This is a genomic window from Sporosarcina saromensis, from assembly GCF_054901285.1.
Window position 1 is genome coordinate 403,699 of the sequence record NZ_CM142738.1, and the last position, 57,671, is coordinate 461,369.

The following is a 57,671-nucleotide window of genomic DNA, read 5'->3' on the forward strand; positions in this document are numbered from 1 at the left end:
AAATGCCACTTACACGTGTGAAGTACGTCCAGTACCACAAGCTGAAAATCCGGTTGTCATTTTAGATCGTGTAAATCGTGAATTCATCATTGATGGAAAACGTGTTTGCTTGCAACAGCTGACTATCCGTAAGAGATTCAGACTTGTCGTTGTCATGACATTGCCGAACGGTGAAGTATACCGCAGCACACCAATCGACGTAGCACGGTCTGAGCAAGTAATCCTTTGTGCTCCAGAAGACACAGAAGTGACAGTTACGTATACAGACTTGGATTGCTTCGTTAGCTCAACAGGTACCGTCACAAGAGGCGGTGCAGGGGATCCAGCTACTAGAAACCTGTTCTATTTCTCCAACCTTGTCGTAACAATCAGAACGTGCCAAAGCATTCAGTCTACATTCCCAGTAACAGTGGAGTTTTTAGCAGACTTCTGCCACCCGCGTGCTGAGTTGGCAATCGGCTCATGCCCACTACCATCTAGGCCGCCACAATGCCACTCAATCTTCCCTGAATAATGACCGTCATAAGTGTACAAGTAGGCACATAGGATAAAGAGAGGGATTTTGCCCTCTCTTTATTTCTTGTATTGATGAATAGGAGGCTGAGAAATGCAATTCGATGACGTACGAAAAAAGTTAAAAACCCTTCAAGACGTTATAGAATCGTATGTAGCGACACTAAAAGAACTTCTACACAACCAAACGAATCGACCACAGTGTATCAGCTATTTTACATATGCTTTGCAGCTTTCCCACGATACGGAGCTGGAAAGTTTTTGTCTCGGATCTCTTCACATACACAATATTGGCAATCAACCTCTGACAAACCCTACCCTCCACCTTCACTTGTCTGATAAAGCGCCGTTCACACTTAACGGAAAATTTGTAAGCAACGCAACAGCCCTTTCTTCCCAATTAATGAATGGATGGGAACGGATAAATGACCGATCCGAAAAATCTGCGTTTCATTTAAAACCTATCGGCAAAACGTCGATTGAGCCTGGGGAAACACTGTCCTTCACAAATTTTCAACTGACATGGTCCCCTTCTGCATTTTATGCAGGCAGCGTAACCGCCACGTTATTTAGTGACCAACAACCAGACGGGGTAGATGCCCTTAATTCGATCAACATTAATGGTTCGATGACAACTGGAAAGGAGCAATGACGTGGACGCCCATTCTTTACAACAAGCATTTCACGACATGATTACTAACTTAACAAAAGATGTGTTGCACAATAAGTCGGAAGAGAAAGCGTCTACCAGCTATATGTATTTAGACGCTAAAACGATTAACCTCCTACTCCTCTATCTTCTGATGAATAAAGAGCTGCAACTGACGCGGTTGACGAATCGGAATCCCTCGTCGACTCTTGATAAGGAACTGATTGACGAACTCGACAACATGATTGTGAAGAACAAAAAGGCTTTTGAAGAGTTGCTCAATGAGATGAAAACAAATTTATAAGGAAGGTGCGCCATGAAGGATCTCGTCAATGAAGATCCCGTCCAATTAAAACAGACAATCATTTACTTACGTGCAGAATTGAATAAGTACCAGACGAAAGATGCCAAGGCAACGTCTGCATTCATTCACACCCTCCAAACTGAAAACAACCGACTGAAAGAGGAGCATCGACAACTGCTACATTCGTCAAAAAAACTTTCAAAACGCATCTCCCTCTATGAAAAAAGGATTGCCTCTTTACAAACGCAAAACGAGAAATTGCTTGGTCAATTGTCCGCCATGGAGAAGGCGTTTCAAGAAGGAATGTTGGCAGCCGTAGAACGAAATTACGGATTGGCGGAAGTCGTCAATGCGCTTCAACAGGTCGCTGAACGAGTTGAAAATGATGACCTGTCTGAAGTGGTTCAACAGTTACAAGTAGTGATAGAAAAGATGGGGGTGGAAAAGAATGTTTCTATTCAGCTGATGAAAGAGTTACAAGTAACAATAGATAGAATTGCAGCTAGCAGTGGTGATCGTGTTGAGGTTGCTACGGAGAAAGTGCTTGAACAGTTGCAAGGGATTGTTGGGAAAATGGAGACGTTTGAAAAGGGCAAGGATGTATGTACAAATGTACATGAAGAGATGCAGATAATTGGAGAGAGAATTTTAGCTGTCAGTGGTGATCGTGTCGAGGATGCTACGGGTAAAGTCCTTGAGCAGTTGCAAGGGATTGTTGGGAAAATGGAAACGTTGGAGAAAGGCGATATGGATAGGCTTAATAAAACTTCAACGGCGCTGCTTCAAAAACTAGAGTCAATCGTTGAACGTATGGAGATTTATCAACAAAACGGCGGGAACCAACTGGAGATGGTTGCTGCCCAACTACTAGAGAAGCAGCAGGTTGTCATTGAACAATTGGAAGGTTATAGAGTTGATGGAAAACTTAGCAGAGAGCGACTGGATGCAATTTCATCTCAAGCCCATGAAAAGTTGAAACAAATCATCGATACACTGACAATTTTGCAAGGTGAAGGAAAGCAAAAAGAAGCCCTACTTGCATTGCTTGCGGATAAAAAGCAGCAAGTCCAAGCGTTGAACGTAGAATTAGATGAACAAAAAACGTTACATCAAACTCAACGAGAACTCATTCAAGTGTTAGAAACCTACGTTGAGCGACTCGCCCTCGAACCCGAAGAACTGCACACCGACTCCATTTTGCAACAAATCATTGCCCTGACCGAAGTATATGCCAATAAACGTAAAGATTAACGGTAAAGATAGCGCACGCGGCCGCTATCTCTCTTTTTTTGTGAATGAATGGTGGAAGCTCGTTGCTTGCGCGTAGTTTATCACCGCTCATTGGCTAGTTATCACCGCTTGTGAGTAGTTTATCACCGCTTCAGATGAGTTTATCACCGCTCGCAAGCACTTTATCACCGCTTAAACTACTTTTATCACCACTAGCCCAGTTTCTTACAAATATACACCTGTAAATTGAGCAGATTCAGCGGGTTACAACCAAATGATTATGGTGGAAATGTGTTATCACCGATTCTAGGCTGGTTATCACCGATTCGGAGGAGTTTATCACCGATTCTAAGCACTTTATCACCGATTCGAAGGGGTTTATCACCGATTCGAGCGACTTTATCACCGCCTCACCAAGTTCACCCGGCCAATGAAATGAATTTACAGCGAACCATAGATCCTACTATGGAGAGGGCGGCTTCTTTAAACTATTCGATCGAGTTATCACGGAGAAGCATGCTACTAGTTGGCCGTGAATGTGATTTATCACCGCCCATTGGCTGGTTATCACCGCTTGTGAACACTTTATCACCGCTCGCAAGCACTTTATCACCGCTTAAACTACTTTTATCACCACTCGCCCAGTTTCTTACAAATACACACCTTTAAATTGAGCAGATTGAGCGGGTTACAACCAAATGATTATGGTGGAAATGTGTTATCACCGATTCGAGCGACTTTATCACCGTCTCGCCAAGTTCACCCGGCCAATGAAATTTACAGCGGACCATAGATCCTACTATGGAGAGGGCGGCTTCTGTAAGCTATTCGGTCGAGTTATCACGGAGAAGCATGCTACTAGTTGGCCGTAAATGTGATTATCACCGCTCATTGGCTAGTTATCACCGCTTGTGAACACTTTATCACCGCTTAAGATGAGTTTATCACCGCTTAAACTACTTTTATCACCACTCGTCCAGTTTCTTACAGATATTCATCTCTAAATCGAACAGATTCGGCGGAATACAACCAGCTTATTATGGGGGAAATTGCGTTACCACCGATTCTAACTACTTTACCATCGTCTCACCAAGTTAACCCTGCCTGTGAAACAACCGACCGCTCGCACACAAACGCCCGCGCCCGCACCCCAATCAAAAAAAGCGACACACACAGGTCCCCCCCCGTATGCATCGCTACAAAACTATCAACTATAGACAGGCTGATCTTGAAGTCGTAACTTAAAATCTAGATGGGCAGTGTAGTAATCCGTGGCCAACCCTTTTTCTGCACCGTCGTGTTTTTCCAATTTTGTTATGAGTGTTCCGCGTACGCCATTTGCGACGTCATTGTCCAAGTATTGATTGCCTTCGAAGAAGACTTGGGAGATGAGGTTGTCGCCGTTTTGTGGTTTGAAAAGCAAGTGTAGATGCGCTGGTCTAAATGGATGGGAGTCAATCCAGTTAAGGAATTTGCCTGTCGGTCCACCTGTTGGAATGGAATAGTCACCAGGGACGATTGTTTGTACTTCGAATTTGCCGTTTTCGTCGGTAAATAAAACGGCACGTAAGTTGTCGGCAGGAATGCCTTCTGCAAAGCCTGAGTATTCGCCGTTTGCATCGGCTTGCCAAATGTCGACTTTCGTATTGGCGAGCGGATTCCCTTCTACATCCGTAACGGTTCCGGAGAAGAAGAACACATCGCCCTTTTCGTCTTCTCGCATTGGCATCGCACCTTTATTTGGGATTTCTTTTGCATTCTCCAAGTAGAACGGCCCTAGAATTGTCGGCTCAGTTCCTTCTACGTTTTTGTACATTTCTTGAAGAGCATGTGTCTCAAAGAACACGTCCATGAACAATGGGATTTCTCCTGCTTTCCCTAAATCGTCCAACCAGTTGACAAGTGCGTGGTAATCGTTATGATCGAGCTCATGCTCACGAATTAACTCCTTAAACTTCACGACCATTCCATTGTACACATCTACTACTTTTTGATTCATACCTTCATCCTTTCCAATTTGGATTTTCGATTATCGTTGAAATACCCATTCCACCTGCGATGCATAACGCGACGAGACCATACCGCTTACCCGTCCGCTCTAATTCATGCACCAACTTTGTCAGTAATATCGCTCCCGTTGCGCCAATCGGATGCCCGAGTGCAATTGCTCCTCCGTTTGGATTCACTTTATCGAGATCTAGACGTAACTCTTTTATTACTGCCAATGCTTGAGCGGAGAATGCTTCATTTAATTCCACAAGATCAAGGTCTTGAATTGTCAATCCCGCTAAAGCAAGGGCTTTTATCGTAGAATGAACGGGTCCGATGCCCATTCGATCTGGTGACACTCCAGAACTAGCTTGCGCGATGATTCTCGCTTTTGGCCGCATGCCTAAACGAGCTGCCTCTTCTTCTGATGCAAGTAATAACGCTGCTGCACCGTCATTGCGCCCGCTGGAATTCCCTGCAGTAACCGTGCCACCTTCCTTAAAAACAGGCTTGAGGCGACCTAACTTCTCCAAGCCCGTCTCTCGCGGATATTCGTCTGTTTCAAAACGGATATGTCCTTTTTTCACCTTCACTTCAACTGGCACAATTTGCTGTTGAAATATGCCTACCTGAATCGCTTTTCTAGCATTCTCCTGGCTCCTTAATGCAAACTCATCCTGTTCTGAGCGCGAAATTCCATAGGTTTCCGCCAAATATTCTGCCGTCATGCCCATCGTCAAATTTCCATATTCCTCAATTGGCTGAGACCCGGGTTGACTTTCGGTATTCGGATCGAGTAACATTCCATTCCCAGCACGGTATCCATAGCGAGCATTCCGCAAGTAGTACGGGGCGGTGGACATGGATTCCATCCCTCCCGCAACAACAAGCCGTCCTTCTTCACTTCTAATTTGTTGAGCGGCTGAATGAATGGCTTGGCTGCCCGACCCGCATTGCCGTTGGATCGTATAGCCAGGAATTGTGACGGGTAGCCCAGCTCGTAGCAACGCAACCCGCGCAGCATTGGAAGCATCTGCGCTTTGCTTCGCCTGCCCCATAATGACTTCATCTACAGCATCTCCGGATATTCCAACTCGATCAATTACTTCCCTTATTACCGTCGCGCCGAGATGATCGACAGGCACATTAACTAGTGACCCGCCAAGTGTTCCAATAGGTGTTCGAACCGCTTCCAATATGACAACATTTGTCAATGAACCACCTCCCTGTCACAAATCCCTCGCATAATGAAGGATCTTCTCCTTGTCCATTTCCATTCCGAATCCTGGACCCGAGGGCACGACGATTTGGAAATTGTCATATACAATTGCATTTGCCGTAATTGTATCTGTAAACAATAGAGGGCCAAACAGTTCTGTTCCGTATTTCATTTCAGGTATCGTCGAATACAGTTGTGCAGCAATCGCTGTTCCAAGAGAAGACTCAATCATTGTTCCCCCGTATAAGCCGATGCCTGCCGCTTCTGCAATGGCAGCAACTTTTTTCGTCGCTGTAAGGCCGCCCGCTTTTGCAGGTTTGATTGCAAACACATTCCCTGCACGCTTTTTTGCCACTTGAAAAGCTTCTTCTATTGAACTAAGCGATTCATCCGCCATGATTGGTACTTTGAATTTTGATGTCAGACGGGCCATTCCTTCTTTATTCCAGCTAATCAATGGTTGTTCAATCAAGTCCACACCACCGTCTTGCAGTGCTTCAATGCAATACAAAGCTGTCACTTCATCCCAAGCTTGATTGACATCGACTCGAATGCTCGCAACTTCACCAACCGCCTCTTTGATGGCAAGTACGTGCGCAACATTCCGTTTTGGGTCACCGACACCGATTTTCAGCTTGAAAATATTATGCCGTTTTGCATTCAAACTTTCTTGCGCTTCTTCGATGTCCCGTCTTGTATCCCCACTTGCAAGTGTCCAAGCGATTGGCAATGAAGTATGAAGTTGGCCACCGAATAATTCGTAAGCAGGAATACCTCTCGATCTTGCCGCTAAATCGACAACCGCAGCCTCGACCGCCGCTTTTGCGAACCGATTGCCGACAACATGTTGGTTGACGGTATACGCAATTGCATCAAAGTGAGCTGGATTTTTACCGATTACATGGGGCGCTATATACTTTTCTATATTGACTTTGATTGCTTCTGGTGTCTCTTCAAAGTAAGACGCGCCACCGATAGTCGCCACTTCTCCCCAGCCTTCGAGGTCGCCTTCCCCTTTGACACATACAAGAATAATCGTTTGCATGACGATTGTATGCATCGCAAGCTGGTGGGGGCGGATTGTCGGAAGATCGACGATGTACACTTCGAGCGATTGAATGTTCAAGCTAGACAGCTCCCTTCAATGAAGGAGGCATCCGTTTTCATCTTCACATCATCGAGGGTGACACCAGGCATGAGTTCCATTAGAACGAGTTGACGATCTACCACTTTAAAAACCGCCAACTCCGTAATGATCATGTCAACGCTTCGGGTGGAAGTAATCGGAAATGTACATGCTTTCATTAGCTTACTGGCACCATCTTTCGTCGTATGGGTTGTCGTTACAATTACTTTCTTTGCACCGACTAATAAATCCATTGCGCCCCCTACCCCAATAATGTTTTTACCAGGGATTGCCCAATTCGCAATTCTCCCCTTTTCATCAACTTGAAGAGCACCAAGAATCGCACAATCGACGTGCCCCCCTCGAATCATTCCAAACGATGCCGCACTATCGAAAAACGCAGCACCTACGCGCTCCCCAACCGGCAGTTTACCTGCATTTACGAGGTTCGGATCGATTTCAGCCGCTTCCGTCACACCGAGCAAACCGTTTTCCGTGTGAAAGTGTATTTGACCGTCTTCAACATACTTTGCCACGAATGTCGGTATGCCGATGCCTAAGTTCACAACTGAGCTATCTTTTAATTCACCAGCAGCACGCTTAGCAATCAATTCTTGAGCATTCTCGATCGACGACACCTTCCTTCGTCAATAATTTCTGTGCAACAAGTAGTCGATCCACGAATAAATGAGGGGTCACAATCTCTTCAGCAGACAACTCACCTGGCGCAACAATTTCATCCACTTCAGCAATGACCAAATTAGCAGCCGTCGCCATAATCGGGTTAAAATTACGTGCTGTCTTGTAGTAGATGAGATTACCTAGAGTATCCGCTTTATGTGCACGAATGAGCGCAACATCTGCACGGATCCCCTTTTCAAAAAGATAGCGCTCACCGTCAATTTCTCGTTCCTCTTTCCCATCAGCAAGCTGTGTACCGACACCCGTTTTCGTATAAAAACCGCCAATACCAGCACCTCCAGCACGCATCGCTTCCGCTAACGTTCCTTGCGGCAACAATTGCAAGTGAATTTCCCCGCGTTGAAACGCCTCTCCGACTTCACGATTGCTCGTAAAATAGGAACCTATCGCCTTGCGAATCTTCTGCTGGCGCAGTAAAGCACCTAACCCTTCACCTGCTTCTCCTAAGTTATTGCTGATGATTGTTAAGTCCGATATATCTTTTCTTGTCAGCCCATCAATTAATGTCAACGGTGCACCAATGAGGCCAAACCCGCCAATCATAATCGTCTGGCCGCTCTCCACACCAGACAAAACCGATTCTACAGAATCAAAGCGCATCGCCATCACATCACCCTCCAACGGTCAACCAATCACTCGTCTCAAACCAAGCAGGAATTCCAGCGGTCAATAAACAGATCAAACCAACTTCTACTAGTTCATCTTCCGTCGTGCCAAGTGCTCGAGCGCGTTCAAACCACTCTGCAGATTCAAACCCTTGTAGCTCCGCGCAATAAATCCCAACCATCAGCATCGCTTTCATTTTCGAACCGACAATTCCACTTTCTAACAGAAGCTCCTTACGTCGGTCGCCAACCATACCTAACACATCTCGTATAAAAGATGTATCTTCGTCCTTGCTAATCGATAGCAAGTAGCTGAGCAGTTCATCCATTGATGCATAATCAGACAAGTGTTCATTTGGTGTCCCTTGTAAAGAAAGCGCATAGCGGAGCGCTTGAATGCCTGTTTGTACCGATTTAGACCCTCCATACACATAGGGAACTAACAAAAATTCAGCAAGTTCAAGAACAGTTGCACCACCATCGATGGCTCCTTTTGTGTGATACACCATACTTCGCTCGTAGCATCTTGCCGCATTGATGCCCACAAGCAAAAGGTCTTTATCTTTTGTCGATAATGCACCGTCCTGCATGATTGTGCTTCGCAAATTCGTGTAGTGGTCCAGTGCCTCAGGACGGTAATTATGCATTTTCCTGACCCATTCAGGTACAACACCATACACTTCCTTGAAGTAATTCAACCCATCACTCATTTACCTACACCTCCTTCAAAAACGTTTGAATGGTTTCGATAATCGCAGCCTGTTTTGTAAACATCATCGTATAGTGATTGCAATCCGACGTGTATGTTACGAGTTTTGGTGTAGCTTGTATCGTCTCTTCAAAATCCTGCGTCTCGAAAAAGGGCGAGAATGGACCGATGTTTCCAGTTGCCTGAACGAGCAGTGTGCTACAGTTTACTGCCGACAGCACTTCCTTTGGGTTGAATGAATAAAAACTATTAAAGTCCTCTTGAATGCATTGACCAAAAGACTTATGCACCCACAAATTGTCGACTTCATGTATGTCATATTCCACGATTTCTTGCACAGCATCCGTCCACTGAACACCTAATCGGCCGTATATTTGTTTTACTTCTTCTACATATGCTCGTTTTGTTTCGTACGTTTTCTGTAATCGACCAAGTGAAGGCTTTACAATAGGCTGTTGTCGTTCAGACATTCGAGCTGCGCCATCCAGGAGAATAAGTCCTTTCACAGTCTCCAATTCGCTCGCAACAATCGCGGAAATAAATGCCCCCATCGAGTGCCCTAGCAAAATTGGATTTTGAATAGCTAAGTGTTCAATCAAGTCCTTCACATCCTGCGCATGCGAAATGATAGAGGGGACGTCATCCATCCCCGAGCTATTTCCCCGTCCTCTTAGGTCGATGGAAATGAAACGATACTCTCCTTGCAATGCCTCAGCATAATGATGAAAGTTTTTGTGCGTACCGGTTAAGCCATGAAGTGCAATGATCGTCCCCTTTTCACCTGGATAATCCGCAACTTGAAAGTGTTTGCCTGCTCGTTCAATTGTGTATAATTGGCACGTCATTTTTTGAAATAGCTCACATCATCGGGATTGATCCACGTGTCGTTCGTCCACCCGTTAATGTCGTAGTCGTTCATACATTCTTCAGCGAACTTTTCAAACTGATCCGCTTGCCCGCTCATATTCGCGACGACCAAGTTTTCAAGTCGGATATTTTCGTGGTTTCCTGAATAATTTCGCTCGTATAATTCGTGTCTACCGCCATATTCCGTACCGATAACATCCCACAGCAACTTAATGAGTTTTATTTTCTCTTCCGCGTTCACCCCATAGGAGCCCCTATATAATTTATCCAACAGCGGGCGCAGTTCAGGGTTTTGGAAATCCTTTGCACTAGACGGTTGGGCGATCAAACTGCCCGCAACAACATTCTCAATAATCTCCTTCACGCGTGGCCAGCCTTCGGACATGAACATCCGGTAAGCTAGGCCATAATTCAAATTCGGAAGCTTGGATCCGTTTCTTCCTTCATCCGGATTGAGCGCCATTGCGTCACTTAATGCCCAGAACATATTCTTCCAAGCAAGAACTTCCCCAACATTCACTTGTACACCACGGAATTGGTCGGACCCGTTCATCTTCACCGCTTTCAGCAATAAACCTGAAACAAAATCAAGTTTGACAGCGAGACGTGTCACGCCATGGAAAGTGAATCGATTCAAGAATCCGCTTTCTGCGAAGAAATTGTTCACTTTCTCCACATCTTTATAAATAATGATGTTCTCCCATGGAATGAGCGCATTATCAAAAATGAGCACAGAGTCGTTTTCATCAAATCGACTGCTCAATGGATAGTCAAATGGGCTACCCATTACAGCGGCATTCATTTCATATGAAGCTCTGCTCACAAGCTTCACGCCAGGCGTGTCCATGGCCGCGACGAAAACAAGCGCAAACTCTTCTTTTTGAATAGGTGCTGCACCATAGTGCGCGACAAAATTATAATTCGTCAATGCAGAACCCGTCGCCACCATTTTCGCTCCGCTAACGATGACCCCCTGATCCGTCTCCCCAACAGCTCGGACAAAAATATCCGAAACCGCCTCTAATGGCTTATGCCGATCGACTGGTGGATTAATGATGGCATGATTGAAAAACCAGTTCCGTTCCTGCGCTTCCTTATACCAACGACGTGCATTATCCGCATATTTTCCGTAGTACTCCGGATCCGCCCCAAGCGTTGCAAGGAATGCCGCTTTATAATCCGGCGACCTACCCATTTGCCCATACGTCATGCGTGCCCATTGTGCAATGGCATCACGCGAAGCTAACAAATCTTCTGCACTCTTGTCCACACGGAAATATTTCTGTGTAAAGCCCCCGTTCCCCGTATCCGTCTCAAATGTCAAAACCTCTTTTGTCTTTTCATCATGGAGGGCATCATACAACCGAGCGATTGACCTCGCTGCATTGCGAAATGCCGGATGCGTCGTCACATCCTTCACCTTCTCACCATGCAACCAAATCTCCCGCCCATCTTTCAAACTTTCCAAGTACTCTTTCCCCGTTAACGGCAATAACGTTTTTTGTTCTTGTTGAATTTTCAACCCATCATCCTCCTTGTCCCATTACAACCATTCGTATGCTTGTCTAAAGGGAAACATGCGGGGGAGAAAATAAAAAAGACTAGCTTCGGTATGGAGATACCAAAAAGCTAGTCCTAAACTAAATTCCATCAATATCAATGAGGGTTTTTGTTGTTACAGAGGTTCAATTTTAGAAAACTTCCCTCCAAAGTATCCTAGAGGCGCGCCATCTTCATATTCAAACCTCTTCACTTTCCCGACAAATAACACATGATCGCCCCCATCGTATTCCGCCCACGGTTCGCATTCGATATAGGCAAGTGAGTCTTTGATACGGGTATCATCCCATTCAAATGGCGGTACATCTAAAGGGCGACCCGCAAAATGCATCGCCGTATCTTGTTGGGATGCTCTGAGAATGTTAATTGTAAACGCATTGTTTTGTAGATATGGCAATGCCCGCGTCCGCCGATCTACAGAAACAAGCACTAATGGCGGTTGCAACGACACCGATGTGAATGAATTCACCGTGAACCCATGCTTCCCCTTTTCATGTTCACACGTCACAACCGTCACACCTGTCGCAAATCTCCCAAAACAATTCCGCAGCTCCCGCACATCCGTCGTTACTTCATTCATCGGATCCTCTCCATTCAAGTAGGTTCTGGACAACTCTTCCTTACCTTATGCAATGAAAATAGGTGAGTATGCTGATGTGGGAAGTGTTTATTATGCTGGGGCATTCTACTATTAGGTCGGCCAATTCGGTTATCACCGCTCATTGGCTATTTATCACCGCTTATTGACTAGTTATCACCGCTTGTGACAACTTTATCACCACTTAAACTGCTTTTATCACCATTCAACCAGTTATTTACAGATACTTACCTCTAAATAGAGCAGATTCGGCGGAATACAACCAGCCAATCGAGGTGGAAATGTGTTATCACCGATTCGGAGGGGGTTATCACCGATTCTAAGTACTTTATCACCGATTCGAGAGACTTTATCACCGTCTCACCAAGTTCACTCTATATATGAAACAAATTCCCAGCGGACAACAGCTTCTACTATGGAGGGAAGGCTTTAATAATTAGTTTTGATCCGTTAATCACTCTGCCGTATGCGACTAAGTTGAATGCAAACGTGGTTATCACCGCTCGTGGGAAGTTTATCACCGCTTAACGATCGTTTATCACCGCTTAAACTACTTTTATCACCACTCAACCAGTTATTTACAGATATTCACCACTAAATCGAACAGATTCGACGGAATACAACCAGCCAATCGAGGTAGGATTGCGTTACCACCGATTCTAGACGGTTTACCACCGTTTCGGAGCACTTTACCACCGATTCCAGGCAGTTTACCACCGTTTCGACCTACTTTACCACCGATTCAAGCGACTTTACCACCGTCTCACCAAGTTAACTCATATTTGAAATATATATTAATTCTATAGGGGCCTCATACTAAGAATAACTCTCCATCACTTTTCTAGTCTTTTCTTTCAAGTAATCAAACGCATTCGCCACTGCTTCTTCAACAGAAAGGCCATCATCCATAATTGCATGAACTTCTGTAAACAGCGGGGACAACAATTCACGGCTTTCTTCATCCACCGCACCAGAGATTAGGATGACCGACTTCCCTTTCCGTTGTGCCGCTTTTGCAATTCCGAAAGGCGTTTTCCCCGATAAGGTCTGTCTATCAGTTTTTCCTTCGCCCGTAATAACTAGATCAGCGTCCTCTACAGCTTCATGAAAAGCGATTGCATCCAACACCACGTCAATGCCTTGCTTCATCTCTCCGTCGAAAAACGCTTGGAATACGCCTCCAGCTCCACCAGCTGCTCCTGCCCCTTCTTTGAAATGAAGCCCAATGCCCCGTTCCCTTTCAATCACATCTGCAAAAAGAGACAAATTTCGATCAAGTTCTTCCACAACTGAAGAAGTTGCTCCTTTTTGAGGCCCGAACACGTAAGAGGCACCATTCTGGCCAACAAAAGGATTTCTAACGTCACTGGCGATTAAAAACGCACTCTCACTAATCCGAACGTCCCAATCCGTATCATCAATAGAATGTAAATTCTTGAGTGCGCCTCCCCCTTTCGATAAGTCACGACCCTGTTCATCCAATAAACGCATACCTAATGCTTGAAGAATTCCCGCGCCTCCATCATTTGTCGCACTTCCTCCAAGGCCGATAATGAATTTCCGGTACCCACTTTCAATCGCATGTGCAATCAATTCCCCCGTTCCATAAGAAGAAGCTCTCAATGGATCCTTTTCATCATCAACCAACCGCGTAAGACCCGATGCTTCGGTAATCTCAATCACACATGTTTCTTTATCCCCAAGAATCCCATAAGTCGCTACAATCGGTCTCCCGAGTGGATCTTCAACGGTCACAGATGTATATGTACCATTCGTCGCGTCAACTAAGCTCCTCATCGTCCCTTCTCCGCCATCTGCAGCAGGCAAAAGTATTGTTTGGCTCGTCGGTACCGCTTCTTGCACACCAATCGCCATCGCCCGAGCGGCTTCGATTGCCGTTAAACTTCCTTTGAATGAATCAGGTGCCAAAATCACCTTCATCCCTAGCACCTCCTACTTGCACTTTAATGTGAATAAAGCGCTTGCATTTAATTATATGTTCTGAAATTAAAAATACATTATACTTGATGTACAAATTACAATTGATTTTCAGCAAGAATTTTATACAAGGGGTTGTGGATTTGATTACAAAAAAGCTTGCGGAGGAAATTGTCCAGCAAACAATGGTTCGTTTGAATCGAAACTTGAATGTGATGGATACGAATGGCATGATCTTGGCATCGGGGGAAGCGGAGCGCATTGACCGTATTCATGAAGGTGCAGCATATGTCGCAAAAACGAAGGTACCACTATGGATTACAGACGACAACATGAAAGATTGGCATGGCACGAAGCCTGGCGTTAACATGCCCGTTTATTACAAAGAGCAACTAGTTGGTGTCATTGGCATTACAGGAACGCACGATGAATTAAAGGATGTTGCAACACTTGTTCAATTAACAACAGAAATGATGATTCATCAGTCTTTCATTACATCTGAAGTGGAATGGAAGCGGAAAATGAAAGAGCTGATCTTTGAAGAATTAATCGAAGTCGGTCCTCTATCAACAATCGTTGTCGATCGATTATCCGCATTGAATTTTAAGATGACCGGCCCCTATCTAACAATCTTGGTCCAAACAAAGGACCTCCAACACTTTCCGCTACGATTGACAGAAAGTATAGAGGAATTATTTGAAAGAAATACTGCCTTACTAGGTCACTCACAATTTAATCAATTATTTATCGTACTGTCCGATGTAAAATCAAGCGTTTTAGAACGTAAAATCATGAAGATCCATCAGTTATTGCATACAGATCATTCCGTAGAAATCGGTGTCGGCCTATACGTAGAAGATTTAAAAGATATTAAGCACTCCTATGAAACAGCTAAACTTGCACTGACTTATGGAAATGCCCATGAATCAATCCATTATTACGATGCTATTGAACTAATCGCCTTACTAAAAACCGTATCTGCACCGATGAAGGAACGATTAAGCAAGCGCGTCTTGGCGGGGTTAAACGACCAATTAATTGATACACTAGAAGCATTTTTCGAAAATGACATGGTTATCGGATCAACTGCTGATGCGCTCGCCATCCATCGGCACACATTGACATACAGATTAAGGAAAGTCAAAGAGCTGACAACTCTTGACCCGGTCCGATTTCAAAACGCTCTACTTTTTTATATTGCAATTATCTTGAGGAATGCATGACAGTTGCATGGTAGATTTGATAAGCATTAACTGTTTTATCGGCAACATCTAAACATGTTCATCGCCTATCCATTGCCGTGTTCCACCAACTTAGGAGGACTCACTGTTTGGCTACCAAAAAGAAAAAGAGCAATGCACCCAATTACAAAAGGTACATTGCTTTTCATATGATCAACTATTTGGAACTGTATGCAAGAAAAGTGTAGTCATTAATTAAAATATCCCGTCATCCATCGGAATGCGAAAAGGGTTGCGACAACAATGGTAGAGCGGCCGAAACTTTTAGAAGATATTTGTTCCTCTTTCCTACCCTTTGCAACTACGTGACCAATGGCCAATATAAGCACCGGTACCCCCGTAATTAAAATAATCGGTTTATATATAGCTTCTAATAGAGGGGAAGTGACCTCTCTGTGATCAAAAAAAAAGATTAAAACCGTCGTAGCTATTGAGATGGTAGCTAGTATACCTATCAGCCATTTTGCAGTTGTGTAATTCAATATAGATACCTCTCATTCTCAAGAAAATATAGATGGATTGGGCTTATTGTAAAACTTCTTTAATTAAAATATCCCGTCAACCAACGGAATGCGAAAAGTGCAGCGATTACGACGGCAGAACGACCGAGGGTTTTGTTCGATATTTTATCTTCCTTTTTCCCCGCGCAATCAGAAGACCGATAATCAACAGAAGCGCCGGTAGCCATGTAAGAAAGACAAGTGGTACAAATACATCGACGAAAAGGGAAGGCAAAATCCCCTTTTCATCCATGAAAAAGTAGGTTGCAATAATCAATAAACCGATTGTAAATAATATTCCTATGAGCCATTTTGCAGTTGAGTAATTCAATATAGATACCCCTCATTTTCAAGAAAAGATAGATGGATTGGGCTTATTGTAAAACTTCTTTAATTAAAATACCCCGTCAACCAACGGAATACGAAAAGTGCAGCGATTACGACGGCAGAACGACTGAGGGTTTTGTTCGATATTTTATCTTCCTTTTTCCCCCGCGCAATCAGGAGTCCAATGAGCAAAAGAAGCACTGGAAACAATGAAATGAAAACAATCGGTTTAAATAAAGTCTCAAAAAGCGGAGGTACGCTCCCGTTTTGATCCAATATATACAACAAAGCAATTGTTCCAAAACCAATCGTAGATAATATGCCTATCAGCCATTTTGCGGTTGAATTGTTCATTTTTGATACCTCTCATACTCATATATCCAGAAATGATGGATTTGTATTACTGTGAATGATTCTACCACTATTCGATTTTAGTCAATCCTTTATACCCTCTCTAGCCTGAACGTCGGAATCATTTACTTTATCGGTAATAGATTAAGATTCCTGGCCAGAATTCCTATTTTTAGCTGCCCCTAAAACATTCACGCCCTTTCGGAATTACCCGGCATAAATTTCAAAATCTATCTCATAAACGTTACGATTGCCCTAAAAGCAATTAAGCAAATTAGAATGACAAATGCATTTAGGAAGTTTTGTCTAGTGATCTTTTCTTCATTTTTAGAAGTAGCCAAAATACTTGCCAGTAATAAAAATACTGTAGGAAATAACGTAACCATCATAAGCGGCTTGATGATTAGAGCTAAAAATGGAATCATCATGTCTTTTTCATCCAGATAAAAATAAGTTGTTATTGAAACAGTAGCAACAACTCCTAATATAATCGCCAACCCTCTTGCTGTTGAAAACTTCACCTAAATCTCACCTACACAATCTTTTAAAGTAAACCGAGGAAGGTTAGGGATCTACAATGGAAGATTTCCCTGCTGAAAAAATGCCCGCTGATGATATAGTGAACGGCATTATTGAAAGTTCCCTCTGTTGGCCTTAGATTTCCTTCATCTTTTCGCCAGCACCTCGAGCAATAGTATCTTCTGTTAAAACGCTAGTTTTTCAGGTTAATTTATAATACTCGTTTGTATGTATATGATTACCATTGTGCTTTTTCGTTGTCAAAGAAATGTATAAGTATATTTCCTATCATGCAGGAGAATAGGCATTAGGTATAAAGCCTACAAAATGCAACTTGCTATTTTTCCACTACTCAAACTTTTATATAAAGCTCTTAATTGATATAGATATAAGAATTTATTCTCAGAAAATGTAACAGCAATTCACGCAATTAAGGTCTTTTGATTCATTTTTAAACGAATCAACGTAAATATCTTGAACTAACACTGTTAGATCTCTAATTGTGTACATGCTATTTGATTAGTATATAAATTAATCCACACAAAATTCTTCATAAAAAAATCCCCCATCGACAACTAACGAGTCGATGCGGGGAGAGCTAACTCATCCATTCCATTATCACAAGAAACACACCTGTCAGAAACAGTGCGACATGACCAATACAAATTTTAGGGAAGAGTCTTTTATTGATCTCTTCCACGGGGGTTTCCACAGAACAAGATTTGCAAAAGAGTGAGGGCTTTTTCAATTGCTTACCCTTGTAAAGCATCTTGCACGGCTGCAGGATCGAAGCCCAAAATCCATTTTCCATTTAGTTCAGTTTGCGGAACACCCATTTGTCCTGTTGTTTCCACAAGTTTTTGGACAGCCTGTTGGTCATGCTGTACGTTCACTTCATGATATTGAATGTTTTGTTCATCTAAATAATCTTTCATCATTGTGCAATACGGGCACGTTGATGTAGTGTAAACTGTAGCGATAGTTGCCATTTTGACATCTCCCTTTTGTTTAGGTTCTACCTGTATTTTATACCCCGTACGGTATAAAAGCAAGTACATTGTTTATGGAGGTTTTTACACATGAAAGTTATTCCGATTGGTATTTGGGGCGGTTTTCCTAAAGCAAATGGGGCCACTTCATCCTTTTTACTTGAGCATGATGGGTTTCATTGTCTTGTGGACTGCGGGAGCGGCGTTCTAGCCTCGTTGCAAAATCATCTTCCATTAGAAGCATTGGATGCTGTTGTCATCAGTCATTATCACGCAGATCATATTGCAGATATCGGCAGTTTGCAGTATAGTCGCCTCATTAATTATTATCTCGGCCAACCTTCTCCGGTGTTGCCTATTTACGGTCACGACAAGGATCGTGAGCATTTTGAAAAGCTTTCTTATAAAGAACGAACGGTTGGAGTTGCTATTCAAGTAACGGATATCGTGCAAATCGGACCATTTGAAGTGTCATTTTGTGAGACGACTCATCCAGTATATTGCTTAGCAATGAAGTTCCAAGTAGCTGGACAATCCGTTACGTTCACGGCAGATACTGAATGGCGGGACGAGTTAGTTGCGTTTGCCAAAGGAACGGATTTATTAGTAAGCGAAGCGAATTTGTACGAAGAGCACCTCGGGAAAGCGCCTGGACATATGGCCGGCAGTGAAGCGGGTAAACTCGCAAAACTGGCTGAGGTGAAACAATTAGTGTTGACACATTTGCCCTTACACGGCGACCCGAGAGACATTTTACAGGCTACAAAAGCAGTGTTTGAGGGACCAGCTGAACTTGCCGAAGTCGGTAAAACTTACGAATTAAATGCATAAAGACGTTTCTCCTGTCTCATTAAAACAAGCGGACAGTATGGCAGCTGTCCGCTTGAATGCTTCACAGTCAGTATGGCGTCTGACCGTGTCTATAATAAAGTGTTTTTATGTTTAAGTTGTTACATTGTATTACTCTTCATCTTTTTCAAATGAAAGAATTGCACCTGTGTATGCATCGATTTCCAATTCATACTCGATGTCTCCATCTTCCATTTCAATTTCGTACACGTTGCCGTCTAATTCAAATTCCGTGACAACACCCGTTGCTTTTTGTTTAGCGATGGACATTACTTGCTCTTTTGTCAATTTCGTCTTCGCAACAGGTTGGCTTTTTTCTGCTTTTACTTGCGCTTTTGGCGCCGTCTCTACAACTTTTAGTGTATGATTTACATCGTTTTCTGTTGTTTTGACTTTTGCAGTTGCTTCATTTTTAAACGTTTTGAAACGCTCTTTTTCAAAGCTCAACACTTCTCCAGTTGCTGCGTCCAGTTCGATTTCATACTCAAACTCATTGTCGTTTATTTCAATTTCATAGACTTTACGATTGTCGTCTGAATCGAGCTCGATTTTTTCAACAGTACCGTTCGCCTTCTTTTTTGCAATGGCGAGCGCTTCTTCTTTCGTCAACAACTTTTCGGATTGAACGTACTCGTCATCATCAAGTGCTTCTTTTTCAAACTTGACGACTTCACCGGTGATGGCATTCACTTCTACATCATATTCAAAAGCGTCATCTTCCATCTCAATATCATAATAGAAACGGTTATGATCTTTCTCTAATTCAATATCCTTTACAACTGCATCTACCTTGCCTTTTGCAATTGTAACAGCTTGTTCTTCCGTAATCATTTTGTCAGTCCATTTTGTATCTGACGAAGATTCAACGACCACAACTTCTTTGGACAATGCATCGACAATTAAATCGTACTCGATGCCTTTTGCTACAGCATCCACTTCATACACAAAGCGTCCATTCTCTTCATCCAATTCTATTTCAGTAACAACGCCACCTACTTTTTGTGCAGCCAGTTGCTTCGCTTCCTTCAATGAAATCAATTGATCCTTTGAAGCAACACTTGCAGGTACAGAATCACTTGCCATCGCAACCCCACCGATGGCGATTACCCCAGCCATCGCCGGAATCAACATCCATTTGTTCATCCATTATCTCCTCCTTATCCTTGTTATCTTCATCTTACCCAACGAACATGAGAGGAGATTGAGAGGATTATTAGAAGTTCATGAGAATCATACTAGTAATTGCTCCTTCATTGTTGTAGGCGTTTTTGTACAAATATGAAAGGCCCAGATTAATAAATAAAAATCGCGAGCAACCAAATGTAAAGAACCTTGGTTGCACGCGATTTCAATTTTTACTTCATTCATACATCCGACATACTTATGTGCGGATCCATTATTCATCCCACGAAACCGTCATTACTGCTCCTGTAATAGCATGTATTTGATAGGTTACTTCATCTAAATCATCATCCGTATCAATGTCAATCTGCACTAAATAATAGCCGCCATTTTCCGTTTCTTTGTAATCGACGTCATCGACTTCACCGACCATGCCGGCAGGTAATTGAGTCATACCAATGTTGGCGGCTTGCTGCTCTGAGATTAACACTGGCTTTTTTGGAGGTGTAGTCGGTTTGTTTGACGGTTTTGATTCAGTTGTCGTTTTACCTGTATTAGTTTTCGAAGACGTTGTGTCATTCGTATCAGATTTGTTTTTATCAGATGTTACAGGCGGTTTCTCTGTCACCTGTTCTTTTTCAGGTAACGGGTCTTCAGTCTTTTCTGACATACCCCCTGTAACCGCGTCTTTTTCTTTATCATCCTGCTCTGCTTTAGCAACATCTGTATTTACGGACTCTTTCGTTTGAATAAGGGAAAGCACTTTACCCGTTTCCGCGTCCACTTCAACTGCATATTCTGCGCTTCCCTTAATGACATTTGCCGTGTAAACGGAACCTTGTAATTGTATATCTTCAATCTCGCCTTGATAAATCAGCGTCAACTGTTTTTGAATTTCATTTTCTGATAACGTATTCGCTTTTGTCAGCTTTCCAGCTGTATAAAGCTGTCCACCAACGATAATGACAACCGTTAAAATAATCGGTATGAACCAAGGTTTTTTCCATATTCTCATGCAAAAAGCCTCCTTTTTATCATCTTACCGAAGGAACATTAAAATTCACTGAGAATCCTCTCTCTTATTTGGAATGAACACACGTATACACGTCCCCATACCCACTACACTTTCTATGGACAAATTCGCTCCTAAACCGTCGGCAATCTCTTTCGCTATGGAAAGGCCTAATCCTGTTCCACCTGTTTTACGGCTCCTATCCGAATCGACCCGATAAAAGCGATCGAACAAATGCGGTATATCTTCTTTAGGTATTCCTTTTCCATAATCCTTCACAGTCACTTCTACACCGTTCGACTGGTCATTGATAGATGCAACAATTTCCCCATCGCTATATTTCCTTGCATTATCAAGCAATATGAACAACAGCTGTTTCACATACTTTCCATCTGTCTCCACGTAATATTGTTCATCCGCCTCAATTTGAATGTCTCTTCCATACGCTTGTCGCAGCGGTTTAACAACATCTTCTACCAATTGGTTCACATTCGTATCCACAAATTCAATTGCCTGCGCTTCATTACTTTTCGCTAAGTCAAGCATTTGTGTGATCATTTCTTTCATACGTCCCGTTTCTGAAAGAATGGCAGCTAATGCCTCGTCCACTACTTCGCGGTTTTCAAGCCCGCGTCTTATTAACAGGCTTGCATAGCTTTCGATCACCGTCAAAGGTGTTTTCAGTTCATGCGAAGCATTGGATACGAATTGTTCTTGCTTGTTATAGTTCTGTTCCAATTCTTCCATCATTTCATTGTACGTCCGTTCCATCTGCGCCAGTTCATCTTTTCCGTCCACGTTCTCATTAATCTTTTCAAACTTGCCCGATTGCCGATTACTTGTCATCGTCTGGATAAGTTTTTCAATCGGCTGAGTCACAATTTTTCCTAACGTCACACTCGATAACACGATTAAAATCATGGCAAACGCCGTAACGCCAATTAATACGAACTTTAGCACGCGCAGATTTTCTTCAACATCCGTTAACAACTGTGTAATTTCTAGTGTCACCACTTCACCCGTCGGCCAGATTATGGGCATCGTGATGGATAATGCTTCAATTCCTTTAAAATCTCGAATGACAAAAGGATCATCAGCATTCGTACGGTCACCAATCTTTCCAAGCCCCTCTACTGATTGAACAATGGTAATTGCTTTATTTGCACTGTCCGTTATCGTTACCGCACTATTTGCCGGGATGGTAGCCCGTATAACGATTACCGCATCCTCTTCTGTTGCCGTTTGACTTAATGCCGTGGTTAAATTATTCGACCGACTTAACAATTGGTGGTATTCCGTGTTATGTGACATTCTTTCAAACAGAAAATAAATAAGAACATTCGCCAACACCAGGATAATAAACATCAACAACGTCGAGAAGACATGGATTTTATTTTTCAGCTTCATGGATCGGTTCCTTTAATGCATAGCCGACGCCTCGCACCGTTTGAATGAGCGAAGGACCGTCTTGCATGTCTATTTTCTTGCGGACATACCGTATGTATACATCGACAACATTTGTATCACCGAAATAATCATAGCCCCAAACTGCATCTAATAATTGTTCACGCGAAAGAACCTGATTTGGATGACGCAGGAGATGAAGCAAGAGATCGTATTCCCTTGGCGTCAGCTCAATCAATTCGCCGTTCCGCTTCACTTCGCGTGATTGTTCATGTATAGACAAGCCCGCAAACTCATGGAAAAATTCATCTTTTACAACCGCTTTTTTCTGTGATGAACGAATTGCAGATCGGATTCGTGCAAGTAACTCATCAATTTCAAAAGGCTTTGTTACATAATCATTTGCCCCTAAGTCAAGACCCGTCACTTTATCTTTTACATCACTTTTTGCGGTCAATAAAATAACAGGCGTCTCTCCTTCCGTCGCCCGAATCCTTTTTAACACATCCAGTCCGTTCAACCCCGGTAACATTAAATCCAAAAGCACAAGGTCCCATTCCTGTTCCCGAAATTTAATAAGACCATCCGTCCCAGTATGAGCAGTGCCGACTGCATACCCTTCAAACTCCAGCTCCAATTGAAGAACACGTGCAATACTTTCTTCGTCCTCGATCACTAATATTTGCTCTTTCAAGTCGATCACCTGCTACTTTTTTATTTTATTCTATCAGAGAATTTAGGGTGGAGAAAATAAATAAGGTAATGGAGGTAGAGGAGTCTTGTCGCGTCTGGCATTCATTCACAAAAAAACCGCGGAAAGCCCAATGACCTCACGCGGTAAGATAGTTTTATATATTCCTTACAAAAACACGATTGCTGCCAAGATGACCGCCAGAATTATACGGTAAATGGCAAACGGTACGAGTTTAATTTTTGAAATTAATTTCAAGAAGAAACGAATTGAAATGAGCGAGAAAATAAACGCACTTAGGAATCCAACAATGTAAAACGAAATGTGATCCATCGACATGTATTCCCAGTTTTTCATTACCGAAACAAGACTTGCTCCCATCATAATCGGTACAGCCATGATGAACGTGAAGTCGGCAGCCGTTCTATGGTTCATGCCGAATAATACACCGCCTGAAATCGTAGCGCCTGACCGAGAAAAACCTGGCCATAATGATAGACATTGGACAAGCCCAACAGTAAATGCTTGACGATACGAAATCTGATCCAACGACTGCACTCTCGGCTTTTTCGGCCCAAATTTATCTGCTACTATCATGAGAATTGCACCGGCAACAAGTGCGACAATAACCGTTTCAACACCAAATAAATAATCGTCAATCAAATCTTTAAATGCAAATCCAAGAATGACCGCAGGTAACATCCCAACAATAACATGCAACAAGTTAAATCGCTTGTTCATCTTCTGACCGTCGATTTTATACAGTCCGACTAAACTGAACAGTCGTTTCCAAAACACGACGACAACCGCCAAAATCGATCCTAACTGAATAACGATTTTAAAGGTGATCGCAGGGTATTTGCCAAGAAACTCCTCCGTCTTCAGCCACATATCATCTACAATAATGAGGTGACCTGTCGAAGAAACCGGTGCAAATTCCGTCATACCTTCTACAAAACCAAGTAATAACGCCTTCAATAATTCAAATAACTCCATAAGTCCACTAAGCCCTCTTTCTACGGAAGCGGATGTACCCGATACAAACCGCAAAGCCGCTAATTGCTAACACGATATAAACGATTGACGAATAGATATCCATATACCGGAGTATCGATTCCCAATTTTCACCGACCGTAAACCCTATTGTAACAAGAATCGCATTCCAAATGAAGCTACCAATCGCTGTCAGGAGAATAAATAATGGAAAATTCATATGCGCCATACCTGCTGGAACTGAAATTAGACTGCGCACAAGTGGAATGAGCCGGCAAAAAAAGACCGTCCATGGGCCGTATTTTTCGAACCATCCTTCCGCCCTTCTCAAGTCTTTTTTGGAAATGCGCAACCAGTGCCCTTTTCTTTCAATCAACCGCTCAAGTCGCTCAACATCCACAACTAGTCCAATACTGTATAACACCATCGCACCCACTACAGAGCCAATCGTCGCTGCAACAATAACACCCATTCGCGTCATCGATGAAACTGTCGTGACAAAGCCCCCGAACGTCAAGATCACTTCAGATGGAATTGGGGGAAATAAATTTTCAAGCAAAAGTAAAAAACAGACGCCAAAATAGCCATGCTCGCTAATAAACTCAATTATCCATTTCTCCATAAAACGCTCCCTTTGGTTTATGGATCAGTACATACAAGGCCCCTACAACAGGACGTTCCAATTGCGTGGATGGTTTCCGATAATCCATGATGGATTGTACGTGGACAAAGAGTAAAATATGCTTCAGCATTTATGTGCATAAGTTGGGCAAAATGGACTTATGCACGTTTTTTTGTGGATAACAAAGTGGATATGTTTATAATTTCAGAAAATGCGCTGTTTTTGGGCATATTTTATCCACATGTTGATAAATTCGCGGGAGATGAAGTTGTTCATTAAGTTGTGAATAACGAACCGACTTTACCGAAGAAAATACGAAATACCATGCGTTTCTTACGAAAAGGATGTTCTTCATTCTGGGGATAAAATAGAGGATGCAATTGAAAATCACAGCGGCTATCGACAAAAGTGAAATTCGTGTAGCAAAAAATAAAACTGCGTGAACCCAAAGTTTGTGCAACTTGGATTTACGCAGTTTTTCCGGAGGTATGCCCCAGAGCTGTTTTCGCTTCTTCTATGTTCTAACAACCAATAAATTATTAGAAGCCAATCGTTCTTCTCGCAGATCGGTCGTGGCGGATTGTGAATTTGACGGTTTCCTCTTCATCGACCGGAACGTGTATCGGCAGTAGAATTTTGTCTCGCTTTTTCTCCCAGTCGTGTGTCGATTCATCGACCGTCCAAAGATGTCCTGGCACTTGCTGGCGAATAATGGCTTCAACCGGAACACCTTTCGTATTGCAAATTGAGTATTCATATTCGGTATACTCATAGCCACCTTCTTTGTACTTCCCTGATTTTTTACTCGTCACTTTAATATCGCAAGCTTCGCCGGACTTTAAGCGCACTTTTTCATCGACTTCAGTATGCTTAATGCGATATTCTCCAATAAATTCTGCACTGCCATCTTTCGGATTTGTTCTGTACATTTTAAAAATACCAGCCGGTAACGGAAAACCTAATCCGTTCTCCACTGTATTATCAAATTCAATGTAAATATCCGGATTGGCCGTTTGTTCATTTATCTCATATATGATTTGCGCCTTTGAATTCATTGATGACAGCAGGCGCAGTTGCTTGCGTTGCTTGTCCTCCAAATCAATCGGCCGAGGAAATGTGTACGTGTGGAAATCCGAAAAGGCATCTGTTGCAGCTTCTTTCTTCTGCGACAATTCTTTGCTTTTCTCCACATTTTCATTCCCGGCTTTACTCAGCTTTCCTGAAATCAAACGCAATGTCGCATCCTCATAATTCACACCCGAGTAATTTTTCATCGTCAGCCAACCAGATAAATCGAAGCGGTCTCCATGCATCGAAATGACATAATCAGCTTTCCACGACACGCCATCCGTTAAATAAGACACACATACTTCATCCTTCATTTGCTGACCAACTTGCCAAACAAGCGTTGGCTCTACATGAAAACCACTTTCTGTCTGAGGAAAACGGATTTCTCCCCTCGGATTCATGACAAGTTCTCCCGTCTCAACATCTTGCAATACAACTGGACCATTCGCACGCAATAGCTTGTAACGCTTTCCTTCTTTCGAAAGTGCATCTTTCATCAACACTTCTTGCCCTAAATATTTCTCATAAAGCTTCAACTCATCCATTAAATCATACTCATAGACGAACTCCGAAACGTCCATTCCTTCGATAATGACCGAATTCGGCTCCAGCTTTCTCGCAACTTCGAGAAACTCGACCCACTCACTTCCATCGAGCTCCGGTACTGAACGCGTATCTTTCACCAACGCAAATCCGTCATTGTATACCGTCAGTGAACAGGCTGTAGCTTGTGACTTCGTAATTCGTGTCGGCATGTTAAACCTCCTCATCGTTTACCGGCTATCACTAAACTTTCCATTTTACATCCGTATATACGCTATTCCCTGTTCTTTCAAAATTAATGCAACATGACGGTGATTTCTATGGATTACAACCTGAGATGCCGCACTCCATGATCAGTCCTTCTATTGCTAGTAAGCCACCGAATTCAAGTACCCACCGATTCGAGTGACTTTTACCACCGACTTCGATCTGTTTACCACCGAATTGAGCGACTTTACCACCGGTTCTCGACCTGTTACCACCGATTCGAACCACTTTACCACCGATTCGCCACTTTCTAACCAATTTGCCATCGTTTCAAAATCGCTCAATCGGGCACTTTCCCGTTATCACCGGTTCTACGGAGTTTATCACCGGTTCTGGGCTAGTTATCACCGGTTCTCGGAGGGTTATCACCGGTTCTCTCGACGTTATCACCGATTCGCACCACTTTATCACCGATTCGCAGGTTTCTAACCAATTTACCATCGTTTCAAAGTCGCTCAATCGGGCACTTTCCCGTTATCACCGGTTCTACGGAGTTTATCACCGATTCGCAGGTTTCCAACTATTTCACCCGCACTTTAGCTTCCCACAAACCTATAAATTTACCGTTATCACCGCTTAGATGGCGTTTATCACCGCTTGCGTCCCATTTATCACCGCTTACATCGACGTTATCACCGCTTGCCGACTGTTTATCACCGCTCAGCGAACGTTTATCACCACTCACCCAGTTAATGGAATCCCCCGCCTCAACTCTCTCATCCCCCAACACATTTCACCTTCACAATTCACCATCCCACATTCCATCCACAAAAAAACCACCCGCGACACATCTCCCACGCGAGTGGTTTAAAACTTCTCTACTCACACTTTCAATTCATGCCCTTTCAACTGATCGCGCAATGCTTTTTTCAAAAACTTGCCGACGGATGTTTTCGGGATTTCAGTCAAGAACACGACATCGTCTGGTACCCACCATTTGGCGAACTGCCCTTCTAAATAGGACAACAACCGTTCCTTCATCACATCATCAGCCGTCTTGCCATCTTTCAAGACGACACAAGCTAGCGGGCGTTCTTGCCATTTCTCGTGTGGAACGGCGATGACCGCAGCTTCGAAGACATCTTCATGTGTCATTAGGGCATTTTCCAAGTCAACAGATGAAATCCATTCGCCGCCACTCTTGATCAAATCCTTTGTCCGATCCATCAACTTCAAATAGCCAAATTCGGTCATGACGGCAATGTCACCGGTGTATAGCCAACCATCCTTAAATGCTTCCGCTGTTCGTTCGTCTTTATAATACTCACTTGCAATCCACGGTCCACGCACGGTTAATTCGCCCATCGTCTTGCCATCCCACGGGACTTCTCCATCTTCATTTACAATACGGACTTCAAGGCCTGGCATGATGAGCCCTTGTAACGTACGAATATCGACGCGTTCATCCATTGACAGTTCTTCCATACCCGATGTATACACGGAAAGACTGACAAGTGGTGAGGTTTCTGTCATGCCGTATCCGACGTAGAATGGCACTCCAAGCTTTTCCTCGAACGCCCGAATCAGCCCTTTTGGAGAGGCTGAACCTCCACAGACAATTGCACGCACTGATGATAAATTTCGCGGTTGCTGCTCCTGTACTTTTAACACCGCTAGCCAAATGGTCGGCACGCCTGCTGTAATTGTGACATTCTCTTGTTCAATCAAATCCAGCAGCAGCGCAGGGTTAAGCCCTGGACCCGGAAGCACTTGAGTCGCTCCAAAAAATACAGACGCAAACGGGATGCCCCATGCGTTGACGTGGAACATCGGAACAACTGGCATGACGACATCTCGTTCGCACAAGCCCATCGCATCAGCAAGTCCGAGCGCATAACTATGCAACACAATGCCGCGGTGCGTGTAAACAACACCTTTTGGATTGCCCGTCGTAGCAGATGTATAACACATGCCCGCTGGCGTATTTTCATCTAAATCTTCAGGATAGACAAAGTCATCGGATGCCCCGTCCAACAACGCTTCATATGAATGAACATTGGCAAGCGACGTTTCAGGAATCTCCCTGCTATCGCCCATGATGACGTAATGCTTCACGGTCTTTAGCAAAGGTGCAAGCTTTTCAAAATGTGGAAACAGATTGTCATCGACTAACAGAATTTCATCTTCTGCATGATTAATGACATACGCAATATGTTCCGGTGACAAGCGGATATTCACAATATGCAGGATCGCACCGGTACTTGGTACACCAAAATACGCCTCTAGATGTCGGTGGTGATTCCATCCGAATGTACCGACTTTCGTCCCGTGCTTCATCCCCAGTTTCGTCAGCGCATCGGACAATTTCCGCGTCCGCTTTGCAAATTCACGGTACGTAATCCGATGGATCGTATCCTCCCCTGTACGTGAAATGATCATCTTATTCGGAAAAAACTGTTCAGCTCTTTTAATGAAAGAAGATAGTAGTAGCGGTGTTTGCATCATAACGAACATTCCCCTTTTCCCCACATGTATTTTTCCCTACTTGTACAACCATTCGCTTTGCATCCTATGACACACATGCGGCTCATATGCCGTCAACCTAATCCCATATTTTTCGCGATAATCAACTTCATAATTTCATTCGTTCCTGCATAGATCGACGCAACGGGAATATCCCGGTACCTCCGAGCAATTTTGTATTCTTCCATATAGCCATAGCCACCATGAAGTTGCATGCATTCGGCGGAAATTTCCCTCGCCGTCTCCGTAATCCAATATTTTGCCATAGACACTTTCGTGACGATTTCTTTCCCGGCTAGATGGTCCTCGATGAGCGATTCTAGAAAAGCCTTGCCAAGCTCAACTTTTGTAGCGATTTCTGCGAGCTTAAACTGCGTGTTTTGGAATGAACCAATGGACTTCCCGAACGCCTCGCGTGATTTCACATAATCGAGCGTCATTGCAAGCATATCTTCCGAAGCGGTTTGTGCAGACAATGCAACGACGAGCCGCTCCTGCTGAAGCTTCTCCATGAGATAGCTGAAACCTTTGCCTTCTTCACCGAGTAAATTCCGAGCAGGCACCCGGCAGTCTTCGAAATAGAGTTCCGCTGTATCTTGCGCATGCATGCCGACCTTGTCCAACTGCCTTCCTTTCGTAAAACCGGGTGTCCCTTCTTCCACCAGCAGCAAACTAATGCCTCGATGCTTCGGTTGCGCTGCTGGATCCGTCTTTACGACAACGAGAAACAGGTTGCCATTCACTCCGTTTGTGATGAACGTCTTCTGGCCATTGACGACATAAAATTCCCCATCTTTTATCGCCGTCGTCTGGATACTCGCTAGATCCGACCCTGTTCCTGGCTCCGTCATCGCAACGCCTGTAATGACATCCGCTGTAATACAACCCGGAAGCCATCGCTGTTTCTGCGCTTCATTCCCGAATGATTCGATATACGGAACAACGATGTCATTGTGCAAGCCTACACCTGTCAAGCCCGCGCCAACACGTTCCATCTCCTCCCCGATGATGACGCCGTAGCTAAAATCGAGTCCTAATCCCCCATACGCTTCCTCCACTTGTGGACAAAGAAAGCCCATCTCACCAAGTTGTTTCCAAAATGATACGGGTATCACTTTGTCTTTTTCCCATTGCTCGTAGTGAGGAACAGCCTCCTTCGCTAGAAATTTCCGAAGCGTTTCGCGAAATAAAACATGTTCATCCGTTTCAAACCGGTAACGCGCCATACAACTCCCCCTTTCACTTGCAACGTATAAATTGCTTATACCTCCCGCTAACAACAACCGGCACTTCGCTAGCCCCTTCATACAATTTTCGAGACGAGCCACTCTGACCAGTCTCTATCCGGCTTAACAGGCAACTTGCTATTTCAATACATCCTTCATGCACATTCGATACCTTACGCTGTCCAAACCACTCTTCTATTTCGCCTGCATCCGTATCGCGCCATCCAATCGGATTACTTCACCATTCAATAGTGGATTAGTTACGATGCTTTCAACGAGTTTTGCATATTCATCCGGCCGTCCTAGCCGTTTCGGAAATAATGTCATGTCCACAAGCGCTTGTTGAGCGGGTTCAGGAAGCCCGGCGAACAAAGGCGTTTCAACAAGGCCAGGTGCGATCGTCATGACGCGTATGCCGTACGGTGCAAACTCCCTTGCAATTGGAAGTGTCATGCCGACTACACCGCCTTTTGATGCACTATATGCCGCTTGTCCGATTTGTCCTTCAAACGCCGCAACGGAAGCGGTGTTCATAATAATGCCACGTTCGCCATCTTTATTAGGCTCATTGTCCATCATGGCAGCTGCCGCGACACGAAGAACATTGAACGTGCCGATCAGATTGACTTGAATGAGCTGTTCGAAGCGTTCAAGTGCCATCGGGCGACCTTTTGACACGACTTTTCCAGGAGTCGCTATTCCTGCGCAATTGACGAGCACATTCACTTTCCCGAATGTCGCTACGACTGCGGCTACATTTCGTTCCACCTCTTCCGCACTCACTACATCCGTTCTTTTGAATAAAACCCGGTCTTCCCCTAACGCATCAACTAACGCCTGTCCACGATCCTCGTCCCGATCGAAAATGGCCACTTTACCACCGGCAGCGACAAGCCGCCTTGTCGTCGCTTCCCCTAAACCGGAAGCGCCTCCCGTGACAATTGCAACCGTTTCATGTACCTCCATCTCTTCAGCCCCTTTAGACAATCCTTATCGATATGAGCAATCAACCATTATCGTTCAACTAACGACCGGTAATCGCCTGACCTAAACGTAACAAGTTCTCATGTATTGCATGAATAGACTTTCCCGCTATCATACAACGGTGACCTTTTTACGTTCATTTTCAGATGAACGAACGCAGTGCCGACTAAACGGCGCATGTTACATTACGCACATTATTCTTAGCACCTTGCAGTCAACCATCCCGTCATTTTCAAACCTTATAACCGCTCAATAATCGTAGCGTTCGCCATGCCCATTCCTTCACAAATCGCTAACAAGCCGTATCGGCCGCCTGTCCGTCTCAGTTCATTCACTAACGATACGAGCAATTTCGTTCCAGTCGCACCAAGTGGATGACCTAATGCGATGGCGCCACCGTTTGGATTCAACTTGTCGGGATCTGCCCCAACTTCCTTCAACCAGGCAAGTGGAACAGGAGCAAAGGCTTCGTTCACTTCGTACACATCCATGTCGTCGATTGTCAAACCCGCTTTCAGTAAAACTTTTCGTGTCGCTTCAATCGGACCGGTGAGCATAAGGGTCGGATCTGAACCGACAACTGAACGTGAGACGATGCGAGCGAGCGGACGTATCCCCAATTCATCTGCACGCTCTTTTGACATGAGCAACACGGCAGAAGCGCCATCACTCATTTGACTGGCATTCCCCGCTGTAATGACGCCTTTTTCATCGAACACCGTTTTGAGTCCAGCAAGCACGTCGAGTGTGGAATCCGGACGCGGGCCTTCGTCCGTTGTAATTGTTTCGACGATACCATCGCCGCGATTCACAACAACTGGCACGATTTCGTCTTGGAACTTGCCTTGTTCAATCGCACGTATCGCTTTTTGATGGCTTTCATAGGCAAACCGATCGAGCGCTTCCCTTGTCAGTCCCCATTTTTCGGCAATTCGCTCAGCAGATAGGCCTTGGTTAATGATTTCATATTTGGCGGTCAGTTGAGAGCTCGGTTTTGCGTCACCCATGTTGGAAAACATCGGCACTCTCGTCATGCTTTCGACGCCACCTGCAATGACGATGTCCATGTCGCCTGCCGCGATTGCTTGGGCAGCAAAGTGGACCGCTTGTTGGCTCGAGCCACATTGACGGTCGATTGTGACACCGGGTACGTGGATTGGGAAGCCTGCAATCAATGCCGCTGTCCGTGCAATATTGCCGCCTTGTTCACCTGCTTGTGTGACGCAACCTACAATGACATCTTCTACGTCTGCTTTGTCGATGCCCGCTCGATTGATAAGCTCTTCGAGGACGATTGCTGCTAGCTCGTCCGGCCGATAGTCTGAAAATGCCCCCTTGCGTCGACCGACTGCCGTTCTGACACCTTCGACAATGACAACTTCCTTCATGTCCGCACCCCATTCTCTGAATTAATTGATAGTTCATATAGTACCAGCTTACATGAAAGCGCTACCAAATTCTAGATGTATTTACTCGAATTCAGTCTCAAGTCTTAGTGCAATATCCGCTTTCCGCCTGTTTGGACGAGATGAAATCCGTTATATGATAGGTGTACAACGAAAGGAGGAACAACAAATGAAAAAATTTGGTCTTGCGATACTTGGCATTGTGGCAGCTATCGTTGTTCTTGCGAATTTAGGATCGATTGTTGCATTAGCCATTTCCGCTATCGTCGCTTTTGCGGGATTCCATTATTACCGGAAGAGTGATTCGACATTGCTCAAGTTGTTTTGGGCGATCGTATTGCTGATCGGTTTGTTGACGGCTATTTCCAACATTCCTGCGTTCATCGGCATCATCGCGATTCTTGGTGTGTATTACGTGTGGCGCAAATGGAACGACGTGAAAAACGAAGATGTAATCCCAACACATTCCAATGACCCGTTCGTCAATTTCGAACGTCAATGGGATGAACTGACAAAATAAGGAGGAAACGACGATGAATTCATTGTGGAACAGATTCAAATACACTGTGCAAGCCGATTTGCACACGATGCTAGATAAAAAGGAAAAGAAAAATCCAATTGCCATGTTGAATCAATATATCGTGGAAGCCGAAAAACAAACACAATCCGTCGGCAAATTGTTGGAGCGGCAAGGGAAATTAAAGCTTGCGCTTGAAAAGGAGTACGCAGAAGCAACAGCAATGGTCGATAAACGTCGCACTCAGTTACAACTGGCAGAGACGACTGGCGAGGAAGATTTAATCGCATTCGCACAAGGTGAAATTCACGCTTACGAAACACGTGCTGTAGATTTGGCGAAGAGCGTGACTGAGTCTGCAAACGAATTGATGGCACTGGAAAGAAAATTTGAGGAAATGAAACATAAAGTGAAAGATATGAAAGTGCGACAACTGCAATTGATGGGCAAAGAAAATGTGACACGTGCACATCGCCGCATGGATCGATTCATCTCGCCCGAACAAGCAGATGCGCATGTTTCTAACGTGGAAGAGATGAAACAATACATTGAAAACCTTGATCGCAACATTTCACGCGACTACGAAACATCTTCCATGGAGCGCCGACTGGAATCATTGGAGAAAAATTCCGCAAAAACTGCGGAAATTGTGTAAGATAGTAGTAGTTGATGTGAAATCTGCTTTTGAGAGAATGTTCACATGCCAAGACGAAATAAACGGGAAGGTGCTTGCCTTCCCTCTTCAATTTCAGTTGGACTGAAGGCGTTACTTTAGATGCCTTCCTTTCCATTTTGTTAAAACGTTGCGCTTTATGGTCCACGCAAAGAATAGGATGAGACGTGGAATCTGACAGGAAGAAGGAGGCATTCAGCATGAGAAAATTAGACACGAGTAAGATGACGTTTTGGATAATCGCCTTTCTTCTGTTGATATTTGTGGAGTCTGCATTTTTATCTAACGGCAATATCATCTTCCTCCTTCTTGGTGCCGGATTTACGTATTTTGGTTTTAAAAAACGGACGAAGTGGATGACGTTTGTAGGGTTCTTTTTCATCGTCATGGCATTGCTCACTTTATGGAGCTTGCGCATGCTGTTGCTGGCATTATTTGTGTATATTTTATATCACCTGTGGAAAGGTGTACCGGCTGAGGAAATTATGCGACCAGTGAAATCCGTCCCTCAAGCAACTCCAAACGGCATTTGGAAAAACAAGTGGTTTTCTGTTCAATCTTCCCCGTTTTCATCATATGAATGGGAAGATATCCAAATCCAAGGCTTCTTTGGAGATATCCATGTCGATGTGACAGACACTGTTTTGCCTAAAGGGACGTCTTTCATTTCTGTTCGACAAGGATTTGGTCGAATAAAGATTGATGTACCTTATGAAATTCCAGTCCGTATTCATTACACGACGTTGTTTGGTGAGGCGAGAATTCTTGATATTAGCCCGAAACGAATGATTAATGAAACGCTTTATACTAAAGATGGTTATGAAGGTGTCACTGGCGAGCGTGCAGAACTCATCATTTCGTTGGCGACATGGATGGGTGATATTGAGGTGACGCGCAAATGAAAAATCTCGTTGGCCGTAGTTTCTCTTTATCATTGTTGTTTTTGGCAATTACCGCGATTTATTTTTATGCACTCATCGATGTGCCAATCGAGGAAAGCTGGGTGCTCTTTTATGACATCCAGTATGCCAATGTCCCTTTAGGTGCTTGGATCCTCATTACGTGCATTTCATTAGGGACTGGGATTGCCTTTTGGATGGGCGGCATTAGCCGTTCCAAAGATAAAGTATTTGTGCAGAAACTGACAGGGTTAATTCAAAATGAAGAGCTTGTAAAAACGAAGCGATTTTCACCGAAGATTGAGCGACGACTTGTGGATGTCTCGAATATTTTGGCGACGCAGCGGAAAAGTTTGCAGCGCATTACGGATGAACGCGCAGAAGCACAAGACAAAATGATTCAGGAGCGCATCGTTCAAGAACGGCAAAGATTGGCACGTGAATTGCATGACTCCGTTTCCCAACAACTGTTTGCAGCTTCAATGTTGCTGTCTGCAATAACGGAAAGCAACGAGGAAGATGCTGCATTGCAAAAACCGTTATTGCAAGTGGAACGAATGGTGCAACAAGCTCAATTGGAAATGCGCGCGTTGTTGCTACATTTACGGCCAGCCGCGTTGAACGATAAATCATTGGCTCAAGGTCTCGAAGAATTGTTAGTGGAATTAAAAGAGAAAGTAATGTTCGATATTCGTTTCCGTTTGGAAGAGGTGTCACTATCTAAAGGAGCAGAAGATCATTTATTCCGCATCGCACAGGAAACGTTGTCAAATACTTTACGGCACGCACAAGCAACCGAAGTAGACATTCTCTTTGTCGAAAGAGATGATCTATGTATTTTTCGCGTTCAAGATAATGGTGTCGGCTTTAAAGATACAGACGGTAAAGGCGGATCTTATGGGCTGCAAAACGTGAAGGAGCGTGCAATCGAGATTGGCGGCACATGTAAAATCGTGTCCGTCCCTTCTCAAGGCACGATTGTTGAAGTGAAGTTGCCGACAAAAAAAGGGGATGAGTTGGATGATTCGAGTTCTTTTAGTGGATGATCATGAAATGGTACGGATCGGGGTGTCCGCCTATTTACAGACGCAACCCGATATGGAAGTCGTCGGGGAGGCTGTCAACGGCAAAGAAGCTGTGGAAAAAGCGCTCGCATTACGACCGGACATCATTTTAATGGATATGGTCATGCCTGAAATGAATGGAGCGGAGGCAACAGCTGCCATTATTAAACAATGGCCAGAAGCGAAAATCGTTATTGTCACGAGCTTTTTGGATGACGATAAAGTATACCCTGCCCTCGAAGCGGGTGCAATCAGCTACATTCTTAAGACATCCAATGCAAAAAGAATTGCAAATGCCATCCGCGATACACTGAAAGGGCAAACGGTTCTAGAACCAGAAGTGACGACAAAAATGATGCAAAAAATGCGAACGGGCACAGCTCACAAACTACATGATGAATTGACCGAACGCGAACTCGAAATCCTTCTGTTGTTGGCTAAAGGGAAAACGAATCAGGAAATTGCCGATGAGCTGTTCATTGCGCTGAAGACAGTGAAAACGCATGTGAGTAATTTGTTGGCGAAGCTCGAGGTGCAGGATCGCACGCAGGCAGTCATTTATGCGTTTAAGAATGATTTGGTGGAATGATGGATTGCTGAGGAGGAGTTTCGATACAGTATGCGGCGTTTTCGATGGGTATGCGGCGTTTGAGGCGCTTATGCCGCGTTTGAGGCAAATATGAGCTGTATTCGGCAATTTTGCCGCGTTCGGGCGAAGTATACCCTAACTTACCTATTGTGGGTGTCAAAGTATAAAACGAGAGTGACAGGGCAACACGTTAACAGATAAAGTTTGAATAAAAGCTTAAGTATATAAATAGAAAAAAACCACGCAATGCGTGGATTTTATTACTATAACTTTGTAGTTAAACATTAATCAACAGCAATATTGTAAGTTCCAGTTACTTCGGCACTGGCCTGTATAGTGTAGGTTCCAGAGAATGCTGGTATTGGACCTAATTTGACAGAAGTTCCTGGATCAACATAGCCACTCTTAGCAATTATGTTTCCTTTACCATCCACGATTCTAAACACAACCGTACCAGGATTACCAGCCCTATTAGTTATAGTAGGTGAGTCAGTGAAAATATTATTAGATCCGATAACGTTCGAATATACGTTCCTTGTTAAGTAAACATTACCTGACCAATCAATCATTGCTGAAATCTCGTCATTTTCAGTTAGATCGCTTTCATTTACATTAATGTGATCAGTCTTAGCTGCATTTGCTTGAGGTGTGTTGCCAACTGCTAATGCTAGTGCAAGGGCAGTTGTAGAAGAGAGTATAATCTTACTAATTTTCGTAAAAAGCACTCCAATCAATATTTTAGTTTAATAAAAACAATTCCAAATTTAACATTACTAATCTTTCTAAAAATTGTCAACATTAATTTTTGTCCTTTTTAGTTATGTTGCATTTATTAAGTATATCCCATCACTTTTAGGTTTAAATTCAAAAAAATAATCCACATTGTTTTTTAATTTTTTCAGTTTTACACTCGAACCAGGTAATATTTTCAACTCTTCTATTACAATATTGCCGTTTTTATCCTTTACTCGTAGTAATATTTCATTTTTACTATTTGCGTGATTAGTAATTTCCTTTCTCCAAAAAAAACTATCGTACTTCAAAGATTTTTGACCTTTAAAATGTAAGCTTTCCCATTCTTCCTTGTTATCCTCAGAATCTACAACTACATTTGCACTTTCCATAGGAAAAAAAATTTGATTCACTACTCCTACATCCTGAATTAAGAGTGCACCGATAACAGTTAATATAAAGGTCAATACGGTGGTTGTTATGACTTGAATACGGCGCTTTTTATTTACTTTTTTAAAGGGTTTAATTGCATTTTTAACTTGCTCTGGTATTGGTTCGACATAATCAGTTTGCATCATAGTTAATTGGGTCTTACATTCATCACAATTGTGTAAATGTTCTTCAACAATTTCAACAGTATCATCACTACAAATACCATCAACGTATGATGGTAATAAATCTTTAACAACATTACATTTCATAATGATCCCTCCGTATCATTTCTGCTAAACTAGTTTTGGCACGGTAATAAGTAACCCTGGCCCAGTTTTCACTTTTATTAAATATCTTTCCTATCTCTCTAAAGCTAAGGTTAATTGATGTTCTTAGTAAAAAAATATCACGATATGGCTCTTTTAAAAGATGTATTTTTTTGTGGATTGAAATAAGTGTATGTCGGTTAATAACTTCGACCTCTGGATCATCAACATTTGAGGGGATATCCAATCCCATTTGCATTATATTTTCAACGCTCAAATGTCTGTTTTTTTTCTCCTTTTTTAAATGGTTGTAATATGTATGTTTAGCAATCTGACATAACCAAACAGACAACTTACATTCACCGTTATATCGATGAATAGACTTTACTGCTTGGTAAAAGGTCTCTTGAGTTAGTTCTTCAGCTAAATCTACATTCGATGTTAAAAGAATCAGGTAAGCCTTAACTTCGTTTGCATAACACTTGTACATCTCACTTAAATCCTCCACATTCTCCCTCCCCTCTTTTTCCATATACTTATATATAGCTTTAAAACCGAATTCGTTACAAGAATCCTGAAATATTTTTCACATTCAATATAGTACTTTCTGAAAAAGCATTATTATCTACTGGAATGAACCATATATCTCAATAAATTTCCCATTGGTAACTATTTTAAGTGACAGCGAGGGGAACCCCCCTTCTTTTTTTTTGTTGTTTTTGGGTATAACCTTAGTGAACCAGCTACACTGAATGAAGTATATAGTTCCTATAGTGGAGGTCTGAGGAGGAAACTTAAAATTAATTTTTTCTAAATATTCGAGAAGGTTTATCGGGACAAATGTCTAACTATATACTTATCAAATAATTTTAATGGAGGGAAAAAAATGAAAAAAACTTTTATCGCTTTTTTCAGTTTTGTATTTATTTTATTTTCTGGATTAAACGGAACAGGTTATGCTCAATATGAACAAACATCACAACCTTCTGATACAATCAAAAGGCTTGTGGAATTGGAAAACGACCAAAAATGGGAGAGCATCTCCGAATTATGGTCAAATGAAATGAAAGATATTATGGAGGGATTTTTAAGTAATGGCGAAAATATGAAGCAGCACAAAGGTTTATTCAATATTCAGAAAGCATCTTTAGTAACGCAAAAACAGATACCCGAAGAATATAAAGAGTTATTTCCGGATATGAGTGAATCTTCCCTTTTATATTATATCGCCATAGATTACGAAGTTTATAAAGAAGATGTTTTCCATATGAATGGGATTAATTACTTTTTGGTGGAATTAGTTAAGGAAGGTAACGATTGGAAAATTAAACAACTCCAAAATGCACCCGTTGATATATTGAAAAGTTATAACCTAGGATTTAATACAACTGATGAGGATAAGATGATAGAGATAATCTCAAAACGCCATAAAGGAGATTATTTAAATAGAAGCAATAAGCTTCTTGAAGTTAATAGATTATCAGAAGCTGAATTAATGAAGTTACGAGGTGAAAAACCTTTAACGGAAGAAGAAGTAGCTGAAAAAATTGGATTGAATAGCACAAAATCCTCTTCTGATTCATACGCTTCAATAACTGCTGCGAGTGATCATGATATACCACAAAACATCTCAGTATACATGACATCACCTATCAACAAAACTGCACACGGTTGCAGTAGTGACTGTGTTAGAGCTGTATACTTTAAAACTACCTATATAAATAATGTACTTCCAAATGAATGGGGAATAAATTGGCATGAAAATTCACTAAAGACAGGTGCAATGGCAGTGAAAATGTACGGATGGTATGGAGTATATTATCCTTTGGCATCAGCAGTAGGTGCTCATGTATATGATAATATAAATAGTCAAGTATATAAAAGTGGATCTGCCACTGCAAAAACAACTAAAGCTGTAGAAGATGTAAGCGGTGTAGGAATGCATAGAAAAGACAATAAAGCTCTTTTCTTAACCGAATTTGCTGCTGGCATTGAAAATTCACCAGGCACACAATCATCAGGAAAGATTTCTCAATGGGGATCTAAATATTGGGCTGATAAAGGCGAATTACCATATTGGATATTAGGATACTATTATAACGGTTCCAGCAAAGTTGGAGGATCAGGAAAAACATTTGAATACTTCACTTATTAAAAAGTAAAGGAAGATTCTTCTACTGGGCTATCGACTTTGTCGATGGCCCGTTTTATTATTATTTCATTACCTTTTTATTCACATCTAATTATATTAAATAAAATATCTGTAGCCCTTTGTCCTTTTTGACCTACTGCATCAATCAAAAAATGATAAAGAATACTCTCATCGTTTTTAAATTTATGTTTAAGTGTAAATATGTCATCCTTGCCCTTACTTCTTCCAATTAAAACTTTCTGAGTAGTTGTCTCCGTTCCTGTAGGAACAAGATAAAAATAAATTTCTAGAGTATTTTTAGCATGCACTTCGACATTAATTTCATTGTCGCCACTCGGAATACATAGCCAACCATTTTCCACCACATATGGAGCTGTTTTATACTCAATTATTTCTGGCGTTAAGACATTAGATTGAACATACATTTTTTTACTAATGCCCCAAGAAACACTAATTAAAAGCAAAACTATTATTAATACTCCCTTATATAACCTTTTCATATCTAACCTCCATTTTTAACATACTTTTACACTGACATAGTCTGTTTGACCATTGCGTTAAAAAGTAATATTAGGTCACAGAAATGCCCCTTCTAATAGTACGATTTCTTTCACACCAATAGATAACAAAATGAAATTCCGAATTGCTCATCCTACGATATTTTTCGAAAAGATTGGAGCGACATATTAACCACTCTTGAAAAGGTGGTTTTTTATATTTGGACGAAGGTTTGTTTTGTTCAATTTGAGTATGAGCCGTTCCGACAAAATATGCGCCGTTTGAGCGAAGTATGCCGCGTTCTATAAGAAATAAGTTGTTCAATTAGTGAACGCGGGGCTTGCTTTGTCACAAAACTGACTGAATCGCGCCTAATGGGTTTTGACCAATTAAGCACTTGTTCTAAGTTGTAATCATTGATTCATCATAGGCTATAAATGACTAAACGAAGAGATGCTCAAAAATAGTCTATTCGCCTCGATTATTATTTCTGAAAAATGTTAAAATTTAATTAGAACAATAAAAATCATAAAACAGGAGGCTTAGGTTATCGCGAGAAGCTGGGTTTTATCCCTTTGTATCTTTGTAACACCCACTTTGTTATTGATAGGTTGCAGTGATCCTGAACAAGAGACAAGTGAAATCGATTTATCGAGCGAAACAGATATGGATGGAATTGAAGCCCAAGCAAATGATTTCTTGAAAGAGGACAAAGAGATTTCAACTTTTACAATTGATCGTATTGAATATAGTCATGAGAATCAAGACTTAGATAAAGTATACATTCTCACTTATTCTATGAAACCTTCCAATCCGGAAAATTTCATCCTGGCAGGCAGTGGGGTTATGGGAGATGACGGATGGGTAAAGGAGCGCGTGTATTACATTGTTGCTAAAGACAACGGTGAGCTTCTGTTTAGCACGAGTCCTTTGTAAAGTTAGAAACCAACAAAGTTTTGCTAATTCTCTTTTCTATGATGGCTTCCGCTCCACTGACCTCTAGCCGCGTTTTCGAAAAAAATGCGGCGTTTTCGGCGTTTATGCGGTGTTTGAGGGAAATATGAGCTGTATTCGGCAATTTTGCCGCGTTCGGGCGAAGTATGAGCCGTTCCGACAAAATATGCGGCGTTTAAGCGAAGTATGCCGCGTTCTACAAGAAATAAGTTGTTCAATTAGTGAACGCGGGGTTTGCTTTGTCACTAACCTGACTGAATCGCGCCTAATGGGTTTTGACCAATTAATAAAACCGCCTAGCTATCTCCATTCTCGATAGCTAGGCGGTTTTCATTGGTTCTTTACTTCATATTAATTATTGTCTAAATGGACCGTTTGGATCCTCTCCACGGTTCGGATCATATGGATATTCTTCGCCAGCGTTCGGCGCGTTGTATCCTTCTTCGTTCGTTTGGTTGAACTTTGTCGGATCAGGATTTTTTAGGGTGTTTGTCATATCAGAATCAGCCGGATCCGATAATGGCAATTCATCGGAAGGGAGATGTCCCGTACGTGGTTCATAATCCTTTCCTGTTGGATAGTCAGTCGGTGGCATATTGTTTGTACGCGTTGTTCGACGCATCGCTTGCTCCGCTTGACTTGCAGATTGCTTTGCTTCACGCTTCATATCTTGTTTTTCTTGCTCCCACTTCTCCTTGGAAACATCTGCATTTTGAAGACTGCTTTCCATTTTCGACAAGTAACGTGATGCATGATCACGTCCACCTAAGCCAAATGCGAGACCGAAAGCGAGCGCCACTCCCCCTAAGATGAGGATAAATGCCGCATTGATAATTGCGGGTGCAATGCCTAATTGGCTAAGTGCCATGAAAAACGCAAACGCCAAGATTGCGTATTTTGCTACATAGCGCAACACGTGTGGTTGGCCGGATTGCGTCGTCATAATACTGCCGACAAATTTTTCTGCAAGATTTGCGAGCCAGAAGCCGACTCCCAAAATGACGATTGCTGCAACGACCATTGGCAAGTAAGCAAAAATTCCTGTCGCCAACGTTACCATGAAGTCCAAGTCAAGAATTTGAAGCGCTTCGACGACAAACAACAAAATAACAACGATTTGGACAATCGTTCCGATAATTTGCGAGAAAGATGGCATTGAAGCGGAGACGCTAGAACGGACACCCATCTTTCCAAAAATCGAGTTGATGCCTAAATTGTTCAATAGTGAAATGACCATACCTTTTACCCACTTCGCCAAATAAATACCGACGAGGACAAGGACTACCGCTACCGCAATTTTCGGCAACATCGTCATAATGTCGTTTAACATGGCAATTGCAGGACCGGAAATTCCCTCAAGGTCCAACACTTCAAGTGCTGAAATTGTCACAGGCAACATAATCAGTACAAAAACAATCGTTCCGATTACGCCCGAAATACTTGTTGTCGTCCCCGTAGACGTCAGCTTGAACTTATGTGCAAATCGGTCAATGCCAACCGTTTCAAGTAATTTTGTAACGATGGTACGAATGATTTTCGCGACGACCCAACCGATTGCGAAAATTAGTGCTGCACCTACTAGTTTTGGAATGAAGTGCATGAAGCTTTCTAGCATTCCTTCAAACGGGCCGCTAATTCCGCTTAAGCCAAGTGCATGTAAGACAGCTGGAACGAAAAGCAGCAATATGACATAAAACGCTATATTTGCTGCGGTTTCCACCCATTTCGACTTATCGATTTCATCGGGTGAAGCACCAACCTTTGCAACATACTTGTTCAATTTCATCTTGTGCCCGACAGCCAAAATCACTTTTTTCACAACAAGTGCAAGCACCCAAGCTAACAAGAGAATCAAAGCAGCTTTCAAGATGCTAAGAACCGCACCACCAATGCCTGAGTACATCGTCATGAACGGCTCAGCAATCATGGATGCATTCATGATGTTAAAGAATAATAGGAATGCCAATAGTAAAATTCCGAAGAAAAACACCTTACTAATGATCTTTTCAACATTCCATTTATCGTCTTTCACATCGAGTCTTTCATTCACCCTCGACTTCTTCAACCGCTTATACACCGCATTTTCCACTGCTTTTGCAATAAAAAAGCCGATGAGTAGCACAATTAATCCAATAATTAGTTCCGGAAGCCAACTTACCATATTGGCAAAATACAAGTCTCTGAACATTCCATGTCCTCCATTCGTTTTAGTAGTCTACTTAGGACTATTCCTAAAATCGTGGAAGTCTAAACCTATTCATTTAGTAAGTATGGAAAAAGTCGAACAACCACCCAATTCATTTCCAAATCAGATGGCTGTTCGAATTATTTTTCAGTTAGTTTAATAAGTGCATGAATGATACCTGTATGGACGCCTTCGTGCCATACGACAAATTCCACAACGCCTTCTACAGTGTTCATTTCTAGTAACTCGCCAATTTTCATTGGCGATTCGAGCACATCTTCTAGTTTTTCGTCGAGTTTATGCGCCAACCGCTCCGTTTGTTCAGAAAGCGCGGCAATGAGTACTTCCGTTCCTGGTACATCGCCTTCCCATTTTGCCGGGCATGACCCCGGAGCAAACAAAGGAATCCATTCTTCATGTTCAATTTCGTAGGTTGGCACTGCTTTCTTCACCAATGTTTCCATCGTCATGAAAATATGCCCGACATGCCAACGAATCGTATTGTTGAATCCTTCAGGTTGGACATCCCAAGCTTCCTCTTGCGCCTGTTGCAACCATCCAAGCGTATAAACCCTTGCGAATTTCATTTGTTTTAATAAACTCATCCCCAACTCCCCCTTTCATTTAACTTTAATGCTATGTACAGATTGTTTCAATCGTTAAAACAATCATTTTTCGCATCGATTGTCTCCACAAAAAAACAGCCTCATCGATGGGCTGTTTACAAGTATCCTACTTTTCTTTTTTATGTTCATTCCATTGTTCATGTGTTTTTTCGTTGAATGAATGACTCATTTCATTAGAATCGCTCATTTGTGGACGTGCTTTAGGCTTTACAGTTTCACTGGCTGGTGGTTTGTTTTCGCTGTAGGCTGACGGTTCATGTTTGCCGGTTTCGTCTTGAGCGTTTTTGCGAAAGTCACGTGTCCAGTTGGAATCGGACGGGTCCGCTAAAGGTAGCTCATGCGTCGGCACCATTCCTTTTCCGGGTTGCAACACTTTTGGTTCGAGATCTTTCTTATTTGGATATTTTCCATCTTTTATTGTCATATTGGAATCCACCCTTTCTACCTTACCCTAAGTAATTGTCTTTTCCCTCTTTCACCGCATCTAAACCTATTTTTTTACTGGAACACATTTATCAGTATTTTCGTCCTCTTTATAAGGAGGTGGTGAAATGAGGAAAACATTCGGTTCCCTTTTCCCAATCGTTAGCATCGTCGTCTTGTTATGGATCGAACAAGGGCTTGAAGTATCATATGTCTGGAAAACAGCTGCAAAAGCACTCTTGTTCCTCATAATCCCACTCATACTATTCCGGGCGACTCGCTTTCCTTTTTTACGCTTTCGGAATACGGACAGAAGGAGCATCAGCATCGCTGTCGGTTTAGGTGTCGTTGTCATGTCCGCAATTATTGGTACGTTTCTCGTTTTGCAGACATTTATCGACTTGGATGCACTTATTGCAGATCTCACGTTATCAGGGATTACAGTTACAGTGTTCCCATTCATCGCGGTCTATATTCTCTTTGGCAATTCCATAATGGAAGAGTTTTTCTTTCGTGGCATCTTGCCCGATCTTTTCGGCCGTTCGCGGCTGCGTTTCATACTTCCTCCGCTCTTTTTCGCGATTTATCACATAGCGATCTTTTTGCCTTGGTTCAGTTTACCGATTTTACTATTAGCAGTTGGCGGACTGTGGGTTGGTGGTGTCATTTTTCAACTTGTTAATGAGCGAAGCGGGACGATTCTTCCGTCATGGATCATTCATCTGTTTGCGGACTTTGGGATTTTGCTGATTGGTGTGTACGCTCTTTATTTTTATTAACTGAAAAGCGTTCGATCTGCTCTTGGTTACCGATGACAATAAGGGTATCGCCTGCTTGCAGTTTCTCATCCAAATCGGGATTGCTGATCAGTTCTTTTTTTCGTAAAATCGCGACGAGGGTGATGCCATAATGCTTACGCAGTCCCGCATCCTCGATTGTGGAGCCGACAATTGGTGATTTCCCTTCTAAGTCGATTTCACCCACCATGAAATCCTTTTCTTCGGATTTGATTAAGTCTTTAATGTAGTCCGCTCCTGTCGGTTTTGTGACGGACATGGCAAGTTCGCGCCCTCCAATGATGGATGGATTAATGACACTTGTCGCGCCTGCCTTTTTAAGGATTTCTTCCGAGTCAGCCCGCTCTGCCCTTGCAGCAATCGTCAGTTCTTCATTCAATCCTTTGGACGTCAAGGTGATAAAAACGTTATCTGCGTCACTAGATAAGGCTGTAATAAGCGCTCGGGCGTGTTCCACTCTCGCTTTAAGCAACGTATGCTTGTCCGTTGGATCGCCAACCAAGCGCAATGTTTCCGGTTCAAGCGTTTCTTGCAACTCTGCATCATTATCGTGAATAATGACGATTTGAATGTCCTCATCATCTTCTTTCAGCTGTTTATATACTTGTTGGGCAACTCGTCCAAACCCACAAATAATAATGTGGTCATTTAAATTCGCAATTTGTTTTTTCATTTTCCTCAACCACACTTTCTCCGTTAACTGTTTTTCGACAAAATAGGACGCACCCATCCCTAATCCATATGTAACAATCCCAGCTCCTGCGGGTACGAGCAATAGTGCAAACCAACGCCCTTCGTACGTAGTCGGGTACATGTCACCATATCCAATTGTCATAATGGATATGACCGTCATCCAAAGTGCATTGAAAAACGATAATTCTTCATAAAACATAAAGCCGATTGTTGCTGTCGCAAGCAATACTATTGTCGTAAATAGTAAAATCATCAACCTTCTATATCGAATATCAATTCGTAACCAACGTTTATACAAACCCATCAACTCCATACGAGCATACTCTTCTTTCCTGTATTCCTTCTGTCGGGTGGGCATAAACCACCTAATATTGTTACGGGTGGCGCGAGGTTTTTAATGTGGAAATAAATTAAGTTTTTCCATTCCCAAATGTTACACTACTCACAAACAAAATTTTCCATCAGATGGTATACTTGTATCAATATCATTCTATGAACTTGCATCTAAGGTGGAGGTGATTGGGCGGAATCAGGGGTGTAATTCGGTATAAATTAAGGGAGGAATGTCTTTGCGTTTCATCAAAATCGCGTTAATTTCTTTACTCGTGCTTTCTGTTTGTGTGCTCACGTATTATCATTTTGATTATCAAAAGAAGCTCCAAAAAAGTTCTAGTACAATCGAGCGAATGTTTAAAGAGATGGAGGAGGTAGAGGCAAAAGCAAGTTTGGAAAGCGACAATTCCCAAGCAAGTAGCGGCAATGATTTCCCTCTCTATTCAAGTGATGAACTTGCATTAACCGGCTTTCAAGGAACGCAACAAGAGGTCCTAACGGCATGGGGTATGCACATCTAATACCTTATGAATCATTGGAGGGGGCGATGGCTTTTATTCCAGAAGAGGCACAAATCCTTACACACGAATGGGCGTTTATGCCGTTTGGTGACGGGATAACTGGGGGTTATTTGTTATTGTCATTCAAGGTTGACCAAGATGGATCCTATCCAAGTCATGTGAAAGTGATGGACCATTATTTGTATGGGGAAGGGTTTAAAAAATAGGTGTGCGCTATTAAGAAAAAATCCGCACGCATGCCAGATCTTTAGGCAATGCATGCGGATTTTTTATTTCATAGGTACAGTTACGGTCACTTTGAACAGATCGCCGTCCAGTTCAATTTTCATGTTTCCACCGTGCATATCGACTATCGATTGCGCGATGGCGAGGCCGAGGCCAGAGCCATCAGTATGACGTGATGTGTCGGCCCGTTTAAAGCGTTCAAATAGCTCATCGACGTTTTCACCTAATTCATATTTCGTAATGTTTTTCACGACAAATTCAGCAACGTCCACTCTTTTTCGAAGCGTGACATACACACGAGTTCCCGGCAATGAGTATTTAATAGCGTTCACGATGAGATTATCGAGTACACGCCACCATCTTTGCCCATCTACATTTGCCATAAGCATGTCATCCGGAATATCTGTCCTAAAGTCGAGTCCAGATTGCGCGATATCGTCGGCATGTTCTGCGAGTGCTTGTTGCAATAGTTGCGTCAAATCGACACGTTGTTTATGCAACTCCAAATTCCCACTCGCCATTTTGGATACTTCAAATAAATCTTCAATGAGCGTTTTTAACCGTTGTGACTTTTTATCCAAAATATCGACATAGTTTGCACGCTCTTCTGGTGTAATCGATTCATCTTTTAACAGATCGGTATACGTAATAATTGATGTGAGCGGCGTTCGTAAATCATGGCTGACGTTTGTAATTAATTCCGTTTTCAGCCGCTCGCTTTTCGCCTGTTCAGTCATCGAGCTCCTTACCCCTTCACGAAGATTATTCAAATTCTTCGCGTGTTCTGCGAGCGGAGATTTCCCTTCGATTTTAATTTCTTCATTCAACCGACCTGCCGCCATCGCTTCGGTTGCGACTAAAATTTTGTTCAAGTACGCAACTCTTCTAACGAAAATGAAACTTACAGGCAGACCAAGGAAGAGGACGCAGAAACTATAAAGGACAAAAAATACTGGATCAAAGAAAATGGTCAAGAAGCCGACGCCTGCAAGGAAAAAGCCGATGAGCAAGATGAATGTTTGAACGCCAATCGATTTCTTCAAGAACATCGTTTGCAAAGCTTGTAAGAAGCGGATAAAATACGTATCCTTTAAGTCGGCTTCTACAGCCCCTTTTTGTTTCCAACGCTCCACACCATGAACCAGTTGGAATGCAAGTAAGATCGTTGGAAGGACGCCGAATACAAGGAAGGTTACGGTCCAGCTGCCGAATCTGCCTAACCTAGGATACTTGAAAAGGTCCATAAAGTAAGAATTACTGTCTATGTAGACGAATAAAACAAGACCCGTTAAGATGAGTGCAATCAATTTAAGGTCAATTTTCAAGTTGGCATACTTTTCATCAAACGGTGTTCCGATCACCCAAGCCTTTTGAAACTTCATAACGGTGAGCAATGTGATTAGTGAGACAAGTCCAAGAAACCAAAATGCATAGGAACCATATTTCCATCTATTGAAAGTTTTGTATTGCGAATAGAGGCTGCTCCCCTTTTGGATTTCTGCCTTAGGAATACTGACGACACCTTCAAAGGATTGTACCGTATTTGCCATTGCACGAATGTCTTCATTGCTAATCGTCACACTATCCCCGTGAGGAGCGGAACTAGTCCATTCATTACGAGAATCGCCTTGATCCGGGAGAGAATGAGCTTTAAAGTACCCTTTAGCTGAATTGAATTGTTTTTTGTAAATTGACGGTACGGATACATCACCTGCAGAAAATGTCTCACCCGTTTCCACGTTTGTGAATTCATAAGCAATTGGCAATGAATATGAGCGATTGTTGTATTCATTTAAATACTGTTGTAACGCCTTTTCTTTCTCTTTTCGAATCTTCGCTTCCACGTGGGCATCGTCTTCGAAGTTCTTATTAATGTCTGCTAATTTTACATCTCTTTCTTTCTTGAGTGCTTCTTGTAACGTCTCGTTTTTCGCAGCTCTTGCTTCCTCAATCCTTTGATCATATTGGTCATGAATATTTGAAATTTGTGCTGGTAACGAACCGTACCAGTAGCGGTACTCCTCGATTTCCTGCTTAGATACCGTCAGTTGCTCTTTTGCTTCTTCTCGGTCAATCGGATTTAGAACAGCCGGCCCGATGGTGGAATAAAACTCTTCTAACTGCCATGCTAAATCATTTGATTCTGAAAAATCCCTACCTATAATGTTGTGACCTTCACGATTCAATGAAAATGCTGCAAGGAATACGAGGACGACGAGTGCTGCCCATACAACAAGTGGCAATCTATTTTTCATCAGGCAGTGCCCCCTTTAATGATGCGTGCAAAATACGATACGATTTCTGTGGATCGTTCCCATCCGTCTGCTGCTATGGTTAATAGATGAGGAAAACAATAACCGATACTTATTGTAGCGATACCGATTGCAAAGATGGACATGACGAGTGGCAAACGGCTACTTCTCGATTTTGTACCCAATGCCCCACACCACCTTTACATACCTCGGATTTTTCGGATCTGCTTCGATTTTCTCGCGTATCTTCCGTATATGAACAGCGACAATATTCTCGGCGTTGTACGCTTCTTCATTCCACACGCGTTCGTATATTTCATTAATCGAAAACACACGCCCCGCATTTTTCATAAGTAATTCTGTAATTTTGTATTCAATCGGCGTCAGTTTTACTGGGTTTCCATCGACCGTTAACTCCTTCGCATCTTCGTCGAGGACAAGCCCATCAATCTCAATCTTTTTCTGGCCATCATACGTACCTAATTGGACATACCGACGGAGCTGTGATTTAACGCGCGCCATTAGTTCAAGTGGATGAAAAGGTTTTGTCACATAATCATCCGCCCCGACGGACAAACCATGGATTTTATCGGAGTCCTCCGCCTTTGCACTCAGCATGATAATCGGGATATTTTGCGCTTCCCTGATTTTGAACGTCGCCGTAATTCCATCCATATTCGGCATCATGATGTCGAGGATAAGTAGATGAACGTCATTCGTATGAAGCAAATCAAGTGCCTCTCTCCCATCCGCTGCCTTCAGCACAGCATACCCTTCATTTTTCAAATAAATTTCAATCCCATCGCGGATCTCTTTATCATCATCCGCCACAAGCACATTGAATTTCGCCATCATCCGCACCTCACTTCACTCTATGCTACCCATTGTATTAGTTAAATCTTAACATTCCTCAAGGGGAATTATGAAGAAATTCTTAAGATGAGTGGTGATGTAGTGGAGGCGTGAGCTTTGTCGAAATGTTCGTCTGTTTATCTCCTAATATATGGGTGAGTGGTGATAAATTGCTGATGAGCGGTGATAAACTTGCTACGAGCGGTGATAAAGTCACTACAAGCGGTGATAAACTATTTCATGAAGATACAAGAGTGAAATAACGGATTAGAAACACTCAAATTGTAGGGAAACGGTGGTAAATTGTTCAGAATCGGTGGTAAACGGCCGAGTATCGGTGGTAACGAGTCTAGAAACGGTGCTAAGCCTGTTAAAATCGGTGGTAAGCTGCTGTAAAACGGTGGTAAACTTTTTGCTTCTTTAAAGTAAGGCTTTTTCCTGGAAACAACCCATGAACCCCCCTTGAATTGTAGGCAAACGGTGATAAATTCATGGGAATCGGTGATAACTCATCGAGTATCGGTGATAAACTCGGGAGAATCGGTGATAACTCCTCGTGAATCGGTGATAACGCAGCTAGAATCGGTGATAAACTTTTCCGCCAGTTAAATAGGGGCAGAGTCTGGGGACACGTCATTAAAATCACTCAAATTGTAGGCAATCTGCGGATTATGTCCCAAATCGGCAGACAACTCTACAAGTTACGGTGCTACATTTACTCACGGAAAATAACTTGCACCCCTCACGAAATGTTCATACTTTTTCGTTTTTACCCTCTCTTATTGATTTAACAAAATAGTATAATAGTGGTAGTTTGGGGGAGATGGTTATGGAGCGCTCTACTAAGAATTGGACGGGTTGGCGGTTTCCTGTGCTGTTGCTTAGCGCAATGGGTTTGTCGACGGTGGGGGATTTTATATATTTAGTGGCGATTAACTTGCTTGTTTTTCAAATGACGAATTCTGCAACGGCGGTTGCTGGGTTGTGGATTGTCGGTCCAGCAGCGGCTATTTTTACACGATTTTGGGCGGGCAGTGTCATTGATCGGTCGAACAAACGAAGACTGATGATATGGACAGATATTATTCGAGGAATTTTGGTAGCACTTGTTCCGTTCATGAGCTCTGTGTGGGGCGTTTATGTATTACTTTGGTTTATTAGCATGGCGAAATCCTTTTTTGCTCCTGCTTCGCTCACGTATACAACGACACTCGTTCCCGAGGAAAAGCGCAAGCGGTTTAATGCATTTTATTCGTTGACGACATCTGGTGCATTCATTATTGGTCCCGCGATCGCAGGCGTTTTATTCCTCATCGGCTCTGTGCATTTTGCGATTTGGATGAATGCGGCGTCCTTCTTCATTTCAGCTCTTATTTTATTATGGTTACCGAACGTGGATGCAAAACAGACAGCTGGGCTGAATCCGTTATCCATTCAAGCGATTGTGCAAGACTTGAAAGCGGTTGTTGTTTTGGGCAAGTCGAAACTGTTGGTAATGGTTGTTCTCGGTGTGTACCTCGTTTTCACGCTCATGACGTTTGCGATGGATGCACAAGAGGTTGTTTTTACACAGCAAGTTGTTGGATTAAGTGAAATTGACTACAGCTTACTTATTAGTATTACAGGCATTGGTGCCTTGGGAGGTGCAGGAGCGGTTGCTTTGTTTGCCAATAAATTATCGATACGCATCCTGTTCGGCGGTGGTTTGTTCATGGTGTCAATCGGGTATTTGCTGTATGCTTTCAGCCAATCTTTTCTAATGATTGCTACTGGATTTATTCTCCTTGGATTTTTCAATGCATTCGCCAACACTGGCTATACGACTTGGTACCAATACCAGATTCCAATTAAATATATGGGCCGTGTGACAAGTTTATATGGTGTCGTCTTAAGCCTTTTTCAAATTTTATTTGTCCTAGGAATGGGTTTGGTCGCGGATCTCATGTCCCTTCGCGTGACGATCATTGCACTAGCATTGCTTAGTTTGGTGAGTGTATGGGCTTTGATTTTCCTAATGGTGCAGCCAAATATCAAACAGGTATTTACAGATGTCGATCAAACAAAGATAACGTAAAAGTAATAAATAACAAATTTTAATCAAAATAATATGAAAATACACTAAAATAACATAGAGAAAACGAGCTCCTAATGGTATGCTAATAATATACTGGTAGAATCTTCAAATACTGTATATACGGGAGAGATGCATTCCAATGAAAAAATGGTTGTTGCTGTTCGCTACACTATTCTTGGTAGGCTGTGCAGAGGACAAAAAAGAGTTACCTAAAGATGCAGAAGTTGAAACGACTATCAGTTTAAAACCTGTAATTGATGTAAGCATTAATAATTTCGGAGCATGGGCATACTACGACAAGTATTGTTGGGAAGATGCTGAAAAGCAATGTGCTCTCGAACCTACATTACCTTCCGAATTTTTGGAGCGTGAACATGTGAATCATATTGAACCTGGCGAGACTATTTCTTTCCGCTTCTCGATTCCTTTGGATGATTGGAATTTCCCACAACCGGATTCATTCATCGCTTATATCCAAGATGGGGAGGAAATGAAACCAATCGAAGTGAATGAGAAAACTGTCCAAGCACCTGAAACTCCCGGCAAGCATTACATGTCCGTTAAAGCGATATGGGACGGCGAGGTAAAAGGGGAAGCCATTTATGCCTTTTCACTGTATATAAAAGAGTAATTCCAACGCTAATCAATTCACATTATTAGGATGCCACATTTTCGAATAATCCATTCTAAAATGAACATGCTTTCCCTATAACGGGAGGTGATTGCAGATGGCGAAAGAAAAGAAAAAGAAGATGAAAAAAGGCAATACGTTGGACCGTGAAGAGTTTGGCTATGGTTTTGACATCAGCCCTGATGATTTTGAAGTGATTGGCAAGAACAATCAAGCGAATAAACAGAAGGATACTGAAAAGGATACAGAGAAACACCGTCCACCAACCAATTGATTTTTTCTATTGATTTATTAAAATAAAGTGATTATAATCAAAACAACAACATCTTACAAAGGCTGTGAAAGGGAAAAGTAGGAAGAGGATGTCGCATAGAGAGCTTCTGACGGTGGAAATGAAGCGGACAAATCTTTCGAACATGATCCTTGAGCTTCGCACTGAACACTCTACGGATTAGTAGGCTGCGACGAGAATTGGCGCTTGTTATCTACGTCAAAGTATAACGCTTTTTTAGCGCGTACTTTTGGAGGTAATCAGTGTGAGCTGGTTATAATGTAAGGTGGTACCACGGGCAAAAACCCCGTCCTTATCGATTGTGATCGATAGGGGCGGGGTTTTTTTGTACTTAAAATGAGGAGGAGTTATAATGGCGATTTTTATAGGCGGAGCGTGGCCATATGCGAATGGCTCGTTACATCTCGGGCATATCGCAGCGTTGTTACCTGGAGATATTTTAGCGAGATACTATCGGTTAAAAGGGGAAAAAGTGCTGTATGTTTCCGGGAGTGATTGTAACGGTACACCCATTTCGATTCGCGCCAATGCGGAAAATGTATCAGTGAAGGAGATTGCTGACCGTTTCCACACAGAGTTTGTCGTTTCATTTGCGAAGCTCGGCTTTACATACGATATTTACACAAGAACAGATGGAACATTCCACCATCAAATTGTTCGTCACGTATTTTTGAAATTAGTCGATCGGGGGTTAATTTTCAAAAAGGAGACGGAACAAACCTATTGTGAATTTGACGAAAGGTTCCTACCCGATCGCTTTGTTAGAGGGCTTTGTCCGCATTGTGGTCTTAAAGCAAGGGGCGACCAATGTGACCATTGCGGTTCGCTTTTGGATCCATCCGAACTAAGAAACCGTACATGCGCCCTGTGCGGGAATGAACCGACGACGAAGTCAACGGAACACTTTTATTTCAAATTAAGTGATTTTCAACAGCAATTGGAAACGTATGTAGCGAATGCGAAAGTTGAAGACCGCTGGCGAGATAATGCCATTAACCAGTCTGAACGGTATTTGCAGGAAGGGTTACATGACCGTGCGGCTTCAAGGGATTTAGCAAACGGCGTTAACATCCCCGTTCTCGGTTATGAAGGAAAGAAAGTGTATGTATGGATCGAAGCCGTCACGGGCTATTATTCTGCGAGCCGTGAATGGGCTGCGTTGAATCGAACGGACTTGGAAGAGTATTGGAATGAAGACATGGTTTCCTATTATGTGCACGGCAAGGACAATATCCCTTTTCACACGATCATCTGGCCCGCCATCCTTATGGGAATCGACCAGCAACACGCATTGCCGACTCACGTCATTTCCAATGAATATTTGACGCTAGAGAAGCGGAAATTGTCGACGAGCGAAAATTGGGCGGTATGGGTGCCGGACATTCTTGAGCGCTATCATCCTGATTCATTGCGCTACTTTTTGACGGCGAACGCCCCGGAAAACCGTGACGCTGATTTCTCATGGCGGGAGTTCATTTACAGTCACAACGCAGAACTATTAGGAGCGTATGGCAACTTTGTCAACCGATCGTTAAAATTCATTGAGAACTCATTTGCAAGTGTTGTACCGCAAGCCGAAATTGATGTGGCCATGAAGGAAATGATATGTGATATTTATCCGAAGGTCGGGGAAAAGATTGAAAAGGGGCATTTTAAAGAAGCAATTGAAATAATTTTTGATGGAGTTCGGAAAGCGAATAAATATTTTGATGATGAAAAGCCATGGGTTCAAATTAAGGAAGTTGAAGATGCCTGTCAACGGACGATGGCAACTTGTGTTTACTTAATTGCCAACTTCGCGCAGCTCCTCTCCCCTTTCCTTCCTTTTTCAAGCGAAGATGTGGGCGCGCTGTTGAAATTGCAAAAGTTCGAGTGGCAAGAAGTGACTGTTGGTAGTCGTGTATTGCCGCAAGTAAAACCGCTATTTGAACGGATTGACGTCGGACGGATTGATGAAGAATTAGAACGTCTGCATAGCGGGAAAATTTGATATAGGTTGCCTCTACTTTTCGGAGTGGAGGTTTTTTTGGGGGCTTGAGTATGTGGAAGAGTATGACCAGGGCTTCATTCGCAAGAATAGTTGGTTTGTGAACGTATGTAAATTCCTTTATTTGGATGAGTGGTGATAAACAGCAGTTGAGCGGTGATAAAAGGATGACAAGCGGTGATAAATTGCCGGTGAGCGGTGATAACACATCGACAAGCGGTGATAAACTCACAACGAGCGGTGATAACTAGTTTTTGGCCTGCTAACAGGATGAGATTGCTGAGAATTATCTTCTCGAAGTTGTGAATCGGTGATAAACTCCTCCGAATCGGTGATAAACTGGCTTAAACCGGTGATAACGCTCTCCGAATCGGTGATAAACTGGCTCAAACCGGTGATAACGCTCTCCGATTCGGTGACAAAGCGAAAACAACAAACTCGGCACTCCCCCTTTTTGTATGAAAAGGGAGTGGGATGGAGAATCGGTGGTAAGGGTCGTTGAATCGGTGGTAAAGTCCTTCGAATCGGTGGTAACCTCCTCTGAATCGGTGGTAAAGTCCTTCGAATCGGTGGTAACCTCCTCTGAATCGGTGGTAAATCGGTAAATGCCGCAATGGTGCGGCTTCATTCACATGAATAGATGGTTTACACACGTCTTGAAGTTCCTTTATCTAGATAATCAGTGGTGACCTGGCTCGTTTAAGCATAGCGCCCTCATGAATCGAGGGTCTTTGGATCAAACGCTGCATTCTTCATTCTAAAGCAACGATTACACCAAAATAGTTCGTAATCATCTCCTATTCCGCTCTCCCTCCATAATAACTAATGCAATTTTTGCATATCTTTGAGACAATAAGCGTATATAGGAAAAGGTTGGAAGAGTAGTTGCATAAGCATTACGTTTTTATAGAAAAATTGCGATGAGTAATTACTCGCTTTACACGGCGATTAATCCGCTCACTATAAAATTTTTTACAGGGGGAAAATACAATTGTTTAAAAACGATGCAAATCAAGTACGTGCCGGTTGGATACTTTTACTTGCTGCTGTGAGTATGTTTGTTGGACAACAGCTTTTCGCTTTGCCAGGTGTATTTGTCTTATTTTTTACTGATTCGTCTTCAATGATGACGGGTTCAGAAGCTGATCTCCTCGCTTCCTTTGACGACTATCCTTGGATTTTCCTTCTTACGCAAGGAGGCGGTACGATTGGCGGCATGCTCGTCACGGTTTTATTATGGAAGTTTTTGAATAAAGGCACCTTACAAACACTCGGTTTCAGAAGACCGCTTAAAGATTTAGGCTTCGGCTTGTTGTTAGGAGCCATTTCGATTGTCGTTATTTTTATCATCCTTTACGCTACTGGGGATGTCACGCTTTTGAACCCTTTTTCCCAACCTAAGTTTTCCGTCTATACGTTGACGTTTCTTCTATTATTTATTCTCGTCGGTTTCTTTGAAGAAATGTTTTTTAGAGGCTATGTGATGAGGACGATGGCTGATCGTGGGAATCCTAAATGGCTGATCTATATCGTTTCAGCTGTTATCTTCAGCTTGGCGCATGGCATGAACCCGAATGTAAGCCTAATAGGGTTACTGAACATTGCATTGGTCGGCGTGTTATTTGCTTATATGTTCGATGTGACGAAAAGTTTGTGGTTACCGATCGGCTATCATATTACATGGAATTATGTGCAAGGAAACGTCTTCGGATTTCCTGTGAGCGGAACGACTCCCCATGGAATCTATTCCATTTCGGTGGAAGGTGGCAATGATTTATTGACAGGCGGGGCGTTTGGTTTAGAAGGCGGCATGTTGGCAACTTTGCTCATTGTGTTAGGTTTTTTAGCGACACGTGTGTATGTAAAAATGAGAGACGATGCATGACGTATGAACAGGAGGGATGCTAGGTGGATGAAGAGAAGAATCCTGCCGAACAGCGCGAACGCTTGCGACAAAACGAGTTGAAGAACAGTCCCATGAATGCTTTAGGTGACGGGATGCGAAAAGGAAATCTGGCTGATCTTGTAGGTGGTGTCAGTTGGAAAACGACCGGCGTACTAATTCTTGTTATAATTGTCGTGCTTGTCTTGGGAGTAGTTTTTGACTGGTATTAATTCTTAATAAACCGCAAACAGCCGATGTTGGAAAAACGGTTGCTTGCGGTTTTTACTGTCTTTATTGCCCAACATTCTTTTTCTGCCGACCGCTTAGCGTCAAGACGAGAATTCCCCCTAATAACAAGGCGATTCCTGACCAAGAGACGACCGACAGTTTTTCGCCTACTACAATTACACTAAGAATTGCAGCAGTTAGTGGCTCGGCTAATGACAGTGTAACGGCTGATGAGGAAGGAATGTTTCGCAAACCGATTGAAAAAAGAATATACGCAATGGTCGTCGTAGCAATACCGAGATAGA

Annotated in this window: 61 protein-coding genes and 1 other annotated feature (2 of these 62 only partly in view); of the genes, 22 read left to right on the top strand and 39 right to left on the bottom strand. The window is 42.7% G+C overall.

Annotated elements, in window-relative coordinates; translation table 11 throughout:
* The 4 genes from ACVHUV_RS01825 to ACVHUV_RS01840 form a co-directional block, all read left to right on the top strand.
* Positions 1 to 514, top strand: partial view of a BMQ_0737 family morphogenetic spore coat protein gene (locus ACVHUV_RS01825; protein ID WP_462085935.1) — the 3' portion only. 146 nt of this gene lie to the left of the window's left edge; 514 of the gene's 660 nt are visible here — the last part of the coding sequence; its start codon lies beyond the left edge, outside the window; its stop codon occupies positions 512 to 514.
* A 93-nt stretch (positions 515 to 607) separates the two neighbouring features.
* Positions 608 to 1,165, top strand: a complete 558-nt coding sequence (locus ACVHUV_RS01830) for a hypothetical protein (RefSeq protein WP_462085936.1) — start codon at positions 608 to 610, stop codon at positions 1,163 to 1,165.
* A 1-nt stretch (position 1,166) separates the two neighbouring features.
* Positions 1,167 to 1,466: a hypothetical protein gene (locus tag ACVHUV_RS01835; protein WP_371390982.1), complete on the top strand. Its 300-nt coding sequence runs from the start codon at positions 1,167 to 1,169 to the stop codon at positions 1,464 to 1,466.
* A gap of 12 nt (positions 1,467 to 1,478) precedes the next feature.
* A complete protein-coding gene (locus ACVHUV_RS01840; protein ID WP_462085937.1) occupies positions 1,479 to 2,717 on the top strand; it encodes a hypothetical protein in 1,239 nt (412 codons plus the stop codon).
* Positions 2,718 to 3,903: 1,186 nt separating this feature from the next.
* Here ACVHUV_RS01840 and ACVHUV_RS01845 read toward each other — a convergent pair.
* The 10 genes from ACVHUV_RS01845 to ACVHUV_RS01890 form a co-directional block, all read right to left on the bottom strand.
* Positions 3,904 to 4,695: a dioxygenase family protein gene (locus tag ACVHUV_RS01845; protein ID WP_462085938.1), complete on the bottom strand. Its 792-nt coding sequence runs from the start codon at positions 4,693 to 4,695 to the stop codon at positions 3,904 to 3,906.
* A 4-nt stretch (positions 4,696 to 4,699) separates the two neighbouring features.
* Positions 4,700 to 5,899, bottom strand: a complete 1,200-nt coding sequence (locus tag ACVHUV_RS01850) for a thiolase family protein (RefSeq protein ID WP_462085939.1) — start codon at positions 5,897 to 5,899, stop codon at positions 4,700 to 4,702.
* A 15-nt stretch (positions 5,900 to 5,914) separates the two neighbouring features.
* Positions 5,915 to 7,030 carry a muconate/chloromuconate family cycloisomerase gene (locus ACVHUV_RS01855; RefSeq protein WP_462085940.1) on the bottom strand — a complete coding sequence of 372 codons (1,116 nt, stop codon included), beginning with the start codon at positions 7,028 to 7,030 and terminating at the stop codon, positions 5,915 to 5,917.
* Positions 7,027 to 7,659: a 3-oxoacid CoA-transferase subunit B gene (locus ACVHUV_RS01860; protein ID WP_462086841.1), complete on the bottom strand. Its 633-nt coding sequence runs from the start codon at positions 7,657 to 7,659 to the stop codon at positions 7,027 to 7,029. Before ACVHUV_RS01860 ends, ACVHUV_RS01855 begins: the two co-directional genes overlap by 4 nt.
* Positions 7,631 to 8,338 carry a CoA transferase subunit A gene (locus ACVHUV_RS01865; RefSeq protein ID WP_462085941.1) on the bottom strand — a complete coding sequence of 236 codons (708 nt, stop codon included), beginning with the start codon at positions 8,336 to 8,338 and terminating at the stop codon, positions 7,631 to 7,633. The genes ACVHUV_RS01860 and ACVHUV_RS01865 overlap by 29 nt, the downstream gene beginning before the upstream one ends.
* A gap of 4 nt (positions 8,339 to 8,342) precedes the next feature.
* Positions 8,343 to 9,047 (bottom strand): carboxymuconolactone decarboxylase family protein, encoded by a 705-nt coding sequence (locus ACVHUV_RS01870; protein ID WP_462085942.1) that lies wholly within the window; start codon positions 9,045 to 9,047, stop codon positions 8,343 to 8,345.
* A gap of 4 nt (positions 9,048 to 9,051) precedes the next feature.
* Complete coding sequence (locus ACVHUV_RS01875) at positions 9,052 to 9,891, bottom strand: alpha/beta fold hydrolase (protein ID WP_462085943.1); 840 nt, start codon at positions 9,889 to 9,891, stop codon at positions 9,052 to 9,054.
* A complete protein-coding gene (locus ACVHUV_RS01880; RefSeq protein ID WP_462086842.1) occupies positions 9,888 to 11,429 on the bottom strand; it encodes a 4-hydroxyphenylacetate 3-hydroxylase family protein in 1,542 nt (513 codons plus the stop codon). Before ACVHUV_RS01880 ends, ACVHUV_RS01875 begins: the two co-directional genes overlap by 4 nt.
* A 159-nt stretch (positions 11,430 to 11,588) precedes the next feature.
* Complete coding sequence (locus tag ACVHUV_RS01885; RefSeq protein ID WP_462085944.1) at positions 11,589 to 12,053, bottom strand: flavin reductase family protein; 465 nt, start codon at positions 12,051 to 12,053, stop codon at positions 11,589 to 11,591.
* Between the two features lie 834 nt (positions 12,054 to 12,887).
* Positions 12,888 to 14,012: a glycerate kinase gene (locus ACVHUV_RS01890; protein WP_462085945.1), complete on the bottom strand. Its 1,125-nt coding sequence runs from the start codon at positions 14,010 to 14,012 to the stop codon at positions 12,888 to 12,890.
* A 140-nt stretch (positions 14,013 to 14,152) separates the two neighbouring features.
* On the opposite strand from ACVHUV_RS01890, the gene ACVHUV_RS01895 reads away from it, so the two are divergent.
* Entirely contained in the window at positions 14,153 to 15,232 is a 1,080-nt protein-coding gene (locus ACVHUV_RS01895) for a CdaR family transcriptional regulator (RefSeq protein WP_462085946.1), read from the top strand.
* Between the two features lie 606 nt (positions 15,233 to 15,838).
* On the opposite strand, the gene ACVHUV_RS01900 is transcribed toward ACVHUV_RS01895, so the two are convergent.
* From ACVHUV_RS01900 to ACVHUV_RS01915, 4 genes are all read right to left on the bottom strand, one after another.
* On the bottom strand, positions 15,839 to 16,081 hold the full coding sequence (locus ACVHUV_RS01900) for a hypothetical protein (RefSeq protein ID WP_462085947.1): 243 nt from the start codon (positions 16,079 to 16,081) through the stop codon (positions 15,839 to 15,841).
* A gap of 59 nt (positions 16,082 to 16,140) precedes the next feature.
* Positions 16,141 to 16,431: a hypothetical protein gene (locus ACVHUV_RS01905; protein ID WP_462085948.1), complete on the bottom strand. Its 291-nt coding sequence runs from the start codon at positions 16,429 to 16,431 to the stop codon at positions 16,141 to 16,143.
* Between the two features lie 227 nt (positions 16,432 to 16,658).
* A complete protein-coding gene (locus tag ACVHUV_RS01910; protein ID WP_462085949.1) occupies positions 16,659 to 16,949 on the bottom strand; it encodes a hypothetical protein in 291 nt (96 codons plus the stop codon).
* Between the two features lie 750 nt (positions 16,950 to 17,699).
* A complete protein-coding gene (locus ACVHUV_RS01915; protein WP_462085950.1) occupies positions 17,700 to 17,936 on the bottom strand; it encodes a glutaredoxin family protein in 237 nt (78 codons plus the stop codon).
* Positions 17,937 to 18,026: 90 nt separating this feature from the next.
* On the opposite strand from ACVHUV_RS01915, the gene ACVHUV_RS01920 reads away from it, so the two are divergent.
* Complete coding sequence (locus tag ACVHUV_RS01920) at positions 18,027 to 18,767, top strand: MBL fold metallo-hydrolase (protein WP_462085951.1); 741 nt, start codon at positions 18,027 to 18,029, stop codon at positions 18,765 to 18,767.
* 129 nt (positions 18,768 to 18,896) lie between these two features.
* Here ACVHUV_RS01920 and ACVHUV_RS01925 read toward each other — a convergent pair whose 3' ends face one another.
* The 13 genes from ACVHUV_RS01925 to ACVHUV_RS01985 all read right to left on the bottom strand — a co-directional run bounded on the left by ACVHUV_RS01925 (position 18,897) and on the right by ACVHUV_RS01985 (position 32,568).
* Positions 18,897 to 19,928 carry a PepSY domain-containing protein gene (locus ACVHUV_RS01925; RefSeq protein ID WP_462085952.1) on the bottom strand — a complete coding sequence of 344 codons (1,032 nt, stop codon included), beginning with the start codon at positions 19,926 to 19,928 and terminating at the stop codon, positions 18,897 to 18,899.
* A 253-nt stretch (positions 19,929 to 20,181) separates the two neighbouring features.
* Positions 20,182 to 20,922 (bottom strand): PepSY domain-containing protein, encoded by a 741-nt coding sequence (locus ACVHUV_RS01930; protein WP_317945004.1) that lies wholly within the window; start codon positions 20,920 to 20,922, stop codon positions 20,182 to 20,184.
* A gap of 45 nt (positions 20,923 to 20,967) precedes the next feature.
* Positions 20,968 to 22,326: a sensor histidine kinase gene (locus ACVHUV_RS01935; protein WP_462085953.1), complete on the bottom strand. Its 1,359-nt coding sequence runs from the start codon at positions 22,324 to 22,326 to the stop codon at positions 20,968 to 20,970.
* Entirely contained in the window at positions 22,310 to 23,017 is a 708-nt protein-coding gene (locus ACVHUV_RS01940; protein WP_371390959.1) for a response regulator transcription factor, read from the bottom strand. The genes ACVHUV_RS01935 and ACVHUV_RS01940 overlap by 17 nt, the downstream gene beginning before the upstream one ends.
* Before the next feature lie 165 nt (positions 23,018 to 23,182).
* Positions 23,183 to 24,010 carry an undecaprenyl-diphosphate phosphatase gene (locus ACVHUV_RS01945; protein WP_371390958.1) on the bottom strand — a complete coding sequence of 276 codons (828 nt, stop codon included), beginning with the start codon at positions 24,008 to 24,010 and terminating at the stop codon, positions 23,183 to 23,185.
* Between the two features lie 7 nt (positions 24,011 to 24,017).
* Positions 24,018 to 24,629, bottom strand: a complete 612-nt coding sequence (locus ACVHUV_RS01950) for a DedA family protein (protein ID WP_371390957.1) — start codon at positions 24,627 to 24,629, stop codon at positions 24,018 to 24,020.
* A 539-nt stretch (positions 24,630 to 25,168) separates the two neighbouring features.
* A complete protein-coding gene (locus ACVHUV_RS01955; protein ID WP_371390956.1) occupies positions 25,169 to 26,452 on the bottom strand; it encodes a DUF4139 domain-containing protein in 1,284 nt (427 codons plus the stop codon).
* A gap of 106 nt (positions 26,453 to 26,558) precedes the next feature.
* Positions 26,559 to 26,765 carry a hypothetical protein gene (locus tag ACVHUV_RS01960; protein ID WP_371390955.1) on the bottom strand — a complete coding sequence of 69 codons (207 nt, stop codon included), beginning with the start codon at positions 26,763 to 26,765 and terminating at the stop codon, positions 26,559 to 26,561.
* Positions 26,766 to 27,027: 262 nt separating this feature from the next.
* Positions 27,028 to 27,234, bottom strand: coding sequence for a hypothetical protein (locus ACVHUV_RS01965; RefSeq protein WP_462085954.1), 207 nt, complete (start codon positions 27,232 to 27,234; stop codon positions 27,028 to 27,030).
* A 95-nt stretch (positions 27,235 to 27,329) separates the two neighbouring features.
* Positions 27,330 to 28,952 carry a long-chain fatty acid--CoA ligase gene (locus ACVHUV_RS01970; protein ID WP_462085955.1) on the bottom strand — a complete coding sequence of 541 codons (1,623 nt, stop codon included), beginning with the start codon at positions 28,950 to 28,952 and terminating at the stop codon, positions 27,330 to 27,332.
* Between the two features lie 92 nt (positions 28,953 to 29,044).
* The gene (locus ACVHUV_RS01975) at positions 29,045 to 30,196 is read right to left on the bottom strand and encodes an acyl-CoA dehydrogenase family protein (RefSeq protein ID WP_462085956.1); all 1,152 of its coding nucleotides are present in this window, start codon (positions 30,194 to 30,196) and stop codon (positions 29,045 to 29,047) included.
* Positions 30,197 to 30,391: 195 nt separating this feature from the next.
* Entirely contained in the window at positions 30,392 to 31,162 is a 771-nt protein-coding gene (locus ACVHUV_RS01980) for a 3-hydroxyacyl-CoA dehydrogenase (protein WP_462085957.1), read from the bottom strand.
* A gap of 257 nt (positions 31,163 to 31,419) precedes the next feature.
* Positions 31,420 to 32,568: a thiolase family protein gene (locus tag ACVHUV_RS01985; protein WP_462085958.1), complete on the bottom strand. Its 1,149-nt coding sequence runs from the start codon at positions 32,566 to 32,568 to the stop codon at positions 31,420 to 31,422.
* Between the two features lie 187 nt (positions 32,569 to 32,755).
* Here ACVHUV_RS01985 and ACVHUV_RS01990 point away from each other — a divergent pair, with 187 nt between their 5' ends.
* The 5 genes from ACVHUV_RS01990 to ACVHUV_RS02010 all read left to right on the top strand — a co-directional run bounded on the left by ACVHUV_RS01990 (position 32,756) and on the right by ACVHUV_RS02010 (position 36,328).
* Positions 32,756 to 33,106: a lmo0954 family membrane protein gene (locus ACVHUV_RS01990; protein ID WP_317944989.1), complete on the top strand. Its 351-nt coding sequence runs from the start codon at positions 32,756 to 32,758 to the stop codon at positions 33,104 to 33,106.
* 13 nt (positions 33,107 to 33,119) lie between these two features.
* Positions 33,120 to 33,758 (top strand): PspA/IM30 family protein, encoded by a 639-nt coding sequence (locus ACVHUV_RS01995; RefSeq protein WP_462085959.1) that lies wholly within the window; start codon positions 33,120 to 33,122, stop codon positions 33,756 to 33,758.
* A gap of 218 nt (positions 33,759 to 33,976) precedes the next feature.
* A complete protein-coding gene (gene liaF, locus ACVHUV_RS02000) occupies positions 33,977 to 34,678 on the top strand; it encodes a cell wall-active antibiotics response protein LiaF (RefSeq protein WP_371390948.1) in 702 nt (233 codons plus the stop codon).
* Positions 34,675 to 35,721, top strand: coding sequence for a sensor histidine kinase (locus ACVHUV_RS02005; protein ID WP_462085960.1), 1,047 nt, complete (start codon positions 34,675 to 34,677; stop codon positions 35,719 to 35,721). Before liaF ends, ACVHUV_RS02005 begins: the two co-directional genes overlap by 4 nt.
* Positions 35,696 to 36,328 (top strand): response regulator transcription factor, encoded by a 633-nt coding sequence (locus ACVHUV_RS02010; protein ID WP_317944983.1) that lies wholly within the window; start codon positions 35,696 to 35,698, stop codon positions 36,326 to 36,328. The genes ACVHUV_RS02005 and ACVHUV_RS02010 overlap by 26 nt, the downstream gene beginning before the upstream one ends.
* 284 nt (positions 36,329 to 36,612) lie before the next feature.
* On the opposite strand, the gene ACVHUV_RS02015 is transcribed toward ACVHUV_RS02010, so the two are convergent.
* The 3 genes from ACVHUV_RS02015 to ACVHUV_RS02025 form a co-directional block, all read right to left on the bottom strand.
* On the bottom strand, positions 36,613 to 37,062 hold the full coding sequence (locus tag ACVHUV_RS02015; protein WP_462085961.1) for a hypothetical protein: 450 nt from the start codon (positions 37,060 to 37,062) through the stop codon (positions 36,613 to 36,615).
* An 84-nt stretch (positions 37,063 to 37,146) separates the two neighbouring features.
* Positions 37,147 to 37,761, bottom strand: a complete 615-nt coding sequence (locus tag ACVHUV_RS02020; protein ID WP_371390940.1) for a zf-HC2 domain-containing protein — start codon at positions 37,759 to 37,761, stop codon at positions 37,147 to 37,149.
* Complete coding sequence (locus ACVHUV_RS02025) at positions 37,751 to 38,266, bottom strand: RNA polymerase sigma factor (protein WP_371390939.1); 516 nt, start codon at positions 38,264 to 38,266, stop codon at positions 37,751 to 37,753. Before ACVHUV_RS02025 ends, ACVHUV_RS02020 begins: the two co-directional genes overlap by 11 nt.
* 378 nt (positions 38,267 to 38,644) lie before the next feature.
* Here ACVHUV_RS02025 and ACVHUV_RS02030 point away from each other — a divergent pair, with 378 nt between their 5' ends.
* Complete coding sequence (locus ACVHUV_RS02030) at positions 38,645 to 39,913, top strand: SpoIID/LytB domain-containing protein (protein WP_371390938.1); 1,269 nt, start codon at positions 38,645 to 38,647, stop codon at positions 39,911 to 39,913.
* Positions 39,914 to 39,987: 74 nt separating this feature from the next.
* Here the strand turns inward: ACVHUV_RS02030 and ACVHUV_RS02035 are convergent, their stop codons facing one another.
* Entirely contained in the window at positions 39,988 to 40,410 is a 423-nt protein-coding gene (locus ACVHUV_RS02035) for a hypothetical protein (RefSeq protein WP_371390937.1), read from the bottom strand.
* Positions 40,411 to 41,005: 595 nt separating this feature from the next.
* Between ACVHUV_RS02035 and ACVHUV_RS02040 the strand changes: the two genes are divergently transcribed.
* Positions 41,006 to 41,344: a hypothetical protein gene (locus tag ACVHUV_RS02040; protein WP_462085962.1), complete on the top strand. Its 339-nt coding sequence runs from the start codon at positions 41,006 to 41,008 to the stop codon at positions 41,342 to 41,344.
* 373 nt (positions 41,345 to 41,717) lie between these two features.
* On the opposite strand, the gene ACVHUV_RS02045 is transcribed toward ACVHUV_RS02040, so the two are convergent.
* From ACVHUV_RS02045 to ACVHUV_RS02055, 3 genes are all read right to left on the bottom strand, one after another.
* Complete coding sequence (locus tag ACVHUV_RS02045) at positions 41,718 to 43,550, bottom strand: mechanosensitive ion channel (protein WP_462085963.1); 1,833 nt, start codon at positions 43,548 to 43,550, stop codon at positions 41,718 to 41,720.
* 137 nt (positions 43,551 to 43,687) lie between these two features.
* Positions 43,688 to 44,152: a DinB family protein gene (locus ACVHUV_RS02050; protein ID WP_462085964.1), complete on the bottom strand. Its 465-nt coding sequence runs from the start codon at positions 44,150 to 44,152 to the stop codon at positions 43,688 to 43,690.
* Between the two features lie 127 nt (positions 44,153 to 44,279).
* Complete coding sequence (locus ACVHUV_RS02055; protein ID WP_371390929.1) at positions 44,280 to 44,597, bottom strand: hypothetical protein; 318 nt, start codon at positions 44,595 to 44,597, stop codon at positions 44,280 to 44,282.
* Between the two features lie 127 nt (positions 44,598 to 44,724).
* On the opposite strand from ACVHUV_RS02055, the gene ACVHUV_RS02060 reads away from it, so the two are divergent.
* Complete coding sequence (locus ACVHUV_RS02060) at positions 44,725 to 45,375, top strand: CPBP family intramembrane glutamic endopeptidase (protein WP_462085965.1); 651 nt, start codon at positions 44,725 to 44,727, stop codon at positions 45,373 to 45,375.
* Here the strand turns inward: ACVHUV_RS02060 and ACVHUV_RS02065 are convergent.
* Complete coding sequence (locus ACVHUV_RS02065; protein WP_371390926.1) at positions 45,311 to 46,399, bottom strand: potassium channel family protein; 1,089 nt, start codon at positions 46,397 to 46,399, stop codon at positions 45,311 to 45,313. The two genes, ACVHUV_RS02060 and ACVHUV_RS02065, sit on opposite strands and share 65 nt — an antisense overlap.
* 256 nt (positions 46,400 to 46,655) lie before the next feature.
* On the opposite strand from ACVHUV_RS02065, the gene ACVHUV_RS02070 reads away from it, so the two are divergent.
* Together ACVHUV_RS02070 and ACVHUV_RS02075 are read left to right on the top strand one after the other, a co-directional pair.
* Positions 46,656 to 46,940: a hypothetical protein gene (locus tag ACVHUV_RS02070; protein WP_462085966.1), complete on the top strand. Its 285-nt coding sequence runs from the start codon at positions 46,656 to 46,658 to the stop codon at positions 46,938 to 46,940.
* On the top strand, positions 46,922 to 47,146 hold the full coding sequence (locus ACVHUV_RS02075) for a hypothetical protein (RefSeq protein WP_462085967.1): 225 nt from the start codon (positions 46,922 to 46,924) through the stop codon (positions 47,144 to 47,146). The genes ACVHUV_RS02070 and ACVHUV_RS02075 overlap by 19 nt, the downstream gene beginning before the upstream one ends.
* A 63-nt stretch (positions 47,147 to 47,209) precedes the next feature.
* On the opposite strand, the gene ACVHUV_RS02080 is transcribed toward ACVHUV_RS02075, so the two are convergent.
* Genes ACVHUV_RS02080 through ACVHUV_RS02090 form a run of 3 tightly spaced genes read right to left on the bottom strand, consistent with a single transcriptional unit; the run spans position 47,210 to position 50,269 of the window.
* A complete protein-coding gene (locus ACVHUV_RS02080; RefSeq protein WP_462085968.1) occupies positions 47,210 to 49,420 on the bottom strand; it encodes a sensor histidine kinase in 2,211 nt (736 codons plus the stop codon).
* Positions 49,420 to 49,602, bottom strand: a complete 183-nt coding sequence (locus ACVHUV_RS02085) for a hypothetical protein (protein ID WP_462085969.1) — start codon at positions 49,600 to 49,602, stop codon at positions 49,420 to 49,422. The genes ACVHUV_RS02080 and ACVHUV_RS02085 overlap by 1 nt, the downstream gene beginning before the upstream one ends.
* On the bottom strand, positions 49,580 to 50,269 hold the full coding sequence (locus tag ACVHUV_RS02090) for a response regulator transcription factor (protein ID WP_462085970.1): 690 nt from the start codon (positions 50,267 to 50,269) through the stop codon (positions 49,580 to 49,582). Before ACVHUV_RS02090 ends, ACVHUV_RS02085 begins: the two co-directional genes overlap by 23 nt.
* Positions 50,270 to 51,098: 829 nt before the next feature.
* Here ACVHUV_RS02090 and ACVHUV_RS02095 point away from each other — a divergent pair.
* The 6 genes from ACVHUV_RS02095 (at position 51,099) to ACVHUV_RS02120 (ending at position 57,368) form a co-directional block, all read left to right on the top strand.
* Positions 51,099 to 52,343, top strand: coding sequence for an MFS transporter (locus tag ACVHUV_RS02095; protein WP_462085971.1), 1,245 nt, complete (start codon positions 51,099 to 51,101; stop codon positions 52,341 to 52,343).
* Positions 52,344 to 52,482: 139 nt separating this feature from the next.
* On the top strand, positions 52,483 to 52,974 hold the full coding sequence (locus tag ACVHUV_RS02100) for a hypothetical protein (protein WP_462085972.1): 492 nt from the start codon (positions 52,483 to 52,485) through the stop codon (positions 52,972 to 52,974).
* 97 nt (positions 52,975 to 53,071) lie between these two features.
* Positions 53,072 to 53,248, top strand: a complete 177-nt coding sequence (locus tag ACVHUV_RS02105; protein ID WP_317944960.1) for a hypothetical protein — start codon at positions 53,072 to 53,074, stop codon at positions 53,246 to 53,248.
* Between the two features lie 55 nt (positions 53,249 to 53,303).
* Positions 53,304 to 53,563: a binding site (T-box leader), on the top strand.
* 55 nt (positions 53,564 to 53,618) lie between these two features.
* Positions 53,619 to 55,256 carry a methionine--tRNA ligase gene (gene metG / locus ACVHUV_RS02110; protein ID WP_462085973.1) on the top strand — a complete coding sequence of 546 codons (1,638 nt, stop codon included), beginning with the start codon at positions 53,619 to 53,621 and terminating at the stop codon, positions 55,254 to 55,256.
* A 988-nt stretch (positions 55,257 to 56,244) separates the two neighbouring features.
* Positions 56,245 to 57,138 carry a CPBP family intramembrane glutamic endopeptidase gene (locus tag ACVHUV_RS02115; RefSeq protein ID WP_462085974.1) on the top strand — a complete coding sequence of 298 codons (894 nt, stop codon included), beginning with the start codon at positions 56,245 to 56,247 and terminating at the stop codon, positions 57,136 to 57,138.
* A gap of 23 nt (positions 57,139 to 57,161) precedes the next feature.
* Complete coding sequence (locus ACVHUV_RS02120) at positions 57,162 to 57,368, top strand: DUF6366 family protein (RefSeq protein ID WP_462085975.1); 207 nt, start codon at positions 57,162 to 57,164, stop codon at positions 57,366 to 57,368.
* Positions 57,369 to 57,429: 61 nt separating this feature from the next.
* Here the strand turns inward: ACVHUV_RS02120 and ACVHUV_RS02125 are convergent, their stop codons facing one another.
* Positions 57,430 to 57,671: the 3' end of a DMT family transporter gene (locus tag ACVHUV_RS02125; RefSeq protein ID WP_462085976.1), read on the bottom strand. 637 nt of this gene lie beyond the right edge of the window; only the last 242 of its 879 coding nucleotides appear in the window; the start codon falls outside the window, past its right edge — the gene reads right to left on this strand; its stop codon occupies positions 57,430 to 57,432.

Excerpts from the sequence above, each read along its gene's own strand:
- ACVHUV_RS01995 (WP_462085959.1), top strand. The coding sequence starts at position 33,120 with ATGAATTCATTGTGGAACAGATTCAAATACACTGTGCAAGCCGATTTG.
- ACVHUV_RS02020 (WP_371390940.1), bottom strand. The coding sequence starts at position 37,761 with ATGAAATGTAATGTTGTTAAAGATTTATTACCATCATACGTTGATGGT.
- ACVHUV_RS02055 (WP_371390929.1), bottom strand. The coding sequence starts at position 44,597 with ATGACAATAAAAGATGGAAAATATCCAAATAAGAAAGATCTCGAACCA.
- ACVHUV_RS02090 (WP_462085970.1), bottom strand. The coding sequence starts at position 50,269 with ATGGCGAAATTCAATGTGCTTGTGGCGGATGATGATAAAGAGATCCGC.
- ACVHUV_RS01845 (WP_462085938.1), bottom strand. The coding sequence starts at position 4,695 with ATGAATCAAAAAGTAGTAGATGTGTACAATGGAATGGTCGTGAAGTTT.
- ACVHUV_RS02005 (WP_462085960.1), top strand. The coding sequence starts at position 34,675 with ATGAAAAATCTCGTTGGCCGTAGTTTCTCTTTATCATTGTTGTTTTTG.
- ACVHUV_RS01840 (WP_462085937.1), top strand. The coding sequence starts at position 1,479 with ATGAAGGATCTCGTCAATGAAGATCCCGTCCAATTAAAACAGACAATC.
- ACVHUV_RS02080 (WP_462085968.1), bottom strand. The coding sequence starts at position 49,420 with ATGAAAAATAGATTGCCACTTGTTGTATGGGCAGCACTCGTCGTCCTC.
- ACVHUV_RS01925 (WP_462085952.1), bottom strand. The coding sequence starts at position 19,928 with ATGAACAAATGGATGTTGATTCCGGCGATGGCTGGGGTAATCGCCATC.
- ACVHUV_RS02010 (WP_317944983.1), top strand. The coding sequence starts at position 35,696 with ATGATTCGAGTTCTTTTAGTGGATGATCATGAAATGGTACGGATCGGG.
- ACVHUV_RS01875 (WP_462085943.1), bottom strand. The coding sequence starts at position 9,891 with ATGACGTGCCAATTATACACAATTGAACGAGCAGGCAAACACTTTCAA.
- ACVHUV_RS02045 (WP_462085963.1), bottom strand. The coding sequence starts at position 43,550 with ATGTTCAGAGACTTGTATTTTGCCAATATGGTAAGTTGGCTTCCGGAA.
- ACVHUV_RS02100 (WP_462085972.1), top strand. The coding sequence starts at position 52,483 with ATGAAAAAATGGTTGTTGCTGTTCGCTACACTATTCTTGGTAGGCTGT.
- ACVHUV_RS02030 (WP_371390938.1), top strand. The coding sequence starts at position 38,645 with ATGAAAAAAACTTTTATCGCTTTTTTCAGTTTTGTATTTATTTTATTT.
- ACVHUV_RS01890 (WP_462085945.1), bottom strand. The coding sequence starts at position 14,012 with ATGAAGGTGATTTTGGCACCTGATTCATTCAAAGGAAGTTTAACGGCA.
- ACVHUV_RS02095 (WP_462085971.1), top strand. The coding sequence starts at position 51,099 with ATGGAGCGCTCTACTAAGAATTGGACGGGTTGGCGGTTTCCTGTGCTG.
- metG (WP_462085973.1), top strand. The coding sequence starts at position 53,619 with ATGGCGATTTTTATAGGCGGAGCGTGGCCATATGCGAATGGCTCGTTA.
- ACVHUV_RS01985 (WP_462085958.1), bottom strand. The coding sequence starts at position 32,568 with ATGAAGGAAGTTGTCATTGTCGAAGGTGTCAGAACGGCAGTCGGTCGA.
- ACVHUV_RS01990 (WP_317944989.1), top strand. The coding sequence starts at position 32,756 with ATGAAAAAATTTGGTCTTGCGATACTTGGCATTGTGGCAGCTATCGTT.
- ACVHUV_RS01975 (WP_462085956.1), bottom strand. The coding sequence starts at position 30,196 with ATGGCGCGTTACCGGTTTGAAACGGATGAACATGTTTTATTTCGCGAA.
- ACVHUV_RS02065 (WP_371390926.1), bottom strand. The coding sequence starts at position 46,399 with ATGGAGTTGATGGGTTTGTATAAACGTTGGTTACGAATTGATATTCGA.
- ACVHUV_RS01970 (WP_462085955.1), bottom strand. The coding sequence starts at position 28,952 with ATGATGCAAACACCGCTACTACTATCTTCTTTCATTAAAAGAGCTGAA.
- ACVHUV_RS02035 (WP_371390937.1), bottom strand. The coding sequence starts at position 40,410 with ATGAAAAGGTTATATAAGGGAGTATTAATAATAGTTTTGCTTTTAATT.
- ACVHUV_RS02075 (WP_462085967.1), top strand. The coding sequence starts at position 46,922 with ATGGGGTATGCACATCTAATACCTTATGAATCATTGGAGGGGGCGATG.
- ACVHUV_RS01830 (WP_462085936.1), top strand. The coding sequence starts at position 608 with ATGCAATTCGATGACGTACGAAAAAAGTTAAAAACCCTTCAAGACGTT.
- ACVHUV_RS01905 (WP_462085948.1), bottom strand. The coding sequence starts at position 16,431 with ATGAACAATTCAACCGCAAAATGGCTGATAGGCATATTATCTACGATT.
- ACVHUV_RS02060 (WP_462085965.1), top strand. The coding sequence starts at position 44,725 with ATGAGGAAAACATTCGGTTCCCTTTTCCCAATCGTTAGCATCGTCGTC.
- ACVHUV_RS02050 (WP_462085964.1), bottom strand. The coding sequence starts at position 44,152 with ATGAGTTTATTAAAACAAATGAAATTCGCAAGGGTTTATACGCTTGGA.
- ACVHUV_RS01870 (WP_462085942.1), bottom strand. The coding sequence starts at position 9,047 with ATGAGTGATGGGTTGAATTACTTCAAGGAAGTGTATGGTGTTGTACCT.
- ACVHUV_RS01920 (WP_462085951.1), top strand. The coding sequence starts at position 18,027 with ATGAAAGTTATTCCGATTGGTATTTGGGGCGGTTTTCCTAAAGCAAAT.
- ACVHUV_RS01955 (WP_371390956.1), bottom strand. The coding sequence starts at position 26,452 with ATGCCGACACGAATTACGAAGTCACAAGCTACAGCCTGTTCACTGACG.
- ACVHUV_RS01930 (WP_317945004.1), bottom strand. The coding sequence starts at position 20,922 with ATGAGAATATGGAAAAAACCTTGGTTCATACCGATTATTTTAACGGTT.
- ACVHUV_RS01915 (WP_462085950.1), bottom strand. The coding sequence starts at position 17,936 with ATGGCAACTATCGCTACAGTTTACACTACATCAACGTGCCCGTATTGC.
- ACVHUV_RS01865 (WP_462085941.1), bottom strand. The coding sequence starts at position 8,338 with ATGGCGATGCGCTTTGATTCTGTAGAATCGGTTTTGTCTGGTGTGGAG.
- ACVHUV_RS01945 (WP_371390958.1), bottom strand. The coding sequence starts at position 24,010 with ATGGAGTTATTTGAATTATTGAAGGCGTTATTACTTGGTTTTGTAGAA.
- ACVHUV_RS01950 (WP_371390957.1), bottom strand. The coding sequence starts at position 24,629 with ATGGAGAAATGGATAATTGAGTTTATTAGCGAGCATGGCTATTTTGGC.
- ACVHUV_RS02105 (WP_317944960.1), top strand. The coding sequence starts at position 53,072 with ATGGCGAAAGAAAAGAAAAAGAAGATGAAAAAAGGCAATACGTTGGAC.
- liaF (WP_371390948.1), top strand. The coding sequence starts at position 33,977 with ATGAGAAAATTAGACACGAGTAAGATGACGTTTTGGATAATCGCCTTT.
- ACVHUV_RS01980 (WP_462085957.1), bottom strand. The coding sequence starts at position 31,162 with ATGGAGGTACATGAAACGGTTGCAATTGTCACGGGAGGCGCTTCCGGT.
- ACVHUV_RS01935 (WP_462085953.1), bottom strand. The coding sequence starts at position 22,326 with ATGAAGCTGAAAAATAAAATCCATGTCTTCTCGACGTTGTTGATGTTT.
- ACVHUV_RS01885 (WP_462085944.1), bottom strand. The coding sequence starts at position 12,053 with ATGAATGAAGTAACGACGGATGTGCGGGAGCTGCGGAATTGTTTTGGG.